Below are 55,564 nucleotides of genomic sequence, written 5' to 3'. Positions count from 1 at the left end.
GCCGTAGTGGTCGGAGCCGAACATGGTACCCAATCGGCCGAAGCCGGTGACTACTTCATCGGCGATGAAAAGCACGTCGTATTTCTTCAGCACCGCCTGGATCTTCTCCCAGTAGCCGGCCGGCGGCGGCACGATGCCGCCGGTGCCGAGGATCGGCTCGCCGATGAAGGCGGCGACCGTTTCCGGCCCTTCGGCGAGGATCATCTCCTCGAGCTTGTCGGCGCAGTATTGCGAAAACTGCTCTTCACTTAGCGAACGGTCGGCGCGGCGGAAATAGTAGGGCGCCTCGGTGTGCAGGACCGGCGCACGCGGCAGGTCGAAGGCGTTGTGGAACAGGTCGAGGCCGGTCAGCGATCCGGTCATGATGCCGGAGCCGTGATAACCGCGCCAGCGCGAGATGATCTTCTTCTTCTCGGACCGGCCGAGCACGTTGTTGTAGTACCAGATCAGCTTGATGTTGGTTTCATTGGCGTCTGAACCGGAGAGCCCGAAATAGACCCTCGACATGCCTTGCGGCGCGCGGTCGATGATCATCTTGGACAGCGTGATCGACGCCTCGGTGCCGTGCCCGACATAGGCATGGTAATAAGCGAGATTCTTGGCCTGCGCGGCGATGGCGTCGGCGATCTTCTGGCGGCCATAACCGACATTGACGCAGTAGAGCCCGGCGAAGGCATCGATGCTCTTGCGCCCGTTGTTGTCCCAGATGGTGACGCCTTCGCCGCCGGCGATCACACGGGTCGGGCTCTCGCCACGCGCGTGGGTGCCCATATGGGTCGAGGGATGGAAGAAGTGATCGCGGTCCCAGGCGGCGAGTTCGTTTGACCGGTCGAGCATTTTTCTACTCCTGAAGGAAATTGTCGGGGCGGCTCACGCCACGTCGAGGCAGAGATATTTGAGATCGGTAAAGGCTTCGAGCCCGTGACGCGAGCCCTCGCGGCCGATGCCCGACTGCTTGACGCCGCCGAAAGGGATCGGCGCGCCGGTGATCTTGACGCGGTTGATGGCGACCATGCCATAGTCGAGCGCGCGGCCCATGCGCAATTGGCGGCCGCCATTCTCAGTCACGACATAGGCAACGAGGCCGTATTCGGTGGCGTTGGCGCGGGCGACGACTTCCTCTTCGCTGTCGAAGGGCGTCACGGCCGCAACCGGACCGAAGGTCTCCTCGCGCATGATCAAAGCGTCGTCTCCCACGTCGGCAAGCAGGGTCGGCTGGTAGAACAGCGGCCCGGCGGAATGGCGCTTGCCGCCGGTCAGGCAGCGCGCGCCTTTGGCGAGCGCATCGGCCACCTGCTCCTCGACCTTCTTAACGGCGCGTTCGTGCATCAAGGGTCCGATTTCGGTGTCGTCGGCCAGGCCATTGCCGGTCCGCAATGCCTCGACGCGTTTGGCGAAAGCAGCGCAGAACCGATCGTAGAGCGGACGCTGGACATAGATACAATTGGCGGCGAGGCAGTCCTGGCCGGAGGTCGCGAATTTCGCGTCGACCGCAATGGCGACAGCCTTGTCGAGATCGGCGTCGGCGAAGACGATCAGCGGCGCATGACCGCCGAGTTCCATCACCAGACGCTTCATCGTCGGCGCACTCTGTGCGGCGATCAGCCTGCCGATCTCGGTCGAGCCGGTGAAGCTCATGGCGCGAACGCGCGGGTCTTCGCACATCCGTCCAACGATAGTCGAAGCCCTGCCGGTGAGGACGTTGAAAACGCCAGCCGGAAGGCCGGCGCGTTCGCCAAGCTCGGCCAGCGCCAGTGCCGACAGCGGCGTTTCCGAGGAAGGATGCGCGACGATGGTGCAACCGGCGGCAAGGGCGGCAGCCGCCTTGCGGGTCAGCATGGCCGCTGGAAAATTCCACGGCGTGACGACGCCGACGACGCCGAGCGGCTCGCGCCGCACCATCATCTCGGTATCAGGCAGATGGCTGGTGACGCTTTCGGCGTTGAGACGTTTGGCCTCCTCGGCATACCATTCGACAAAAGAGGCGGCATAGTCGATCTCGCCGAGCGATTCCTTCAGCGGCTTGCCTTGTTCGAGCGTCATCAGCAGAGCCAGGTCATTCTTGGCGGCGACGATCAGATCGAACCATTTTCGCAAGATTTTCGACCTTTCCTGCGGCAGCAATGCGCGCCAAGCAGGAAAGGCGCGCGATGCCGCATCGATCGCCAATGTCGTCTGCCGGGCATCGAGCGCGGCAACAAAAGCGACGGTCGATCCGGTGGCCGGATCGGTCACCTCGAAACTCTCCGCGGTCTCGCTCGCCGTCCAGTGGCCAGCGACATAGGCGAGTTCGCGCAGCAGCCGTCGGTCGGCGAGGCGATCAAGTGCTTCATGGCGGTGCGAGCGGGCAAAATGTGCGGACATCATCGGGCTCCCGGTTCGGGTAATGCCGCAAGACTATCTCTGCCGCGCAAACAGAGAGGCTGTTTGCGTGCCTGCACGTAGAGAGATTGTCTCTATTGCCCTACCCAGCCAGACGATCTCTCCGGTATCAGGAAGATGCCGGCAAAAGATCCGCCACTGGCAGCACACTCTCCTCCTTCACCGTCTTGGTGACGATGTAGGTGAAATAGCGGTCGATACCGATCTCGCGTTCGAGCAGAGTGTCGACCAGCCGCTGATAGGCGTCGATGTCGCGCGCCATCACCTTCAGCAGGTAATCGACGCCGCCGCCGACAGACCAGCAGGCGACGATCTCGGGGATGTCGCGGATGACGCGCTCGAAACGGTCGAAATCGGCCTGGCGGTGGCTAGCCAGCGTCACCTCCATCAGCACGGTAGCGACCGGCGAGATGGCGCGCATGGCGATCCTGGCGTGGTAGCCCGAGACGATGCCGGCCTTTTCCAGCTTGCGCAGCCGCATCCAGCACGGCGTCGGCGACAGGCCGACTTTCTCGGCCAGCGCCAGCTTGGTGATGCGCCCGTCGCGCTGGATGGCGTCGAGGATCTTGAGATCGATCGGATCGAGTTTCGCTGCAGCCATGATCACCCACTTCCAATGCCCGACACCATGACGGCGCATTATTTCGATTGTCAATTGCACTGATTTCGATCTCTAATAAGTCATGACATTTTGGCGACCAGATCCCGCTCTTATCCGGCGGCCGGCGTATCAATCGCTCGCCGACCAGTTCGCGCGGGCCATCCATGACGGGCGTCTGGCCACTGGCGCGCGCCTGCCGACGCACCGGCAACTGGCCGACGATCTGAAACTTTCCGTGCAGACGGTCAGCCGCGCCTACGAGGAATTGATCCGCCGCGGGCTGGTTTCCGGCGAGGTCGGCCGCGGCAGCTTCGTGCAGACGCAGCGCCGCGAGCCGGAGCCGCCCTATCTGCCGGAGCGGCTGGGCGAGGTCATCGACCTCTCCATCCTGAAGCCGGTCTGCGAACCGATGCATCTGGAGCGGCTGAGGCAGGCACTGGGCTGGCTCGCCGAAAACCTGCCGTCGAGCTCGGCGCTGTCGTTCAGGCCGAACATGGTGTTCCCGCGCCACCGCGCGGTGGGCGTCGAGTGGCTGCGGCTCTGCGGCCTCGACGCGTCGCCGCAGAACATCAGCCTGACCAACGGCGCCACGGCCGGGATGACGGTAGCGCTGATGAGCGTGGCGCCGCCCGGTTCGACCGTCGCCACGGAAGCGATCGGCCATCACACGCTGATCCCGCTGGCGCGCTATCTCGGCTTCAATCTCGAGGGTCTGCCCATCGACGACAATGGGCTGATCCCGGAAGCGCTCGACGCGACCTGCCGGCTGTCCGACATCCGCGCCGTGTTCGTGCAGCCCTCGGTGATCAACCCGACGGCAACGCTGATGGATGCCGCCCGGCGCGAGCAGATCGCGGCGGTTGCGCGCAGGCACGACATCGCCATCATCGAGAACGATGTGCTCGGCCCGCTGGTCGAGGACCGGCCGCCGCCGGTCGCGGCGTTTGCCCCCGAGCGCACGCTCTATGTCACCTCCTTCACCAAGATCGTGGTGCCCGGCCTGCGCATCGGCTATCTCGCGGCACCCGATCGTTATGTCGCCGCGGTTGCCAACCGCCACCTGGTCTCGAACTGGATGGCGACTCCGATGGTGGCCGAGATCGCCAGCAAATGGGTGACCGACGGCACCGCGATGGAACTCGTTCGATGGCAGCGCCTGGCTTTGCGGCGGCGTCTGGACATCGCCGCCGAGGTGCTTGCCGGAGTGGATTATCGCGCTCATCGCGACGGGCTTCACGTCTGGCTGCGGCTGCCCGAGGATCGCGGCGAGGAAAGCTTTGTGTCCCAGGCGCGCCTGCAGGGCGTGGCGATTGCGCCCGGCACGTCGTTTCGCATTTCGCAGATGCCTTGGCATCCAGCTGTCCGGATTTCGCTGGGCTCGACCACGGAGGGGGAACTGCGTGCCGGTCTCGGCGTTGTCACAAAGCTTCTGCTCGGCGATCCCGAGCATCTCCTGCTTGCCATCTAGGCAACAAATGGCGGGGAATTGTGCGGAGTTCGAAATATTGTCATGATATTATTTTCTTGATTGACATGATTTGCTGCGATCCGCATCGTTAAAGGCATAGCTTCTCCAGCACGGGAAATTCATTGTCGGCGCCCATCATCAAGATCGACGGCATTTCGAAAAGCTTCGGCACCTTCAAGGTGCTGGACGGCCTCTCGATGCAAGTCATGCCCGGCGAGAAGCTGGCGCTGATCGGCCCATCGGGTTCGGGCAAGACGACGATCCTGCGTATCCTGATGACGCTTGAGCGCATCGACAGCGGCCACATCCAGGTCGATGGCGAACAGCTGTACCACATCGAGCGTAACGGCCGGCTGCTGACGGCCGATGAACGGCATTTGGCAAAGATGCGCCAGAAGATCGGCATGGTCTTCCAACTGTTCAATCTGTTTCCGCACAAATGCGTCATCGACAATGTGACGCTGGCACCGATGCTGACCAAAGGCGTGCCGCGGGCCGCCGCCGAAAAGCGGGCGATGGAACTGCTCGACATGGTCGGCATGGTCGACAAGGCCAAAGCGATGCCGGCGCAGCTTTCCGGCGGACAGAAGCAGCGCGTCGCGATTGCGCGCGCGCTGGCGCTGTCGCCGAAGATCATGCTGTTCGACGAGGTCACCTCGGCGCTCGACCCGGAGCTCGTCGACGAGGTGCTCAACGTCATGCGCAAGCTCGCTGCCGAGACCGACATGACCATGCTGCTGGTCACGCACGAGATGGGTTTCGCCCATGACTTCGCCGACCGGGTGCTGTTCTTCGATCGCGGCAGAATAGTCGAGGAAGGCAAGCCCGACGAGATTTTCCGCCATCCCAAACAGGAGCGTACGCAAGGTTTCCTGAAGAAGATCATTGCGGCCGGACATCGGGTCTGACTGCCATGCGAGGCGGCGACGCCTCAAGCAAGCCAAGAAGACAGACAAACAAGGAGTTGGGAACAATGAAGAAATTTGCCATTTTGGCCGGCGTCGCCGGTATTGCGCTGGCGGCGGTGCTGGCCGCCTCGACGGCCGGCTCGGCCGATGACAGCAAGCTCGAAGAGCTCAAGGCGCAAGGCTTTGCCCGCGTCGCCATTGCCAACGAGCCGCCCTATACGGCGGTCGCTGCCGACGGCAAGGTTTCGGGTGCGGCGCCTGACGTTGCCCGTGAAATCTTCAAGCGTCTTGGCGTCAACGATATCGTCGCCTCGATCTCGGAGTATGGCGCCATGATCCCGGGCTTGCAGGCCGGACGTTTCGACGTCGTCACCGCCGGCCTGTTCATGAAGCCGGAACGTTGTGCTGCGGTCGCCTATTCGGAACCGGTGCTGTGCGACGCCGAGGCGATGCTGGTGAAGAAGGGCAACCCGAAGGGCTTCAAGAGCTACGAGGACGTCGCCAAGGACACCAGCGCGACGATCGGCGCACCGGGTGGCGGCACCGAGGAAAAGCTGGCGCTCACCGCAGGTGTGCCGCGCGAGCGCGTCATCGTCGTGCCGGACGGCCAGAGCGGCCTGAAGATGCTGCAGGACGGCCGCATCGATGCTTATTCACTGCCCGTGCTGTCGATCAACGACCTGGTCAAGAAAGCCAATGATCCGAACCTCGAAGTCATCGCGCCGGTGGTCGGTGCGCCGGTCTATTGCGACGGCGCAGCCTTCAAGAAGGGCGACGAAGCGCTGCGCGACGCCTATGATGTCGAGCTGGCGAAACTGAAGAAGTCCGGCGAGTTCGCCAAGATCATCGAGCCTTACGGCTTCTCGGCGGCGGCGGCAATGTCGACGAGCCGCGACAAGCTCTGCTCGGCGAAATAGGCGGGTCTTCCTTCTCCCCGTTCACGGAGAGAAGGAGGCCCGAAGGGCCGGATGAGGGGCAGCACAAAGTTCTGCCAAGCTGGCTCTGCCCCTCATCTGCCTGCCGGCATCTTTTTCCCGTGAACGGGGAGAAGGAGGCTGAAGCCAACGTCTCGCTGGACATTCAACGCGGAAACTCTCGACCCAATGACCCAATGGTCCGGCTATTTCGGCCTGATATTGCAAGGAGCACTCGTCACCATCGAGTTGACGCTGATGGGGTCGGTGCTGGCCTTGGTCATGGCCTTTCTTGCCGGGCTGGGGCGGCTGTCGCGGTTTTTCGTGCTGCGCGCGCTGGCCACCGCCTATATCGAGTTCTTCCGCGGCACCTCGATCTTCGTGCAGCTGTTCTGGGCCTATTTCGTGCTGCCTTTCGCCGGCATTTCGCTGACGCCGCTGCAGGCCGGCGTGCTGGCGCTGGGCCTCAATGTCGGCGCTTATGCGGCGGAAGTCGTGCGCGGCGCCATCAAGTCGATCGGCCGCGAACAATATGAGGCCTGCACCGCGCTCAATCTCGGCCGCTGGCAAGCCATGCGCCATATCATCCTGCCGCAAGCGCTTTTGGTGATGCTGCCGACCTTCGGCAACAACGCCATCGAGCTGCTCAAGGCCACCGCCGTCGTTTCGCTGATCTCGCTTGCAGACCTGACCTTCCAGGCGCAGGTGGTGCGCTCGCAGACCGGCAATACACTGGTGCCGTTCAGCACCATCCTCGTCATCTATTTCGTCCTGGCGCTGCTCATCTCCTGGGGCGTGCGGTCGCTGGAACGCCGCATGGCTCGTGGCCTCGACGGGGTGCGCGTATGATTGATCGGGCCTCCTAATGGAATGGGATTGGGATTTTGTCCGGCAGATCCTGCCGACGCTGATCGAGGGGGTGAAGATCACCATCCTGGCGACGCTGCTCGGCTCGGTGCTGGCGGCCGTCGTCGGGCTGGGCATTGCGTTGGCGCGCCGTTCGCCGAACCGGGCCCTGTCGCGCACCGTCGGTTTCGTTGCCGAGTTCATCCGTGGCACGCCGCTGTTGGTGCAGCTCTATTTCATCTTCTACGTGCTGCCGGATTTCGGCGTCCTGTTGCCGCCGTTGGTGGCGGGCGTCATCGGTCTCGGACTGCATTACGGCACTTACACGGCCGAGGTCTACCGCGCCGGCATCGACAATGTGCCGCGCGGCCAATGGGAAGCGGCCAAGGCCTGTAATCTGAATGCCACGCAGACCTGGACGCACATCATCATTCCGCAGGCGATCCCGCCGATGATCCCGGCGCTTGCCAATTATTTCATCGCCATGTTCAAAGAGACGCCGCTGCTGTCGGCGATCACCGTGCTGGAACTGATGAACCAGGCCAAGAGCGTCGCCAACACCTATTATCGGTATATCGAACCGATCACCTTGGTCGGCGCCTTCTTCCTCGCCATCAGCCTGTTCTCGGTGGTGCTGCTGCGCTGGCTGGAACACCGTTATGGGCGGATCGAACGATGAGCGCTGCACCCGATATCCGCCTGCACTCGGTCCGGCCGCCGCTCGATGCGCGTCCGCTGGAAAAGCGGGTCGGCCTGATCATCCTTGCCACCGACCATACGAGCGAACCGGATTTTCGCCGCATGGTGGCAAGCGACCGCATCGGCGTCTATGTCGCGCGCATCCCCTACGCCAATCCGACGACGCCGGACAATTTGCGCAAGATGCAGCCGTCACTGACGGCGGCCGCGGCCCTCATCCTGCCCGACGAGCCGCTCGACGCGATCTGCTATTCCTGCACCTCGGCTTCCGTCGTGATCGGCGATGCCGAAATCGAGGCGGCGGTGCAGGCCGCCAAGCCCGGCGTGCCGGTGGTCACGCCGCCGATGGCCGGCGTGCGCGGCCTGAAGGCGCTGGGCGCCAAGACGGTCAGCATCCTCACCCCTTACACGGTCGAGACCAGCCGGCCGATGGCGACCTATTTCACCGAGCATGGATTCGAGATCGCCAGCTTTACTTGCCTCGGCTTCGAGGATGATCGCGAGATGGCGCGGATTGCTCCGAAATCCTTGGTCGATCTGGCCCGCGATGGGATGGCCTCGCAGGCCGACGCGCTGTTCGTGTCCTGCACGGCGCTGCGATCGGCGGCGGCAGTTGTCGGCATGGAAGAGGCTATCGGCCGCCCCGTCGTCACCAGCAACCAGGCGACGGCCTGGAATTGCCTGCGGCTTTGCGACGACGACGAGCCGCGCCCTGAATTCGGCCGTCTGATGACGCTGCCGCTGAACTGATTGATGAGCCATGACCACGTCCAGGATAAGCCTCTCCGATATCCGCGCCGCGCGCGAGCACATCGCGGGCAAGGTCGAGCGTACGCCGACCGTCACTTCCCGGAGTCTTTCCCAGCACTTGGGCGAGCCTGTTTATCTCAAGCTCGAACATCGGCAGACCACCGGCGCCTTCAAACTGCGCGGTGCCTCGAACGCTATCGCTTCGCTGACAGAAGAGGAGAAGGCGCGCGGCGTCGTCGCCGCCTCGACCGGCAATCACGGCCGGGCGCTTGCCTATGCCGCACAACTGCAAGGCATCCACGCGACGATCTGCATGTCGCGGCTGGTGCCGCAGAACAAGCTGGACGAGATCCGCCGGCTCGGCGCCGAGATCCGCATCGTCGGCAACAGCCAGGACGATGCGCAGCAGGAGGTCGAACGGCTGGTCGCGAAAGACGGGCTGATCATGCTGCCGCCCTTCGACCATCCTGCCATTGTCGCTGGGCAAGGCACGCTCGGGCTGGAGATCATCGAACAGGTTCCTGATGCCGCCCTTGTGCTGGTGCCGCTGTCTGGCGGTGGGCTGGCGGCTGGCGTTGCCGCTGCCGTCAAGGGCGTCAGCCCGGCGACGAAGGTGATGGGCGTCTCAATGGCGCGCGGTGCGGCGATGAAGGCGAGCCTCGACGCCGGGCACCCGGTGCTGGTCGAGGAACTGCCGACGCTGGCGGACTCGCTCGGCGGCGGCATCGGCCTCGACAACCGGCTGACCTTCTCGATGTGTCGTGACCTGCTCGACGATGTGATCCTGCTCAGCGAGGACGAGATCGCCGCCGGCATTCGTCACGCTTATGAACAGGAGCGCGAGATCGTCGAAGGCGCCGGCGCGGTCGGCATCGCAGCCGTGCTTGCCGGCAAGGTCAGGGCGAGCGGCCCGACGGTGCTCGTGCTGTCCGGCCGCAACATCGACATGGCACTGCACCGCAAGATCATCTGCGGCGAAGCAATTGCGGAGAGCGCAGCATGAGCCGGATGACGATCCTCACCGAAGCTGAATTGCGCAAGATCGTGAAGCTCGATCTTGATGCCGTCGCCTGCGTCGAGAACGCGTTTCGGGCGCTCGCTACCTTACCGGTGGCGATGCCGCCGATCCTGCGGCTGGACATTCCAGAGCATCGCGGCGAGGTCGACGTCAAGACCGCCTATGTACCGGGTATCGACGGTTTTGCGATCAAGATCAGCCCAGGTTTCTTCGACAATCCGAAGCTCGGCCTGCCCAGCGTCAACGGCATGATGGTGCTGCTGTCGTCCAAAACCGGATTGGTCGAGGCGCTGCTGCTCGACAATGGCTATCTCACCGACATCCGCACCGCCGCCGCCGGTGCGGTCGCCGCCAAACATCTGTCGCGGGCGGACTCCTCCGTCGCCGCGATCTTCGGCGCCGGTGTTCAGGCCGGACTGCAGCTCGAGGCGCTGATGCTGGTACGGCCAATCACGGAAGCCCGCATCTGGGCAAGGGATGCCGCCAAGGCCGAAGCCGCGGCAGACGCATTGTCCGAAAGACTGGGCATCGCCGTTCACGCCGAGCCCGACGCGGCAAAGGCTGCGGCCGATGCCGACATCATCGTCACCACGACGCCGTCGACCGAGCCGCTGATCAAGCCCGGCTTCGTCTCCGCCGGCCAGCATATCACTGCCATGGGCTCGGATGCCGAGCACAAGAACGAGATCGCGCCGGCGATCCTGCGCATGGCCGATCTCTACGTTGCTGACAGCGCCAAGCAGACGCGGCGCCTGGGCGAACTGCACCATGCTATCGCGGCGGGCGTGATGGCGGCCGATGCCGAAATCACCGAGCTTGGCCACATCATCGCCGGCGAAAGGCATGGCCGGCGCTCGGACAGCGACATCACCATTGTCGATCTGACGGGCACAGGCGTGCAGGACACGGCAATCGCCACGCTCGCCCGCGACCGTGCGCGTGCGGCCAAGACCGGTACGATTTTCGAAAGCTGATGCTGGCCGCAAGGCCCAACAAACGAGGACCAAGAACAATGCAGCCAAATTTGAAATTCTCGCGCGGCGAATATGCGGAGCGCCTCGCCAAGACGCGGAAGGCGATGGAGGCCAAGGGCGTCGATCTGCTCGTCGTCAGCGATCCGTCCAACATGGCCTGGCTGACCGGCTACGACGGCTGGTCGTTCTATGTGCATCAGGCTGTCATCGTGCCGCCGTCGGGCGAGCCGGTGTGGTACGGGCGCGGCCAGGACGCCAACGGCGCCAAGCGCACCGCCTATCTCGCGCACGACAACATCGTCGGCTATGCCGACAACTACGTGCAGTCGACCGAGCGCCATCCGATGGATTTTCTGTCCGGCGTGCTCTCCGATCGCGGCTGGGGGAAGCTCCGCATCGGTGTCGAGATGGATAATTACTGGTTCTCCGCCGCTGCCTTCGCATCGCTGCAGAAGCACTTGCCCAATGCCCGCTTCGTCGATGCCACGGCGCTGGTCAATTGGCAGCGCGCGGTGAAGAGCCCGACCGAAATCGATTACATGCGCAAAGCCGCCCGGATCGTCGAAGCGATGCACCAGCGCATCGTCGACAAGATCGAAGTCGGCATGCGCAAATGCGATCTGGTCGCCGAGATCTACGATGCCGGCACGCGCGGCGTCGACGGCGTCGGCGGCGACTATCCGGCGATCGTGCCGCTGCTGCCGTCGGGCGCCGACGCATCGGCGCCGCATCTGACCTGGGACGACCGGCCGATGAAATCGGGCGAGGGCACCTTCTTCGAGATCGCCGGCTGCTACAACCGCTATCACTGCCCGCTGTCGCGCACCGTTTTCCTCGGCAAGCCGACGCAGGAATTCCTCGACGCCGAAAAGGCGACGCTGGAAGGCATGGAGGCCGGACTTGCCGCCGCCAAGCCCGGCAACACATGCGAGGACATCGCCAACGCCTTCTTCGCGGTGCTGAAGAGATACGGCATCGTCAAGGACAACCGCACCGGCTACCCGATCGGGCTTAGCTATCCGCCGGACTGGGGCGAACGCACGATGAGCCTGCGCCCAGGCGACCGCACCGAGTTGAAGCCCGGCATGACTTTCCATTTCATGACCGGCCTGTGGCTTGAGACGATGGGCTTGGAAATTACCGAATCCATCCTGATCACCGATGCGGGCGTCGAGTGCCTGGCGAATGTGCCGCGCAAACTGGTGGTGAAGAATTGAGCCCGATGTCCAGCCTTCGCCCGTCACCGATCACGCCGACCGTCGATTTCGAGCGCGACGGCGTGCAGCACGGTTTCCTGCGCCTGCCTTACAGCCGCGACGATTCAGCCTGGGGATCGGTGATGATCCCGATCTGCGTCATCCGCAACGGCAAGGGGCCGAGCGCATTGCTGACCGGCGGCAATCATGGCGACGAGTACGAGGGGCCGCTGGCGCTCTATGACCTCGCCCGTACGCTCGACCCGAAAGACGTCAGCGGCACGGTCATCATCGTGCCGGCGATGAATTATCCGGCGTTCCGCGCCGGCACCCGCACCTCGCCGATCGACAAGGGCAATCTCAACCGCAGCTTTCCCGGCCGGCCCGACGGCACGGTGACCGAGAAGATCGCCGATTATTTCCAGCGCGAACTTCTGCCTCGCACCGACATCGCGCTCGACTTCCATTCCGGCGGCAAGACGCTCGACTTCGTGCCGTTCTGCGCCGCCCACATTCGGCCTGACAAGGTGCTGGAAGCGAAAGGGTTCGCGGCGGTCGAAGCGTTCTCCGCGCCCTGGTCGATGAAGATGCTGGAGATTGATGCGGTCGGCATGTTCGACACTGCCGCCGAGGAGATGGGCAAGCTGTTCATCACAACAGAGCTCGGCGGCGGCGGGACTTCGCGCGCCGAAACGGTGCGGATCGCGCGGCGCGGCGTGCTCAACGTGCTGCGCCATGCCGGCATCGTCGCCGGCGCGGTCGAGATGCAGCCAACCCGCTGGCTCGACATGCCGTCCGGCGATTGCTTCTCGTTCGCCGAGGACGACGGGATGATCGAAACGATGATCGATCTCGGCGAGCCGGTGGTAGAAAACCAGGTGATGGCACGCATCCATTCCATAGGCCGCACCGGCGGCGCTCCGCAGGAGATCCGGGGCAAAATGTCCGGTCTGTTGGCGGCGCGGCATTTTCCGGGGCTGGTCAAGGCCGGCGACTGCGCTGCCGTGGTCGCCGTGCTGGTCGATTGAGGGTTAGGAGACCGATGTCGGAAACGGCTCGGCCTTGCCTTTGGGGCGGTCGCCAATGGCGAAGACGGCGCTTGCCTCGCTGACGATCGAGACATGGTCCTTGGCGGCTGTTCCGGCGGCCGCACCGTCGCCGCGCATGATTGCGGTGACGATGGCGTCATGCTCCTGCCAGGACTGAGCCAGCCGCCCGGGCAGCATGAATTGCGCGCGCCTGAACGGCGCCAGCCGGCCACGAGTCATGACGGTCAGCTCATAAATGTGTTTGCTGTGGGCGCCGCGATAGAGCCGGGTGTGGAATTGGGTGTTGAAAAGCTCATACTCTTCTTCGGCTCCGAGCTGCACCAAGCGCGCCGAGGCCTGGTGCTCGGCCTCCAGCGTGTGGCGCTCGCCCGCCGTCATGCGCTCGGCCGAGAAGCGCGCGCAGATCGCTTCAAGCTCGGCCATGCTCTCGAACATCGAGGCGAGGTGTTCCTGCGTCACCACGGCGACGGTGGCGCCTCGATTGGGCCGCCTTTCGACCAGTCCCATGGCGCTGAGCCGGCTGAGCGCTTCTCTGATCGGCGTGCGTGAGACGTCGAAGCGGGCGGCGAGCGAGGCCTCGTCGAGCTTTTCGCCTGGGCGCAGGAAACCGGTGACGATCCGGTCGCTGATCGCCCTCACCATCTGATCGACGGTCGTGCCCGACCTGATCAAATTGCGCTTTCCCGACACGTCTCCTCCGTCCAGTCTTTTCGCTAGAGCCGCAAGCCACTCACCGGCTTCGATTCCTCCGCAGCTCTGTATGCCTATGTTTTAGCCTTCATGTCAAATTGACGATTTTGAGGGCAAAAAGTGTATGCAATTGCTCCGGCTTTGTGCAGTCCACATCGGCACGCTCATTGATATTGCTGAATAAATCCAATTTCTGAAACTGGCACGCTGATTGCATACACTTCTCTCATTGAGGTGTTAACCGGCCCCAAAAGGCCCCATTGAGGGAGCATTCAATGTCCGAGAGATTCATGCTTAGCCGTCGCGAGCTGCTCAAGACCTCCGCCGTCGGAGCGGCGCTAGGTCTTGCGTCCGCGTCGTTTCCGATCACCAGGGCCTTCGCCGCGACGGCCACGGTCGGCTTCATCTATGTCGGGCCAAAGGACGATTACGGCTACAACCAGGCGCATGCCGAAGGCGCTGCCACGCTGAAGGGGATCGCAGGCATTTCCGTGGTCGAAGAGGAGAACGTGCCTGAGACGGTCGACGTCCAGAAGACGATGGAATCGATGATCAATCTCGACGGTGCGTCGCTGATCTTCCCGACCTCGTTCGGCTATTTCGATCCGCACATGCTCGCCATGTGCGCGAAATTCCCCGACGTGCAGTTCCGCCATTGCGGAGGCATGTGGAGCAAGGACAAGCATCCTATGAATGCCGGCTCCTATTTCGGCTATATCGGCATGGGCCAGTATCTGAACGGCGTCGTCGCTGGTCACACCAGCAAGACCAAGAAGCTCGGCTTCGTCGCGGCAAAGCCGATCCCGCAGGTGCTGCTCAACATCAATTCCTTCCTGCTCGGCGCCCGCTCGGTCGACCCGACCATCACCTGCCAGGTGATCTTCACCGGCGAGTGGTCACTGGCGGTCAAGGAGGCGGAGGCCGCCAATGCGCTGGTCGACCAGGGTGCCGACGTCATCACCTGTCATGTCGACAGCCCCAAGGTGGTGGTCGAGACGGCGGCCGGGCGTGGCGCCTTCGTCTGCGGCTATCATGCCAACCAGAGCCCGCTGGCGCCGGAAAAATACCTGACCGGCGCGGAGTGGAACTGGGCCAAGGTCTACAAGGTGTTCGTTGACGATCTGGTGGCCGGCACGCCGCTGCCCAATTTCACGCGCGGCGGCCTGGCCGACGGCTTCGTCAAGATGAGCCCGCTCGGCCCCGCCGTCGGCGATGCCGCCCGCAAGCAGTTCGACGGCACGCTGGCCGAAATGATGAAAGGCGGATTTTCCGTCATCAAGGGTCCGCTGAAGAGCAACAAGGGCGTCGTCGTCGCGACCGAGGGCCAAGCCTTCGTCGAGACCGCGCTCGAACTCGAAAGCATGGACTACCTGGTCGAGGGCGTCGTCGGTTCGACCGCCTGAACCGGATCGGAGACGGGGCCATGGCAGACACGGTCGGCACTGCGGGCGCACCGGCGCTGTTTGGCGCCAGGAATTATCCGGCGGCGCTCGAATGGGCGGCGCGGCGGGCGGAAGCATTCGTCATACCGCTCGCGGCGCTGATCGTCGGCATGGCGCTGTTCAGCGTGTTCATCGCGCTGGTCGGCAAATCGCCGGTGCAACTCTACGAGACGATGTGGCGCGGCGGCTTCGGCTCGTGGTTCTCGATCCAGAACTCGCTGTCGCGGGCAGCACCGCTTTTATTGGCAGCGCTCTGCGTGGCGCTGCCGGCACGACTTGGCCTTGTCGTCATCGGCGGCGAAGGCGCGATCGTGCTGGGCGGTGTTGCCGCCGCCGCCATCGGCGTGGCAGTGAATGGCGCGCCGGCTTTTCTGGTCATCCTGCTGATGGGCGTGGCGGGCGTGGTCGCCGGCGGCATCTGGATCGGTGCCGTCGGCGCACTCCGCCACTACCGCGCCGTCAACGAAACCATCTCCAGCCTGCTGATGGCCTATATCGCCATCGCGCTGATGAACCATCTGGTCGAAGGGCCGCTGCGCGATCCGGCCTCGCTCAACAAACCCTCGACCGAGCCGCTGGCGGATGCCTACCGCATCGGCAACATTCCAGGCATGGACGTGCACTGGGGCCTTGTCCTCGGTATCGTCGCCTGCGTCCTGTCCTGGCTGCTGATCGAGAAGACGCGCTGGGGGTTTGCCGCCCGCATTGCCGGCGGCAATGTCAGGGCGGCCCAGGTGCAGGGGCTTGCCGTCGGGCCGCTGATCGTCGGCTTCACCGGGCTCGCCGGCGGCTTTGCCGGGCTGGCCGGCATGCTGGAGGTCGGCGCCGTGCAAGGCAGCGCCAACGCCTCGCTCGCCGCCGGCTACGGCTATACCGGCATCCTCGTCGCCTTCCTCGCCCGCCACAATCCGCTCGCCATCATCCCGGTCGCTTTCCTGCTCGGCGGCATCGGCGCTTCCGGCGGGCTGATCCAGCGCCGCATGGACCTGCCCGACGCCACCGTGCTGGTGCTGCAAGGCATGCTCTTCGTCGTCATCCTGTTTAGCGAAACCTTTTACGGCCGCTTCAAGGTCTTCAATCCCGATCTGTGGAAGAGGGGCTCCTGATGGACGCGACCGAGATCGGCCTGTGGGGCGTGCCGCTCGCCATTCTCGGCGGCGCCATCCGCGTTTCGACGCCGTTCATCTTCGTCTCGCTCGGCGAAGCCATCACCGAGCGCTCCGGCCGCATCAATCTCGGCCTCGAAGGCACGCTGGTCTTCGGTGCAATGACCGCCTACGCCGTCGCAGTGACGACCGGCTCGCCATGGCTCGGCCTGCTGGCCGCCGCAGGTGCCGGTCTTTGCTTCGGCTTGTTCCACGGCTGGATCTGCAAATTCCGCGGGGTGAACGACATCGCCATCGGTATCGCGCTGATGCTGTTCGGCTCCGGTCTCGCCTTCTTCTTCGGCAAGCCGTTCATCCAGCCCTCGGCACCAGACCTGCCGGCCATCGCCTTCGGTGGCTGGTCGGATATCCCGCAGGTGCAGGCGGCGCTCAACGTCAACATCCTGTTCCTGATTGGTGCGGCACTTGCCGTGTTTCTGTGGTGGGCCTTCCGCAACACGCGCGCCGGCCTGATCGTGCGCGTCGTCGGCGACAGCTCCGATGCGGCGCGCGCCATGGGCCTCAATCCCAACACCGTGCGCCTGCTTGCGACAGGTGTCGGCGGTGCGCTCGCCGGCATCGGCGGCGCCTACCTGTCGCTCTATTATCCCGGCAGCTGGACCGAACGCATCTCGTCGGGGCAGGGGCTGATGGCCGTGGCGCTGGTCATCTTCGCGCGCTGGAATCCGCTCGGCTGCTTTGCCGCGGCACTATTGTTCGGCGGTGCGGGCGCGCTGGGCCCGGCACTGCAATCGGTCGGGGTGACCCAGGGCTACTATCTCTTCTACGCCGCGCCTTACATCCTCACGCTCATCATCATGATAGCCACCTCGTCGCCGAGCCGCTCGCTTGCCGGCGCGCCGGGCGAATTGTCGATCACCAAATGACTGGAGTTTTTCCGATGAACGCCAGAGCCGAGATCACCCAGCGCTACATCGATGCCGATCCCTATCCATGGCCCTATAATGGCGAGCTGCGGCCGGACAATACGGCGCTGATCATCATCGATATGCAGACCGATTTCTGCGGGCCGGGCGGCTATGTCGATCATATGGGCTACGATCTTTCGCTGGTGCGGGCGCCGATCGAGCCGATCAAGTCGGTGCTGGCAGCCATGCGGGCCAAGGGCTACACCATCATCCACACGCGCGAGGGCCACCGGCCCGATCTCGCCGACCTGCCGGCCAACAAGCGCTGGCGCTCGCGCCGCATCAATGCCGGCATCGGCGACCCTGGACCTTGCGGGCGCATCCTGGTGCGCGGCGAACCCGGCTGGGACATCATCCCCGACCTCTATCCGGCGGCGGGCGAACCGATTATCGACAAGCCGGGCAAGGGCTCGTTCTGCGCCACCGACCTCGAACTGATCCTGCATCAGCGCGGCATCGAAAACATCGTGCTGACCGGCATCACCACCGATGTCTGCGTCCACACGACGATGCGCGAGGCCAACGATCGCGGCTTCGAATGCGTGATGCTGGAGGATTGCTGCGGCGCGACCGATTACGGCAACCATCTCGCCGCGATCAAGATGATCAAGATGCAGGGCGGCGTGTTCGGCGCGGTGTCGAACTCGGCATCCTTCGTCGCGCAGCTGCCGTGAGGACACGATCTTGAGCGGAGCCAAGAAAGCCGTCGGCGTCGAGACCATCGGCATGACCATGCGCTTCGGCGCCTTCACCGCGCTGGACGACGTCTCGATAAAGGTGCCGGCGGGATCGTTCCATGCGCTGCTCGGCGAAAACAGTGCCGGCAAGTCGACGCTGGTCAAATGCATGATGGGTTTTTATCACCCGACCGCCGGCGACATGCTGGTCGAAGGCCGCGAGGTCGCGATCGCCAGTCCCAAGGACGCTTCGGCGCTAGGGCTCGGCATGGTCTATCAGCATTTCACGCTCGTCCCGTCGCTGACCGGCGCGGAGAATCTGGTTATTTCGCGCGAGAAGGTGCCCGGGGTCATCGACTGGCGCAAAGAGCGCGCCGCACTTGCGCAATTCATGCAGCGTATGCCGTTCAAGCTGCCGCTCGACGTCAAGGTGGCCGAACTCGCGGCCGGCGAGAAGCAGAAGCTCGAAATCATCAAGCAGCTCTATCTCGGCCGCAGTTTCCTGGTGCTCGACGAGCCGACCTCGGTGCTCACTCCCGGCGAAGCGCAGGAGGTGCTTGGGCTGGTGCGCGACATGACAAGGAGCGGCGACCTTACGGTGCTGATGATCTCGCATAAATTCCACGAGGTGACGGCGTTTGCCGACGACATCACAGTGCTGCGCAAGGGCAGACTGACCGGAACCGGGAAGGTCTCCGACCTTTCCCACAAGCAGATGGCGGCGATGATGATCGGCGACCAGCCGATTTCAGCGCTCGACAGTCGTGCTCCGGTGCCGGCTGGAGCCCGGCAGGTGCTTACGGTGAAGTCGCTGAAGGCGCCCGACCGCACCGGCTTGAAAACCATCGACATCGGCGAGCTCGATGTGAAGTCCGGCGAGATCGTCGGCATTGCCGGCATTTCCGGCAACGGCCAGAAGGAGTTTCTCGAAGTCCTTGCCGGACAGCGGGCGCGCAATGCCGGCGACGTTCTGGTGAAGGGCTCGCCCTATGGCGCCAGCCGCAGCGAGGCGCGCACGCTCAATGTCCGCTTCATTCCGGAGGAACCGTTGCGCAATGCCTGCGCACCGAAGATGACGGTCGCGGAAAATATGGCCTTCCGGACCTTCGACCTCGACGAGGCCGGCAAGCCGGTCAGCTGGATCAGGATGAGCGCGATCAGGGACTACGCGGCGCGTCTGGTTGAACAGTTCAAGGTCAAGACCGCCTCGCTCGCTTCGCCGATTTCGTCGCTGTCGGGCGGCAATGTGCAGCGCGCGGTGCTGGCGCGCGAGCTGACCGGCGAAGTCGATCTTCTGATCGTCTCCAACCCGTGCTTCGGCCTCGACTTCTCCGCCGTGGCCGAAATCCGCGCCCGTATCATGAAGGCGCGCAATGCCGGCGCCGCGGTGCTTCTGATGTCGGAGGACCTCGACGAACTGCTTGAACTTTCGGACCGCATCTTCGTCATGTCCGACGGTGCGCTGGTCTACGAGACGCCGATCGCGCAGGCGAGCGTGCAGACGATCGGCGAGCACATGGCGGGACATCATTGATGGCGGAGATCGAGGCGCTGCCGTTTCCGTTCGCCTTCAAGCCTGAGACGATGGCGCTGGTAGTCATCGACATGCAGCGCGATTTCGCCGAGCCGGGCGGCTTCGGCGCCAGCCTCGGCAACGACGTCAGCCGGGTCACGGCGATTGTGCCGACTGTGAAGAGACTGATCGAGGGGTTCCGCACCGCCGGCCTGCCGGTGATCCACACGATGGAGTGCCACAAGGCAGACCTTTCGGATCTGCCGCCGGCCAAGCGCAACCGCGGCAACCCATCGATACGGATCGGCGACGTCGGTCCAATGGGTCGCGTGCTGATCGTCGGCGAGCCGGGAACGGCGATCCTCGATGAACTTGCGCCACTGCCTGGCGAGATCGTCATCGAAAAACCCGGCAAGGGGGCGTTCTATGCCACCAGCTTCGGCGACGACCTGAAGCGGCTCGGCGCACAGCAACTGGTCTTTGCCGGAGTGACGACGGAGGTCTGCGTGCAGACGACGATGCGCGAGGCCAACGACCGCGGCTATGAATGCCTGCTCGCCGAGGATGCGACGGAGAGCTATTTTCCCGAGTTCAAGGCGGCAGCGCTGGCCATGATCAGGGCGCAGGGCGCCATCGTCGGCTGGACCGCAACGACCGATCAGGTGCTCGAGGGAATTTCCAATGCCTAACATTGCATACCGGGCTCTCATTCAAGGGGGCTGGCGCGACCTGCCGTTCGAGCATTTCCGCGATGGCATTACGGTGCATTGGCTGCTCAAGGGCGGACCGACGGAACCGTCGGTGGCGATCCTGAACTACCGGGCGGGCGCCGGCGTGCCGCGTCATCGCCATGCCGGGCTGGAAACGATCATCGTGCTGGAAGGCACACAGAGCGACGAGAACGGCGATTATGCCGCGGGCAGCGTGATCCTGAACCCGGTCGGAACCGAGCATTCGGTGTGGACAAAAGACGGCTGCGTCGTACTGATCCAGTGGAACCTGCCGGTAGTCATTCTGGACGAGGCCAAATGAGCGACATCCGCTTCGATATAGCGAGCTTGCACGCCGCCTATCAGGCCGGCGTCGGCATCGGCGAGGTGATCGATACGATCCATGCGCGGCTCGCGACAGCCGACGATCCGGGCATCTTCATTCATCTGGTGAGCAGGGCGGAGATGCTTGCCGAAGCAGAAAAGCTCGGCCCGTTCGACCCCGTGGCAAAGCCGCTGTGGGGCGTACCATTCGCGGTCAAGGACAACATCGATGTCGCCGGCATGCCGACGACGGCAGCATGTGCGGAATATGCCTACTTGCCGGTAAAAGACGCCAACGTCGTCGCACGCCTCAAGGCCGCCGGCGCGCTGGTCGTCGGCAAGAGCAATCTCGACCAGTTCGCCACCGGCCTCGTCGGCGTGCGCACGCCCTATCCGATCCCGAGGAACGCGATCGATCCAAAACTGGTGCCGGGCGGCTCCTCGTGCGGCTCGGCCGTGGCGACGGCACGCGGCATCGTCTCGTTCGCGCTCGGCACCGACACCGCCGGCTCGGGGCGCATACCCGCCGGCCTCAACAACATTATCGGGCTGAAGCCGAGCGTCGGCGCGCTGTCGGCCGCCGGCGTCGTGCCGGCCTGCCGGACACTCGACTGCGTCTCGGTGTTCGCGCTCACCGTCGACGATGCCTACAGGGTATTCGAGATCGCGGCGGCAAAGGACAACGCCGATCCCTATTCGCGTGACCTCGCCATTCAGGCCCTTGCCGCGCGCCCGCCGGTGCTGACGGTCGGCGTGCCGGCCAGGGCCGACTGGACGTTCTTCGGCGACCAGGCGATGCAGGCGGGCTTCGAGGCCGCTCTTGCCGCGCTGGAAGAGCTGGGCTGCAGGCTGGTTGAAATCCCGTTCGGCGATTTCTACGCCACCGCCAATCTGCTTTACGAGGGCGCCTGGGTGGCGGAGCGTTACGCCGCGGTCAAGGACTTCATGGAAGCCAACGAGGCGGCCATGCATCCGGTGACGCGGCAGATCATCGGCAGTGCGCGAAAGCTTTCGGCGGCGGACGCTTTCAACGGGCTCTATGCCTTGCAACGCTACAAGGCCAAGCTGGCGCCGGTCATCGCCTCGGTCGACTTATTCTGTGTGCCGACCGCGCCGACGCATTATACGGTTGAAGCGGTGTTGGCTGACCCCATCGTCACCAACAGCCGGCTCGGCACCTACACCAACTTCGTCAATCTGCTCGACTTGTGCGGCATTTCGGTGCCGAGCGGAACTCGGAGCGACGGTTTGCCGATGAGCGTCACCTTGCTGGCCGCGGCGGGCAAGGACCATCTGACGGCGTCGCTTGCGCGCGACGTGCATGCGGCAAGCGGCCTTTCGCTGGGCGCTACCGGCTGGCCGCTGCCGCCGCGTGGCAATGCTCGCGCGGACGTGGATGAAGGCACGATCGAGCTGGCCGTGGTCGGCGCGCATCTGTCGGGGATGGCGCTGAACGGCCAGTTGCAGCAGCTCGGCGCAATGTTCGCCCGGGCTGCGAGAACGGCGCCGCTCTACCGGCTTTACGCGCTTGCCGGCCAGTCGGTGCCGCGACCGGGGCTCGAGCGGACCTGCAATGGCAAGGGGACAGCGATCGAGGTCGAAGTCTGGCGGCTCTCGCCGCAAGCCTTCGGGCGCTTCGTCGCCGCGATCCCGCCGCCGCTCGGCATCGGGACGCTTCTGCTCGACGATGGAACGTCGCCAAAAGGCTTCCTCGTCGAAAGTGCCGGCCTCACCGATGCAAAGGAGATCTCGCATTTCGGCGGCTGGCGCAGTTTCATGGCGGATCAGCAGCTGCGGAGCTGACGCTATCACTCGACCTTTTGCCGGAACTTCGAATGGACTGCTGAATAATCCAGAGCGGAACGTACAAAGTCGCGCTGGTTGAAAACTTCGATGCCTTCGCAGCATATGGGCGGATGACAATTCGACGTGGAATCTTTCCCTTTATCATTGGAACTGGCGTCGGTTCGCTTGGTGGACTGATTGGACTTGGCGGGGCAGAGTTCCGCCTTCCGTTCCTGATTGGCCTGTTTCGCTTTGCCGCCCTCGAAGCTGTGATCCTGAACAAGGCGACCAGTTTGGTCGTCGTCGCCACGGCATTGCCGTTCCGAGCGGCGGCGGTGCCGCTGCCTTCCGTCGCGGCGCAATGGCCGATCATACTCAATCTGTTGGCCGGCAGCCTTCTAGGCGCTTGGTTCGGAGCAGGATGGGCAACGAAATTGAAGTCGCAAACGCTCTACAAGGTGATTGCCGGTTTGCTGGTGTTGATCGCTATCGTTCTGGTCTTTGGTCACGATCCGAGCGCGACAGGCAAACCGCTGTTCAGTGGTGCGGCACTGATCGTCGCCGGCATCATTGCCGGCTTTGCAATCGGCATCGTGGCATCTCTGCTAGGCGTGGCAGGAGGCGAGCTTCTTATCCCGACACTGGTTCTCCTGTTCGGCGCCAATATTAAGCTGGCGGGCTCTCTGTCGCTTGCGGTGAGCTTGCCAACCATGCTCGTGGGCTTCACCCGCTACAGCCGGGATCAAAGCTTTTCAGTGATCGGCAGGAACAAGACGTTCTTGCTTGTCATGGCAGCGGGTTCAATTGTCGGAACGTTCATCGGGGGCTTGCTGCTCGGCATTGTGCCGGAGCAAGTTCTCTTGCCAATCTTGGCCGCAATCCTGGTCATTTCGGCATACAAGATCTGGCGGCACAACTAGGCACAGAAATTGACCCAGGACCGATGGTCGAATCTTGCCGGCTGGCGTCCAGCTGGCCATCACTCGACCCTTTGCCGGAACTTCGAGTGACAGCTCGAGCAATCCTGCAGGATGAGGTGCAGAAGGTGCTCGGCGGGAATGCTGGCGGGATCGGCTTCCGCCGGTCCCGGCCGCTTGCCAAGCAGGCTGCCACCGCCCATCGCAAGGCCGGAACCCATTCTCATGTCATCGGTGATGCGCGGCGGCGCCTGCTCGGCGTCGGAGGCCAGAGCGTGGGCCAGCGTCTCGATATGACGAGCCAGTGCTTCGAACTCCGCGCGGGCGGGGTCGATATCCGGCTTGGCGCCTGAAGGCGCACCCAACGTCGCGCTGGGGAATCCGGCAATCAAGGCAGAGCCGGTGCGGGCGCGGATGGTCTCGGCCGCCGCCTTGAAGGCTGCGGCGTCGTATGCCCGCTTGCCGTCGAACATCCCAGCGATCGTCTTTGCCGCCTCGGCCATTTCCTTCATCGAGGTCTGGCGAGCCTCGATGACCGCATCACGGTCCGAATGGGCGGCGGCGAGTACGACAGAGACGCAGGCAAGCGACAGCACTGTTGCAGCAGCTGCGAGCCTCACTGCGCCATGCCTTGTCCCGCCAGCTCGTCGATGATCGGGCAATCCGGCCGCTCGTCGCCGTGGCAGTGACTGACCAGATGGTGGAGCAAGCCGCGCAATCCGACCAGTTCAGCGATCTTCCTGTCGATCTCCACCAGTTTGGCTTTCGCAATCGCCTTCACGTCGGCGCTGTCACGTTCCCTGTCCTGGTACAGCGAGAGCAACTGGCGGCATTCGTCGACCGAAAACCCCAGGCTTCGCGAGCGCTGCAGGAAGCGCAGCCGGTGAATATCGGCCGTCGAGTAATCGCGATAGCCATTGTCTGTCCGGGCCGGGTGCAAGAGCCCGATATCCTCGTAGTAGCGGATCGTCTTGGCCGGCAGGCCGGATTTTTCGGATGCGACGCCGATGTTCATGGCGGAAATCTCCTTTGTCGGAGGAAATAGACCTTCCAGTAGATGGAAGGTCAACATGATGTGGCGATTTTGGATGCCCGACGCAACCGCCCGCCGGCTCCAACCGTTTGCCTGCCAACAGCACGTACTGAACCTTCGGGAAGAAATCAGTTTCCGGAAACGTTTATCGAACAGCTCAATCCGGTGTTCGACATCGGTGTCAATAACCAAAGACCCTCCGGCGGCACACCGTGCATACGCCGAGGAGACAGAATATGCCCATCAAAGCCTATATCAACCGGATCGCGACAGCGGTGCCGGAGCACGAGGTTCATCGATTCTACCTGCGTTTTGCGGCCTCGATGCTCGCGGCCGATCGCCGGAGGATCTTCGAACGCATGGCCGATGTTGCCGGCATCGAGCACCGCTATTCCTGCTTTGCGCCGGCGTCCGACCCCGCGGGACCATCCGCCGACTTGGCCGGGACCTTCATCCGCGGTGCGTTTCCCGGAACGGCGATGAGAATGGCAATGTTCGACGATGCAGCACCTGTTCTGGCGCAAAAGGGCATCGACGGATTGCAGCTTGGCGACGACGCCTCCCGCATCACCCATTTGATCGTCACTACCTGCACCGGCTTTTCGGCGCCGGGCATCGATCTCGAACTGGTTGCCCGTTGCGGGCTGCCGGATAGTGTCGAACGCACGATGATCGGGTTCATGGGTTGCTACGCGGCAATCAACGGCCTCAAGCTGGCCCACCACATCGTCCGCTCCGACCCACAGGCCAAGGTCCTGCTGGTCAATATCGAGCTCTGCACGATGCATCTGCGCGAAACCACTGAACTCGAAAAACTGCTGTCGTTCTGCCTTTGGGGTGACGGCTGCGCGGCCGCGCTCGTGACCGCCGAGCCGGCCGGCATCGAGCTCGATAGCTTTCACTGTCTGGTGGCGAGGGAGCGGCGGGAGCTGATGCGCTGGAACATTCGCGACCACGGCTTCGAAATGGTTCTTTCCGGCCAGGTTCCGGCAGCCATTCATGAAGCGTTGCGGAGCAACCAGGCCGCCATCCTCGGCGGTCGACCGGCGGAAGACATCGACCTTTGGGCCGTGCACCCGGGTGGACGTTCGGTTCTCGACGCCGTCGAAAGGGCCCTGAAACTGGTCTCCACCGCGCTGGACCCATCGCGCGAGGTGTTGCGTCGGTATGGGAACATGTCGTCCGCGACCGTCATGTTCGTGATGAAGGAGATGTTGAAGGCGCCACCCGGCCTGCTCGGCTGCGGCATGTCGTTCGGACCAGGATTGACGGCGGAAACCATGCTCTTTCGAACGGTGTCATGAGCGGCCTGGAGCGTCGGCAGCTTGCGCCGGAAATCCTCGACGGACTTGCTGCCGACGATCCGCGAGCGCTTGTCGCGCGCCGCGACCTTCGTCGCATCAATATGCTGATGTTTCAGGCGCCGATCATGACGTCGTTGCTCAGGAGGTTCGTGCCAACGCCGCCACGCCGCATCCTGGAGATCGGCGCCGGTGATGGCTCCTTCATGCTGGCGGTGGCGCGGCGCATGGCCAGGCATTGGCCCGGGGTCGAACTGGTGATGCTCGACCGCGTCGACCTCGTCACCGCGCAATTGCGCGGTGATTTCGACAGGCTGGGATGGAAGGCCGAAGGCGTTACCGCCGATATCTTCGATTGGGCAGGAAAGATCGAGGGCGTGCGGTTCGACGCCATCACCGTCAATCTGTTTCTGCATCATCTCGACGATGCGCAGCTCGTGCGTCTGTTTTCGATCATCAGGCCGAAAGCCCCGTTGCTCATCGCGACAGAGCCGCTGCGGGCGAAACTGGCGCTGGCCGCGACCCGTCTTCTCCCGGCAATCGGCGCCAACGACGTCACACGAAACGACGCGGCTCAGAGCGTGCGTGCCGGCTTTCGCGGCCGCGAGCTTTCCGGCCTCTGGCTTGCGGCCAACGGCAAACCGGTCGAGGAACGGCGCGCTGGCCTGTTTTCCCATATCTTCGTCGGCGCCAGCGCCGGTGACGAACCATGACGCGATTGTCGACCCATGATGCGATCATCATAGGCGCCGGCCCGGCGGGCACATCTGTCGCGCTCACGCTGGCCCGGCGCGGATGGGCCGTGGCCATTGTGGAGAAGACCGTATTTCCGCGGCGCAAGGTCTGCGGCGAATACATCTCGGCAAGCAATCTTGCGCTTCTCGACCAGCTGGAGATCGGCGATGCCTGGCGGGCCAATGCCGGCCCCGAAATCCGCCGTGTCGGTTTGTTTTCCGGCGAGACCTGCGTCGAGGCGGCAATGCCTGGTGCAGGAGCTGGGTCTCGTTCGAAAGACGGCTTCGGCCGGGCGCTCGGCCGGGACATTCTCGACTCTCTGCTTCTACAGGCGGCGCGATCGGCGGGCGTCGAAATCTTCCAGCCCTGCCGCGCCGTCGCCATCGACCGGGACGGTGAGATGCAACGTGTACGAATTCAGGCCGGCGATGAAGCGGTGATGTTGCGCGCGCCGGTGATTGTCGCCGCACACGGCTCCTGGGAGCCGGGACCATTACCCAGCCAGCTCGCAAAGACCAATCGGCCGTCGGACTTGCTCGGCTTCAAGGCGCATTTCACCGGGTCGTCGCTCGCACCGGATTTGATGCCTCTGCTGGCTTTTCCCGGCGGCTATGGCGGCATGGTCTCGGCGGATCATGGACGGTTGTCGATCTCGTGCTGCATTCGCCGCGATGTGCTCGCGCGGCTGCGTAAACAACATGATCCCGAATACCGGGGCCATGTGTCAGCCGCCGATGTCGTCTCACGCCATGTCATGAATTCATGCCGGGGCGTGCGAGGCGCCCTGGAACCGGCGCACCTCGACGGCCCGTGGCTTGCCGCGGGTCCGATCCGGCCGGGAATTCGCTCCTGCTACGAACAGGACATCTTCCGGGTCGGCAATGCAGCCGGAGAGTCTCATCCCGTTATCGCCGAGGGCATCTCGATGGCGCTTCAGTCCGGCTGGCTGCTGGCTAGCGAACTCGCATCCGCGCCAAGTGGCCAAGCGGGGCGCGAGGCCGCCGCCAGACGCTACGAGGCGGCCTGGAAAAGACTGTTTTCGACCCGGGTCTACGCTGCCGCTGCTATTGCCGGAATTGCCCTTCGCCCCGGCAGCGCCACCGCGATGGCGGCGATCGTCCGGAATTTCCCGCAGGCGCTAACATTGGGCGCGCAACTGAGCGGCAAGACCAAGCCGGTTCCCGGCTTTGCCTGACGAGCGGCGCGCATGAGGGCGCGCCTAAAACAGGGTGACCATCCTGTTTTGGCTCGCAGGTGTTTTGGTGACAGACGTGCCATGTTCGGCCTAGGCTGGCCTCAAGGCCTGCGAGATCGAGACGGTCGAGGAACGGGACGCCCAGCAATAACATTAACGCCATCACATCGGGACAGACCATGCAGCAAGCCATTACGTCGGACGGGCTTCGCCGGGTGGTGCTTGTCGTCGCGCTGCTGAACCTCGGTTACTTCGGCATCGAATTCGCCGTGGCGCTGGCGATCGGCTCGGTGTCGCTGTTCGCCGACAGCGTCGATTTTCTGGAAGATGCCTCGGTCAATCTCCTGATACTGCTCGCCATAGGCTGGTCGCTGCGTGCCCGCTCGCGGGTCGGCATGGCGCTGGCGCTTATCCTTCTGGTGCCCGGCCTGGCGACGCTGTGGACCGCGTGGGAAAAGTTCAACATGCCGGTGCCGCCGCAGCCGGCAGCGCTGACGCTGGCGGGGTTGGGCGCCTTGGCGGTCAACCTGTCGTGCGCGTACATGCTGGCGCGCTACCGCCGTCACAGCGGCAGTCTTACCAGGGCGGCATTCCTTTCGGCCCGCAACGACGCCGTCGCCAATATCGCGATCATACTGGCCGGAGTGATGACGGCCTTCCTATGGCGCTCGGCATGGCCGGATCTGATCGTCGGCCTGGGGATTGCGGCGCTGAACGCAGACGCGGCGCGCGAGGTCTGGGAGGCAGCGCGGGAGGAGCACCGCGCCGGTTCGTGAAGCCAAACGCCAGCTGTGCCGGCCTGCGAATGCGGCGATGCAGGGGCGCCAATGCGGGGGCGCCAATGCAGGCCCGCAGACCGGCGTGCAGTCATCCAGAAACTTGCGTGATTTCTAATATAGCGCACGCGGAGGGAGAAACGGCTCATAAGCACGCACCTCATCAAAAGGCCCGCGTCCGGACGAGGACGCGGGCCGGTTTTCGCTGGCATGCGCTAGGCAGGTATCAAGACGGCGATGCGGTGGATGCCGACTACCTTGCTGGTGTTGGCTGCCTCGTCGGTCTTGCCCTTGGCGCAGGTGTACACGTCACCTTCCCTAAGCTTGAATTCCTTGTCCGCCTTCTTGATCGTGAATTCACCGGCAGCAATGGTGCACACCATGTCGTTGTCCATCACCATTTGAGGGGCGGCTGCTCCGGGCTGAAAGACTATGTCGACAATTGAGATGCTCTTGTAAGCGGGGATATCGGAATTGCCGGTGCCGACCTCGACCAATCTGACGCCGGGGGCTATTTCCTTGCCTTCCTTCGGGCCGTATTTCTTGACCTTTGCAGCAGCCGCCAGCGTGAACAAAGGCGGCACCGCTGCCGCCGTCACGCCAAGCGCGATTGCAGACCTGCGACTTATGGTTTTCATCGCATCCTCCCATTTTATGTTTGGCCACGCACCAATGCGCATGACCATAAGATATTAACACATATGCAGATAATTGCAGCACGGCGTTTCGGAGCTTCCGGGAGCGAACCGCCTCCCGGTCGAATGCGACCGAATAGCAAACAATTCCATGCTATGCTGACGAGCCATCAAACGGACGGCGGGGGATAGCAATGTTGGAAACGGACAAGGTATTCGCCGGCTCAATTCCGGAAAACTACGACCGCTATATGGTGCCGTTGATTTTCGAGCCGTTCGCCGCAGATCTTGCACGGCGAGCAGCGTCCTTGTCGCCAAGCGCCGTTCTGGAAACCGCCGCGGGCACCGGGGTTGTCACCCGCGCATTGGCGCCAAAACTGTCGCCCGGTGCAAGCTATGTCGTAACCGACCTCAACCAGCCGATGCTCGACTACGCCGCTTCGCGGCAAGCTCCCGACGATCGCATCAAATGGCGTCAGGCGGATGCTCTGGCGCTACCGTTTGAAAATGCGGCCTTCGATCTCGTTTGTTGTCAGTTCGGCGCGATGTTCTTTCCCAACCGCTCATCTGCCTACCGCGAAGCCCGGCGAGTCCTGAAGCCCGGAGGACATTTTCTATTCAGCGTATGGGATCGCATCGAGGAGAACGTGTTTGCCGACGATGTGACGAATGCTCTGGCGAGGATTTTTCCGAACGATCCGCCGCGCTTTCTGGCACGCACGCCGCATGGCTACCACGATACGGCACTGATCCGTGGCGAGCTGGAGGACGCAGGTTTTTCCGGTGTGGTGATCGAGACGAGAGCCGAACAAAGCCGTGCCTCCTCGCCGCGCCTTCCGGCCGTTGCTTATTGCCAGGGCACTCTCCTTCGCAACGAAATCGAGGCCAGAGAGGCGGGGAAGCTGGACTCTGCAACCGACTATGCCGCAGCCGCCATTGCAGACAGGCATGGCAGCGGCAAGGTTACTGCCAAAATTCAGGCTCACATAGTGGTGGCTGTGGTCTAGGTGTTGGATATCCCGCTCCGGCACTTGGCGACATTCAGCTGCTGCGCGGCAAACATCTTGCCGCTGTCCCGAATTCTCAGACGTTAATCGTTCATTCGCCCGAGTGGCAGGTCGACAAGTGCCGGGTCGATAATCGCCGTTCTGATCGAACGCCGGGGCTTGATGACGGTGGCTGCCGGCCGCAAGATTCTGGTCGGCCCGGCTTCACTTTCGCAGCCATGCCGACTCCGCCCAGCAAGGTCTAGTCATTTCGCTTTCTTGACTCGGCCGACAAAAACGGGCAGCAAAGTCATCATTGGAGGGCAGTTTTGCCAACTATGCAGGTTTTGGAGGGCGTTTTTCGGTGTGACCGTCGCCCAATCGGCGGTCGGTAGAGGGATTAGTTAACCAACTTTGTCCATCTTTTGAATCAATCGGCAACAGACGCGAAGCGTGCTGGGGGCACCAGGCGAACTGTGAATGTCACGGCTGCGAAATCCGCTAGCCGGCATCGGCCGATTGAGAGTGGTTGAATGGCGTTTGTAAGTGCGAAAACCCGGGGTGACAGTCCTGCAACTGGATTGACTTCGATGAGGCCCGGCCTGCGCTGGGTCGCGGTTCCGGCCGTCGGCGCAGCCATTGCTTTATGGTCGGTGGCGACCTTGGCCGGCCTTTATTCGATGGGAACCTCGCTCACCGCCGCTTCCAACGGTCTCCCGCAAAGCCTGCTCGCGCCGCGCACGATCGCGCTCGCCGATCCTCGCCGCAGCCTTGCAAAGGCGCAGGCCCCGACATGGGCCGCGACAAACGCAGCGCTGTCGGCCAAGCTGCTGCAGCACGGGTGCGATGCCAACTGCCTGCGGTCGGCGTCGAATTTCGTTCACCAGGGAAAATCGGCGCGTCTCAAGCGCAATACGGTGCCGCTCGTCGCCGATGCATCGCGGCAATCGAGCTTCGACGACGTGGTGGCCAAAGCAGGGCTGTCGCCGCAAAAGCTTGCCGCCGCCTTTGCCCGTGCCGGCTCACCCGTCATGCTCGCAAGCCTGCCGGCCGCCGCCCGGTTCGCCGAGCCGGTACGCATTCCCGACCCGAACGGCCCGGCATCGGTGCGCTTCGGGCCGGAGGTGGCGGAGATCGAACGCTCGTCGCGCCTGGCTCTGGCGCTGGCGAATACTTTGCCGGAGCAGATGATCGACGTGCTCCCGGCAGCCGTCGTGGCAAGCGAGCCGGCAGCTTCGCAAGAGCCGCAAGAGCCTGAGGTCCAACTGGCCTCGCTGCCGCCGCAGGACGACATGCCCGACAGCGTTCCGCTGCCGACGCTGCGTCCGCAGGCGGACATCGATGAGCCGGCGCCCCAGGCTCAAGCCTCGAAAGACCGGGCGCCAAAGGATCAGGCATCAAAGGCCCAGGCAGCAAAAACGGAGCCGCCCCAGAAATCCAGGGCCCAGGCATCCAGGGCGAGCAAGGTCCAGACGGCCGACGCTCCGCCGGTCGAGACGCTACCCGGCAGCCTGTCGCCGCGCAATTCGTCACAAGCGGCAGTGCCGGCGGTGTCGGGCAAGCCGGGCAAACGGTCGAAGACGCAGGGCGGCGACATGCTGGCCTATGCCAAGCCCGACATGCCTTCCGGCGGACTCGGCGGAGCCTTCAGGAACCTGTTCACCACGCCCAACATGGGCAGCGGCGTCGCCGTCTACGACATCTCGGCCAAGACCGTCTATATGCCCGACGGCTCACGGCTGGAGGCACATTCGGGACTGGGCGCGATGGTCGACCAGCCGCGCTACGTTCACAAGAAGAATGTCGGTCCGACGCCGCCCGACACCTACAATCTGACGCTGCGGGAATCGCGCTTCCATGGCGTCGAGGCCCTGCGTCTCACCCCTGCCAGCGGCAGCAACAAATATGGCCGCGACGGCCTGCTCGCCCACACCTACATGCTGCGCGGCGGGCGCGCCGAATCCAATGGCTGCGTCGTCTTCAAGGACTATGCCCGCTTTCTCGCCGCCTACAAGAAGGGCAAGATCAAGCGGCTCGTCGTGGTGCCGCGCCTGTCAAAGCCGCTGACACGCGTCGCCCAAGAGGGCCGCGGCGCTTAGGGCGTTCGCGGTCCTTTACGGCTTCGTCATCCCAGGGCGGAGCGGACGCGAAGCGGAAGCGCAGACCCTGGGATCCATGCCGTTGCATCAGCCGAAGAATGCAACGATGCAGATTTGACGCCGTTCTGTCGCAATCCCTTTCACCTCTTATCCCTCTTGCATCGAGGTTCTGCACCGTCGCAGCGCATAGAAGTCACGGCATGGATCCCAGGGTCTTCGCGACGTCGCTTCGCTCCTGCTTCGCCCTGGGATGACGACGCTGGGGGACGTTTGGGCCAATCTCGAGGTTTTCATTCCCGGCCGAGGATATTATGACTGACCCGCAGGGGCGGCTCCAGCTTCAAACAATCACGAGGACATCATGACAATACGCGCTGTCGTCTGGGGCGAGAATATTCATGAGCGGACCAACGAGGTGGTCGCCGGCATCTATCCCGAGGGCATGCATGCGACGATCGCCAATGCGCTGAAGCTCGACCCGGAGATTTCGGTATCGTGGGCGACGCTGGAGCAGAAGGAGCATGGGCTGCCGGCCGACCGTCTCGCCGAGACCGACGTCTTACTGTGGTGGGGACACAAGGACCATGGCGCCGTCGCCGACGAAGTGGTCGAGCGCGTGGCGCGCCGCGTCTGGGAAGGCATGGGGCTGATCGTTCTCCATTCCGGCCATTTCTCGAAGATCTTCAAGAAGCTGATGGGCACTCCCTGCACGCTGAAATGGCGCGAGGCGGGCGAGCGCGAACGGCTCTGGGTGACCAGCGCAAGCCACCCGATCGCTGCCGGGATCGGCGAGTATTTCGAGCTCGAAAACGAGGAGATGTATGGCGAGCAGTTCGCCGTGCCGGAGCCGCTCGAGACCGTGTTCATCTCCTGGTTCCAGGGCGGCGAAGTGTTCCGGTCGGGGCTGACCTATCGCCGCGGCGCCGGCAACATCTTCTATTTCAGGCCCGGCCACGAGACGTATCCGACCTATCACGACGCCAACGTCCACAAGGTGCTGCGCAATGCGGTGAGATGGGCGCACAACCCCCAAGGCTCCAATCCGGCCATCCTCGATGCGCCGAACGTACCGGTGGAAAAGGCGCTCGAGCCGATCGTCGAGCGTGGCGGAAAACTTCATTCCGCCGGCGAAACCGGCTTCCGCTAGACGACAAATCCATTATCGAACAAGAAGATAAAGCCCTGTCCTAAGGATAAGAATCATGCGTCTGTTGATACTCGGTACGGGCTGGATGGCGGAGGAGCATGCCAGGCAGTTCGGCAAGATCGAGGGCGTCGAACTGATCGGCGCCGTCGATCTCGACCGTACGCGTGTCGACAAGTTTTCGGACATCTATGGCATCCCCAACCGCTTCGCGTCGCTGGACGAGGCGCTGGCATGGGGCAAGTTCGACGCGGTGGCGAACGTGACGCCCGATCGCATCCACCATCCGACCACCATGATGCTGATCGCGGCGGGCAAGCCGGTGCTTTGCGAAAAGCCGCTGGCCGAAAACTTCGAGAAGGCCAGTGAGATGGCCGATGCCGCCGAGCGAGCCGGCATCATCAACATGGTCAATCTGACCTATCGCAATGTCGCGCCGCTGCAGAGAGCGCGCGCCATGGTGCTGGCTGGCGAGATCGGCACGGTCAGGCATGTCGAGGCCTCCTATCTGCAGAGCTGGCTGGTATCCAAGTTCTGGGGCGACTGGCGCACCGATCCGAAATGGTTGTGGCGGCTGTCGCGCGGCCACGGCTCCAATGGCGTGCTGGGCGACGTCGGCATCCACATCCTCGATTTCGCCAGCTATGGCGCCGCACTCGACATCGACCATGTGTTCTGCCGCCTGCGGTCCTTCGACAAGGCGCCCGAAAACCGGATCGGCGAGTACGAGCTCGATGCCAACGACAGTTTCACCATGGCGCTGGATTTCAGCAATGGCGCTTTCGGTGTCGTTCATGCCAGCCGCTGGGCGACGGGCCATCTCAACGAACTCCGCCTGCGCATCTACGGCGACAAGGGTGGCATCGAAGTCGTGCACAATCTGACCAGCTCGGAGCTGAAAGCCTGCATCGGCGAAGATGTCGAGAACGCCAAATGGCAAGTTCTGGACGCCGGAACGGTGGCGACCAACTACCAGCGCTTTGTCGATGCGGTGCGCAACGGCGTTCAGGCCGAGCCGTCGTTCCGCCATACGGCCGAATTGCAGAAGGTGCTCGACCTCGCCGTTGTCTCGGATGAGAAGAGGGCCGAATTGAGCACGCACGCGGATGCGCAATAGGCTTGGGTTCCTGCGCCGCAGGGCGAGGGAGAGGTGGCCGCAAAGCGGCCGGAGAGGGGTCTTTGGCAGCGAGGGCCTTCGCAAGAATGAAATGTCTTTGATGGCGGGACAAGGTCGCACGCAATGACATGGTCAGCGCAATTCCCCCTCTCCGTCTCGGCGACCCGAGTGGTTTGTGAAACTCGCTAGCCGCGAGCGAGACTGAACTAACTCGGAAGGTCAGTTGACTCTTCGCCGCAACGGCCCATCGTTGATTGTTGGCCTACCTTTCCGACCAACTTTTGAACAGGGAGGAAACCATGGAAGCCGTCAATCGTAGATCCACAATTGCACTCGGTCTTACACTGGCCGCAACGCCTCTGATCGCTTGGGGGACACCAGCAGCTGCCCAGACTTACGGCCCCGATGAGGGCAAGGAGGTCTCACCCGGCGTCAGAGTTGTAGCGCTTGGTGAGCGCAAGTCGGTCATACCAGCCTATGCAACGGTGAAGCTGCGCGATGTTGTCATTCAGCCTGGAGCGAAGACGACTGACAACATGATGAAGAACGACATGCTCTGCCACATGACTGAGGGAGAACTTTCGGTCGTTCACAACAAACAAAAGTTCACAGTCAAGAAGGGCGATGTTTGGGCCTGCGCTAATGGCGCTACGACAGAAGGCACCCAGAACACGAGCAGTGCGGTCGCGATCATGCGGGTCATCGATTTGATGCCAGCATAAGGGAAGCGGCTGGTGGAAGTGCGGCAATGGCCGCCCTAAGAGGAAGCCCGGCGCGCATCTGTCGTATTAGGGAACGTCCAGCGAAGGGCCGCTTTCCATCCATCTCGGCCATCGACGACAGCCAGCTGAGTTGAGTTCGAACCCTAATGCCGCAGGATCTTGCTCAGGAAGGCGCGGCTGCGGTCCGTCTTCGGGTGCGAGAAGAACTCGTCCGGGGTGCCGCTCTCGACAATGGCGCCGGCGTCCATGAACACGACGCGCTGGGCGACCTTGCGGGCAAAGCCCATCTCGTGCGTCACCACCATCATGGTCATGCCTTCCTCGGCCACGGCGACCATGACGTCGAGCACTTCCGAGATCATCTCGGGGTCGAGCGCCGAGGTCGGCTCGTCGAACAGCATGATCTTGGGCCGCATGCCGAGGCAGCGCGCGATCGCCACGCGCTGCTGCTGGCCGCCTGAGAGTTGCGCCGGATAGGCATCGACCTTGTCGGCGAGGCCCACCTTGGCGAGCAGCTCGCGCCCGGCCTTCTCGGCCTCGGTGCGCGGGATCTTGCGGACATGGATCGGCGCCAGCGTGACGTTCTCGAGCGCCGTCTTGTGCGGATAGAGGTTGAACGACTGGAAGACGAAGCCGATCTCGGTGCGCAGCCGCGTCATGTTGGTGGCGGCGTCGCCGAGGCGCTGGCCGTCGACCGTCAGGTCGCCGTCGCGGATCGTCTCCAGGCCATTGATGCAGCGGATCAGGGTGCTCTTGCCCGAGCCGCTCGGGCCGCAGACGACGACCACTTCGCGCGGCTCGACGCTCAGCGTGATATCCCTGAGCACGTTGAGCTGGCCGAACCATTTGTTGACGCCGCGAAATTCGATCATGCCAGTGCCATTTTTGCTAAGGTTCGACATCACAACTGCACCTCGCCATGCGCCGCGCCCATGCGTTGCTCCAGCCGGCGGGCCAGCATGATCAGGGGGTAGCAGACGATGAAGTAACCGAGCCCGACGAGGAAGAAGACCAGCAGCCCATTGGGTACACGCTGCACTACCAGCCAGCCGACGCGGGTGAGGTCGGTGAGCCCGATGGCCGAGACGACCGAGGAATCCTTGATCAGCAGCACATATTGCCCGACCAGCGGCGGCAGCACGATGCGCATCGCCTGCGGCAGTACCACCTGGCGCATGCGCTGCCAGCGCGACAGGCCGGATGCCAGCGCCGCCTCTACCTGCCCGGTCGGCACCGAGCGGATGCCCGCGACGACGATCTCGCAGATAAAGCAGGCGGCCAGATTGGTCAGCGCGATGATGCCGGCGGTGAAGGCGTCGAGCTCGATGCCGAGTTCCGGCAGGATGAAGAAGATCAGGAAGATCTGCACTAGGAACGGCGTGCCGCGGATCAGGTCGACCCAGGCACCGATGGCGCCGCTGATCAGCCGGTTGCCGCCGGTGCGCAGAATGCCAAGGCCGAAGCCGAGCAGCGTGCCCAGCACCAGGCTGATCAGCGACAGCACCACGGTCATGCCGAGGCCGCGCAAGGCGAGGGGATAGCTGCCGGCGATGCTTTGCAGCTGCTGCCAGATCATGTCCGTGCCCCCGCCAGGCCGAGCCAGCGCCTGGAAAGCGCCGCCAGCCCTTTCAGCCCGTAATAGAGCAGCAGGTAGAAGGCGGCGATGGTGATGAAACCTTCGGCCGGCATGAAGCGGTCGGAAGCGAGCAATTGTCCGGCGCGCGTCAGTTCGGCGACGGAGATCAGCGACAACAGCGCGGAATCCTTGACCAGCACGATTGCCTGGCCGAGCAGCGGCGGGATCGTCACCTTGAACGCCTGCGGCAGGATGACGAGGCGCATGCGCTGGACATAGGTCCTGCCCGAGGCGACGCCGGCCTCGACCTGGCCGCGCGGGATCGACAGGATGCCGGCACGGATGATCTCGGCGACATAGGCGCCGCTGTTCAGCGACAGGGCCAGGATGCCGACGACGAGCTCGGGCAGGACGAAGCCGAGCCGCGGCAGGCCGAAATAGAGGAAATAAAGCTGCGCCAGCAGCGGCGTGGCGCGCACGGCGTCGATATAGGCCTTGGCCGGGATGCGGAACAGCCGGCCGCGCTGCAGGTTCATGGCGGCGAGCACGATGCCGACGGCGAGCGCGCCGGCAAAGGACAGCGCAGACAGCCACACGGTCGTGACGAGGCCCTGCCCGAACAGGGGCAGATATTCGACAATGGTGCGGAAGCTGAAGTTTTCGAGCATGGTGAGTGGGCAGTAGTGAGTAGGCAGTAGTGAGTAGTGAAGGTGTCCGGAATGCCATCAGCCACTCCATGCTCCCTAATTTCTACTCCCTACTCGCTACTCCCTACTCCTGTTCGTTAGTGGTCTTTCTTCCAGGCGTCGGAATTCACCCAGTAATCGAGGTTCTTCTGCAGGCGGCCGTCGAGGCTGACCTGATCGAGGAACAGGTTCATCCAGACCAGCAGGTCCTGCTCGTCATAGCGCGTGGCGAAGGCCAGCGGCTCCTTCGACAGCATATCCGGCATGATGGTGAAGCTGCCGGCTGGGTAAGCGGTCGACTGCCCCTTGACCGCCGAGACGTCGTTGACGCCGCAATCGGCCTGGCCGTTATTGACGGCGTCGAGCAGCAGCGGGCCGCCGCCCTTGTAGCTCTTGATGTCGGCATCGGGGAAGGCGGCCTTGGCTTCCTTCTCGCCGGTGGCGCCGAGCAGCACCGCGATCTTGGTGCCTTTGGCCTTGCAGTCCTCGGTGGACTTGAAGGCGGTCCCAGCCTTGGTGAAGACGGTGCTGCCCGTGTACATGTAAGGCTTGGTAAAGGCGACCTTCATGCCGCGCGCCAGCGTCGGCGTCATGTCGGCGACCAGAAGATCGGCCTTGCCCGACAGCAGCGCCGGGATCAGGCCGTCCCAGTCGAAGTCGAGGAAGGTGATCTTGACGCCCATTTCCTTGGCCATCAGTTCGGCGAGTTCGACCGAACTGCCGGTGCGTTCGCCGGCGGCACCCACCAGCGAAAAGGGCGGGCCTTGCGTCTGCACCGCAACGCGCAACTCACCGCGCTTGGTAATCTCGTCGAGGGTTCCGGCACTGGCGGCAGCGGTGAGGCCGGCGAGCGCAAGTCCGGCGATGAAAAGCTTGGCAATCTTCATTTGGGCATTCCTCCTTGTTGTCGTTTGTTGTTGCACTTGTTGTTTCACCCCATCGGGTGCTTTTTGAACGGCAGCGCCGTTGCCGGCGGCAACCACCGTTCGAAAATCCTTCAGTCCCAGCTCACCATTTCGGCAACCTTGATGCCGCGCCTGGCCAGCTCGTCGAGGAAGCGGCCATCGGGCACATGCAGCAGCGGGTTGAGCAGGCCGGGCGTGGCGATCTCACGCCGTGCCAGCATCTGCGCCACGATGCTGGCGGGATAGCCGACGCCAAGGCTCATGCCGAACAGGCCGGAGGCGAGGTCGCGTTCGATGACCAGCTCCGAGGTCACCGTCTTGCGGCGGCCGCCTTCGCTGCCGACAAAGACGTTGCGCATGACGCAAAGGTCCTTTTCGTCGGCGCCATATTGCAGTTGCGGGCCAAGCAGCCGGCCGAGGAATTCGCGTGGGCTGACACCGGTGCCGCATACCTTTTCCTCGGACAGGAAGCCGAGCTGCTTCAGCGGCGCCCAGAATGCCGACCAGCCAGGCCAGCGCAGCGAATATCGGCCGGAGCGCTGCAGCCCCTTTGCGGCGGCAAGCATGCCGGCATAATGCGGCGCGTCGCCATTGGGGAAGGCTTCCAGCCTGCCCAGCCCCGCCACCTCGATCTCGTGGATAAAACGATTGTCATGCTGGCGGGCGGCCGGCACATCGACCCGCTTGCCGTCCTCGACCAGCACGCTGTCGCGGTTCTGGCTCATCAGAACCATGTCGAAATTCCAGCTCACCTTGTAGCGCAGCGGCTCGACCACCGCTTTCGGCTCGGGAATGCCGCCGCAGTAGGAATCGATCGCGGTGATGGTGTCGAACTGGCTTGCGGCGCGCGCGTAGAGCACAAGATCGATGCCGGGGTCGAGCCCGCATTCGGTGACGATCGAGACGCCGGCCTTTTCGGCCTCGGGCGCGAGATCGGCGATGGCCTTGCCGTAATTGGTGGTGACCAGCGGCGTGCGCGTCGCGATCGCCGCCTGCACCGCCTCGCGCATCAGCGGTTGCGGCAACAGGTCGATGACCGCGTCGGCGTCCTTCATCACATCGGCCAGCACCGGACCGATCGCGCCCTCCGGCACGACGAAACGCACCCGGGCAAGGTCGGTCAGGCCGCCAAGCCGCGCAGCGCCGTCGGTTGCGGTGTCAACACAGACCACTTGCTCGACGCCGTCGCTGCCAACGAGATCGGCGATCGCCGCCCGGCCTTGCAGGCCGAGGCCGCCGAGAACCGCGATCTTCATGCCATTTCCTTCCGCGTCTCGTCCGACCAGCAGCCTTCCGGCAGGCTGACCCATTTGTTACAGGATGCCATGACGACGAAGGTCTCGCTGCGCACGACTTCGCCCGGCTCACCGGCGCCGGGGATCAGCTCGCTGGTGACGCGATAGAGATCGGCGACATCACCGGCCACGGTCACGTCGACGATGATGTCGAAGCGTCCGGTGACGACGGCGGCCGAGTTCACGAAAGGCAGTTCGGAAATGCGCTGCGCCAGTTCTCGGGCGCGGCCGCGTCCCTGCGCATTGATGCCGACGATCGCCGAGATCAGCTCGGGGCGTTCGGTGAGGTTGAGCAGCCCGACGATCTTGAGCAGGTTGCGGTCGAGCAGGTTGCGCAGCCGCATGCGCACCGTCGGCACCGAGATCGCCATCTTCTCGGCGAGGCGGTTGACGCCAAGCTGCGCATCCTGCGACAGCAGCTTGACCAGTCGCCGGTCGGTCTGATCGAGATGTTCCCGCAAACGCTCAGGCTTTCATAAAGGGAAATAAACGGTCGGATTTTCTTTCGGATATGAAAATACCTTATGAGAGATTTTTAACAATGGCAAGAGCCACGTCGTCCGCGGTGCCCCTATGCCTGTCGGCGGTTTCGTCGAGGACGCCACATTTTGTTCTTGCTTTGTGCCGGCAGCTATGCTACTAATTTGGGTATGGTGCTAATTGGCTCCAAAGACCCGCCTCCCCGAGGCGGGTTTTTTGTTTTCCCATACCTTTGAAGGTTCAGCGCCGCCGGCTTGAGGTTGGCAGGACAGCCGTTCGGGACGCGCTGTGTTCGAGGGTGAAAGAAGCAAATGGCGCAAGAGGTGCCTGGAATCCATAATCTAGAAAGGAACGGTAAATCGACATGAAGAAGATTTTTCATCTGTTTGTGCTGACGGCAATCTGCGCCATTACCGCCGCCATGGCGCCAGTTGGCGCCGCATATGCCCAGAATGCGCCTTACTGGCGAGCGGACTGGGAGGAGGGGCCTTGCACCGGAGCCTCGTGCTACACCGACTGGTCTTTCGTTCAGGCGGAGGATTCCGCGCAAGCCGATCCCAGCCTGAACGCAATTGTCAGCGGCCTTGTCTCGACCGGCGCAGGGAATGTATCCTCGCACGGCGGCAACAGCTTCGGAAAGTTCGAAACGACGCTGGCTGCCATCAATGCCGGGAAGCCCCACTCCAAAGTCTACAAGGAGTGGCTCTTTGCAGGCGGCCTAGCCAAGAACGACGCTTTCGGACGTCCACTCCAGGTGGTGCCGCCGTCAGGGATCGATGGAACCTATGTCGCGTGGTTTTTCATTCCCTCCGATTACCAATACGCGGGAAACGGCTGGGCGAATATCTTCCAGTTCAAGGTGACCGAGCAATCGCCTTTCAAGCAGGACCCAACGTGGTGGGTCAACCTGACCGACAATTCGACTGACGATGTGGTGATGCTGCATGTGGAGAATGCAGCGGCCGGAGTGCATAATCCGGCTAACGATGTTCCCGCACCGAAAGGCCGCTGGTTTCAGCTGCGCGCGGATCTCTATGAAGGGGTATGCATCGATTGGTATCTGGACGGGGTGTTTTGGCAATCATCGTCAAACGCAACCTGGCCGGTCGGGCGGGATTCCGACGGATCAGGTACACCTCAGTCATTTGTGTTTGGCGTGGGTCACTATGGTGGAGTTGGCAAACTCTACACTGACGATGCCTACATGATTGCAAAGTAACCACTGGCAAATTGCCGAAGTGCATAAAACAATAAGCTGCTTCGGGCCCAACCGGGCAGCTATTTTGCATTTAGAGCGCGTCGCATAAACGGATGCTGCGACGCGCTTTAAGTCGTTGTTCTATGCATGTCGTTGTCCCAAAATCGCTGCAGGGCGCAGCCGCAACTCATGCCTTCACCTGATAGGCGGAAAGGCTCATCCGCGAAATGGCCAAAATCGGCTTTTCAATAAAACTATAGCTGGCCAGGGAGACGGCAATGCAGGCGGCGACAAGAACCATGCCTGCAAGCCATGGTGATACATTGGCGCTTGCAACGACAGGAGCGGTCGCAAGCAGCACGATAGGATGCGTCAGATAGAGAGAGTAGGAAGCATCACCCAACCTTGCCAGCACGCGAGGAGCAAAAAGCCGGAAGTAGCTTTCCAGGCTGATGCAAGCCGCGACAAGGATCAACGCGGGGAGTCCCTGAGCAAGGGTTCGCGGCAAGTTGAAGCCAAGTACCATCACCAGCATGGACATGATAGCGAACACGAGTGCCGAGGCACCCAGGACGGCAGGCAAACGCGTCAGCCTGCCGACCAGATGGCCGAGAGCCATGCCGGCAAGGAACTCAAACAGGATTGGCGTGGTGTAGAAAAACAGCACAGTGTCGGCGGCGGGTTTGAAGATGATGCGCACCGCTACGGCGATTGCAAAGACAACGCCGACCGCGGCCATTTGCGTCCACTTACCAAAACTCATGGTCGCCGCGAACAGAATATAAAACAGGCTTTCCAGATTGAGCGTCCAACCCACGCCAAGCACTGGTTGGACATAGCCCGTGACAGTATCGAGATAGGGTATGAAAAGCAGGCTGTTGGTGGTCTGCTCAAGAGACACTGCACGATCGGCAAACAACCAAAGTGCAGCGACCATGAGGAAGGTCATAACCCAATAGAACGGAACGACGCGCGTGAACCGCTGCATCAAAAAAGCACGGTGGTCCGGGCGTCTGTTCTCCGTCGAGAGAACCATGACAAAACCACTGATGACGAAAAACAGGTCGACGCCACTGTTTAGAACGGGAATATCCAGATCGAGCATGCCCAGTGCGGCCGGAAGATGATAGGTAACAACCATGAGGGCTGCCAGCCCCCGCAGGATCTGTATCGATGTATACTGTTGAATCCGGCGCGGCGAAGCGTGATCATTCTGTGGAATGATTTTCATAAAAAAATGGTCCCCGATGCAGGAGAGCACTAACATGCGGGGTCGTCGATGTGCTGATTAATTGCTGGTTTAATTAATATGCAAGGTTTTATATAGATTTTACTGACATTAGCGTGCTGCCACGCTTGAGTTCGCCGACTTAGACCTGCCTATTTGCCAAAACTTGCTATCTCCCCCCTGAAGAGGGATCGGCGGCCATCGACGCTTTCCCCGTGCTAACGACTGGTCTCGAAGATAGCGACGGCTGCCGCTGTCAGCGCAGCGTTACCGGGTGCTATTGTTCCATCAGGAAGCTCCTTGCCGTCTTCCAGTCCGACGCGCGTCGACCAACGGCGTTCCGCCGCCCGGTGCACGAAAGGCCAGACCGTGGCGTCGGCGCCGTGCAGCAGGATTGCCCGGCGCATTCCGGCGCCGTCGAGCACGGCGGCGATATCGTCGCTGATCTCAAGCGCAGCATCCGGCTCCTGCTCGGAGATTTCGATCAGGATGCGCAGCACGCGGTTGCCATGGTCGAGGCTCACCAGGCGTTCGGCGTCGGCAACGGAGGCGAGCCCGGCCTCGATGCCAATGCCGCGCTGGCGCAGGCTTTCCATGACGGCGGGCGCTGCGTTCTCGCTGAGATTGACCGAGGCGTAGTCAGGAAGCTCGCTCCAGCCGGCGATCGCGGCCAGCGTCCGCTGGTCGTCGTTCTCGATCCAGGCACCCGTTGACACGCCAATCAGTGTCCCCGGGCAGGCGCGGCGGAGCGCCAGCACGGTCGGGTCCATCGCGTCAGGGGCAAGGCTTTCGCGGCCATCGAGCCCGCGTGCATGGACATGCAACTCGGCCGCACCTGCGGCCACGCAGGCCGCGCCGTCTCGCGCAATGGCTTCGGGATCAAGCGGCAGTCGGGGGTGGAAATCAGCGCTGCGCGCGCCATTGATGCAGGTCTGGACGATCATGGAGGTGGCGGTCCCGTTGAGTGGAACAAGTTTAGCCCATGACCACGAAATCGGAAATTGAATGACGTCCCGTCCCGCGAACCTCACCCGGCAAGAAACGGGTGGTCCGCGCGCGCCGTTTCACCCATCTCAATGACAGAGAAGCCACAGGAGGCGAAGCCATGACCATCCATTCGATAGGCGCGAAAGCGGCGGTGAAATCGGCGGAGGTGCGCGTTGCCGGATATGATTGGCGGACGCTGGCCGATGAGCTGAGCGGCTATGGCTGCGCGGTGATGGAAAAGCTGCTGACGCCGCAGGAGTGCGGACAGACAGCCAGCCTCTATCCGGACGAGAGCCATTTCCGCAGCCATGTCCACATGGCGCGGCACGGCTTCGGCAAGGGCGAGTACCGCTATTTCCGCTATCCCTTGCCCGACTTGATCGGCGGCTTGCGCACAGCGCTCTATCCGCGCCTGGCCGCGGTCGCCAACGACTGGAACGCGCGCATGGGTATCGCGCAGCGCTATCCCGACGAACACGCCGCGTTCCTCGAGCAATGCCACCAGCAGGGCCAGACGCGGCCGACGCCGCTCCTGCTGCAATATGTCCCCGGCGACTTCAACTGCCTGCACCAGGATCTCTACGGCGATCTGGCGTTCCCGCTGCAGGTGGCGATCCTGTTGTCGGAACCAGGCAAGGATTTCACCGGCGGCGAGTTCGTGCTGGCCGAGCAGCGTCCGCGCATGCAGAGCCGCGTCGAGGTGGTGCCGCTGCGCCAGGGCGATGCAGTCGCCTTCGCGGTCCACAATCGTCCGGTCCAGGGCAGCAAGGGCAATTACCGCGTCAACCTCAGGCACGGCGTCAGCCGGCTACGCTCCGGCATGCGCCACACTGTCGGCATCATCCTCCACGACGCCAAATAGCCGAGCCGCCCGGTCGCGAGGCCGGCGGCGATTACCGGGAAAAATCGCTGCGCACGATGCCGTGGCGCTGGAGCTTGTCGTAGAAAGTCTTGCGCGGAATCCCCAGCGCTTCGATCGTGCGCCTGACATCGCCGTCGTTGCGGCCAAGCGTCTCGCGAATGATGTCGGCCTCGTAGCGCTCCAGCCGCTCCGGCAGCTTCATGGCGGCGTTCGATTGGGTCGGGGCAGGGGGTTGTGCTTCGGCGCCTTCCTCCAGTCCAAGCACAAACCGCTCGGCGAAATGCGCCAGTTCGCGCACATTGCCCGGCCAGTCATGGTCGCTCAGATGGCGATGCACCGTCGCCGGCACTGCCGGCACAGGGCGGTGGAAGCGGGCGGCGGCGCGCTCGGCGAAATAGAAAAACAGCAGGGCGACATCGTCGCGGCGCTCGCGCAGCGGCGGGATCGAGATCGTTACCACGTTGAGCCGGTAATAGAGATCCTCGCGGAAAGCGCCGCGCTGGCGCGGATCGCCGAGGTCGACCTTGGCGGCGGCGACGACGCGCAGATCCACCGGCCGCACCTCGTTGGTGCCGAGCGGCGTGACCTCGCGCATCTCCAGCACGCGCAGCATCTGCACCTGTGTCGAGACCGGCATGCTTTCGATCTCGTCGAGGAACAGCGTGCCGCCGCTGGCGTGCTCGATGCGGCCGATCCGTTTCTTCTGCGCGCCGGTGAAGGCGCCGGCCTCATGGCCGAACAACTCGCTCTCGATGACGGTCTCCGGCAGCGTGCCGCAATTCAGCGCGACGAAATTGCCCTTGGCGCGGCGGCTCCAGCGATGCAGAAGGCTTGCCACCACCTCCTTGCCGGAGCCGGTCTCGCCGGTGACCAGCACGTCGACCTCGGTGTCGGCGATCTGGCGTAGCGTACGGCGCAGCCTGTCCATCGCCGGTGTCTGGCCGATCAGCGGCAGGCCGTCCTGCGCCTCTCCGGCCGCCTCGCGCAAGGTCCGGTTCTCCATCACCAGGCGGCGCTTTTCCGCTGCGCGGCGCACGCTCTGCACCAGCCGGTCGGCGGCGAAGGGCTTGGTGATGAAGTCGTAGGCGCCGTCCTTGATCGCCTTGACGGCCATGGCGATGTCGCCATGCCCGGTGACGAGGATAACCGGAATGTCCGCATCCAGCCGCAGGATGCGGTTGAAAAGCTGCAAGCCGTCAACCTGCGGCATGCGGATATCCGACACCACGACGCCGGCAAAACCGGCGTCGAGCCAGGCCAGCGCCTCGGCCGCCACCGCAAAGGCCGAGACCGAGAAGCCGGCAAGCTCCAGCGTCTGCGCGGTGGCCTTGAGGAGATCGCGATCGTCATCGATCAGGACCACCGGTGCGGAATTGTCGTTCGTCATGATGGCTTACGCTGCCTTCTGGAGATGAATGGTGAAGCGGGTGCCGCTGTCGCCGCTCGAAACCTCGATGCGTCCGCCATAGTCGGCGACGATGTCCTTGGAGATGACGAGGCCGAGGCCAAGGCCTTTTTCCTTGGAGGTGTTGAACGGCGTGAACAGCGATTTGAGGATCGCCGGCGGAATGCCGGGTCCGTTGTCGGATACGCTGATCGTCACGCCGTCCGCGGTCTCTTCGACCGAGACCTGCACATGAGCGTCGTCGCGGCCGTCGAGCGCCTCCAGCGCGTTCTGGAAGAGATTGATCAGCACCTGTTCGAGCCGCACCCGATTGCCCATGACCTTGAGGCTCGGCAGCGGCAGGTCGACGACCAATGCGTCGAGCCGGCCGGCAAAGCGGCTTCTCAACAGCATGACGGCGCCCTCGATGACGCCGCGCAATTCGACGGGCTCGGCGGCGGTGCGGCCCTTGCGGGCAAATGCCTTCAACTCCTCGGTGATTGAGCCGATGCGTTCGGTAAGGGCTGCAATGGCGCCGAGGTTTTCCTCAGCCGGCCCGGTCTGCTTGCGGTCGAGGAAGGTGCGGGCGTTGTCGGCATAGGCACGGATGGTGGCGACCGGCTGGTTGATCTCGTGGGCGACGCCGGCGGCGACCTGGCCGAGGATGGCGAGGCGGTTGGCCTGGACCAGGTCCTGCTGCACCACCTGGAGCTTTGCCTCCGTGTTGCGGTGGCCGGTGATCTCGGCCTGCAACCGGTCGCGGGCTCGGCTCAGATCCTCGGTGCGTTCGACAACGCGGCGTTCGAGTTCGGTGCGCGCCGCCTGTTCGGCGGCAATCCGCATCTGCGCCGACTGCCGGCGCCACAACAGATACGCGGCCAGGCCGAGCAGCGGCACGACGACACCCAGTGCCAGAAGCCGCATTTCGCGGACGGCAGCGGCGATCGGCGCTTCAGCCGGGATCAGATAGTCGAGCCGCCAGGGGGTCGAAGGAACCGGCGTCGAAAGGCTGAGATACTGCGCGTCGCTGCCGCCGGGCGTCACCGCGTGGACGATCGACACATCCGGGCTGAGCGCCTGCGCGTGCATGATCGGCAACGGCACAAGCGGCGCGTCGCCGAACTGTTGGCTGTCGCGAATTGCGGCTTGCTTGGGTGCGGCCAGCGGCGCGGTTGTCATGAAGCGCCAGGACGGCACGCTGGTGATCAGCACGACGCCATTCTCGTCGCTGACATAGGCCGGGCGGTTGGCCTCGCGCCAGTCGGCTTCGAGCTGGTCGAACTCCATCTTGACGACGACGACGCCGAGCGGTGCGGCGGCATCGCCGACGCGCCGCGAAATGTAGAGGCCGGGACGCTTGCTGACATTGCCGAGCGCAAAATATTCGGCGGTTCCGGCCTGCATCGCGCCGGAGAAATAATCGCGAAAACGGTAGTCGTTGCCGACGAAGCTGATCGGCTCGCGCCAGTTGCTGGAGGCGATCGCCAGTCCGTCGGCGCCGATCACATAGAGCACCGACGCCTTGGTGCCGGAGACCAGCCCCTCGAGCTTGCGGTTCAGCACATCGATTGCCGCGGCGTTTTTCTGCGACAGCGCGTCACGCACTTGCTGGTCTGCAGACAAGAGCAGGGGGAGGGCGCGCGGGCTTTCGAGCACGGCGCGCAGCAGCGCGACCTTCAGATTGGCGTCGGTACGCCCCTGCGCCGCCAAGGCCCCGATCTCGGCGGTGCGGCCGTAAAGGCCGGCGCCGTAGAGCGCTGCCGTGACGATCAAAAGCGCGACGGCCGCAAACAGCAGCCAGGCTCGGCGCGCCCGCCTGGCGAGTTGCTCGGGCGTCGAAGACAAGGCACCGGCGTGGCGTTGCAGCATCGCCCATTTGTGCATGAACTCGCACAAAACACAATTCGACCTATGCGGAGAGTCGCACTTGACCATGCGTCCGGCAGTGCGGCCGTTTGGGAATGCTCAATAAAATCAATGACGAACAACTCTTCTGCGTATCTGGCACGGCTGTTGCAAACACGAATTCAGCAGTCGCGAGGCTGCTGGTCAAAACAACTGCCCCGGGGAGTCGAGCTTTCGATCGGGGCGCCATGGAGGACGTCATGCAGACAGCAATCGCTGCCGCCGGGCCGCGCGGCAAACTTCCCTTATACCGGCACCTTTATGTGCAGGTGCTGGCGGCGATCGCCGCCGGCGTGCTGCTCGGCCATTTCTATCCCGAAACCGGCGAGGCGATGAAGCCGTTCGGCGACGCCTTCATCAAGCTGGTGAAGATGGTGATCGCGCCGGTGATCTTCCTGACCGTGGCGACCGGTATCGCCGGTGTTTCCGACCTGCAGAAGGTCGGCCGCGTCGCCGGCAAGGCGATGGTCTATTTCCTTGTGTTCTCGACGCTGGCGCTGGTCGTCGGCCTGGTCGTCTCCAACGTCGTCCAGCCAGGCGCCGGCATGCACATCAATCCGGCCACGCTCGATACCGCCAAGGTGACGGCCTATGCCGAGAAGGCCCACGACACGACCATCGTCGGCTTCCTGATGAACATCATCCCCGACACCATCACCGGCGCCTTCGCGCAAGGCGACATTTTGCAGGTGCTGTTCTTCTCGGTGCTGTTCGGTGTCGCCCTGGCGCTGGTCGGCGATCGCGGCCGTCCGGTCGTCGATTTCCTGCAGGCGCTGACCACGCCGATCTTCCGCCTCGTCGCCATCCTGATGAAGGCCGCGCCGATCGGCGCGTTTGGCGCCATGGCCTTCACCATCGGCAAATACGGCATCGGCTCGATCGCCAACCTCGCCATGCTGATCGGCACGTTCTACCTGACCGCGCTGCTGTTCGTGCTGGTGGTGCTCGGCGCCGTCGCCCGCTACAACGGCTTCTCGATCCTGGCGCTGATCCGGTACATCAAGGAGGAGCTGCTGCTGGTGCTCGGCACCTCGTCCTCGGAAGCGGCATTGCCGGGCCTTATGGCCAAGATGGAGCGCGCCGGCTGCAACCGCTCGGTGGTCGGCCTAGTCATCCCGACCGGCTATTCCTTCAATCTGGACGGCACCAACATCTATATGACGCTGGCCGCGCTGTTCATCGCGCAGGCGACCGACACGCCACTCACCTATGGCGACCAGATCCTGCTGCTTGCGGTCGCCATGCTGAGCTCCAAGGGTGCCGCCGGCATCACCGGCGCCGGCTTCATCACCCTGGCGGCGACGCTTTCGGTCGTCCCCACCGTGCCGGTCGCCGGCATGGCGCTGATCCTCGGCGTCGACCGCTTTATGTCGGAATGCCGGGCGCTGACCAACTTCATCGGCAATGCGGTAGCGACGGTCGTTGTGGCACGCTGGGAAGGAGAACTCGACCAGACGAAGTTCGCCGCCGCCATGGCCGGCGACTTGCCGGAGGAAGTCGACCTGTCGCTGCCGGGTTTGCAGGCCGCCTGACTGTTTAGACCACATGACCATAAGCCCCGGAGGCGGTTCGCCGGCTCCGGGGCAAAAGCGCCGGCGGTCGCGGCATGCCGCCTGAAACGCAACCTGAAGTGGCCCTGTTTTCGACGCGGGGCTTGTTCCAGCCGCATTTGCAGGCCACTATCCGCCATGCCTTCAGGGCACCGTCCGCTTCGCTCCCCGACCTGATCGCGAGGCGAGACATTTCCGTCGGGCTCGGTTGCGACATCACCTTGGCCGAACGTCGGAGCTTTTGCTGCCGCCGATCGTGACATGGCAGCAGCCCTCGAAGGCAATGGCGGCCTCAGTACGAAGTCGCAATGCGAAACGTGACCCGTCTCCTGTTGGAAGGCGCAAGCTTTTCCCAGGGAACTCGTTGCGCGCCAAGAGCGGCGCTTGAAGAGGGGGCAGGCCCATGAGCGGGCCTTTGCCGAACCAAAGCAAGATGCGAGGTCAAACGCGATGCAGTCTGTCCAAAACCGGCTTCCGGTATCCATCATCATCCCGAACTACAACTATGCGCGGTTCCTCAACCGCAGCATCGACAGCGCCCTCGAGCAGGACTACGCGGATGTCGAGGTCATCGTCGTCGACGATGCATCGCAAGACAATTCCACCACAATCATGGAATCGTATCACGACGAGATCCTCGCATGCCCGCGAGCGCAAAATGGCGGACATGCGGCGGCATTCAATACCGGCTTCGCTGCGAGCTCGGGCAAGATCGTCCTGTTCCTCGATGCCGACGATTATCTCTATCCGACCGCCGTCTCCACCATCGTCGAGACCTGGGACGAGGCAACCGCTCAGGTCCAGTCCAGACTGCACATCGTCGACGAGGGGCAACGCATCAAGGATGTCTTTCCGCCCCCCGAACTGCCTTTCGACAGCGGCGACGTCATGCCGAAACTGCTGCACAAAGGCCGTTACCAGACCACCGTGACCAGTGGGCTGGCCTTCGACCGTGCAACCCTGGAATCGATCATGCCGATCCCGGAGCCGGAGTTCCGCCAGGGCGCCGATGGCTATCTGGCAACGCTGGCACCGATGTACGGGTATGTCCAATCGATCGACGAATGCCTCGGCGCCTACCGGATCCACGGCGCCAACCATTCGGTCTTCGGTGAAAAACTCGCCGAGCGGGCACGCTGGCGGGTAACCCACGATTTCCGCCGCATGCAGGCGCTGTCGGACCAGGCCTCCGGGATCGGCCTGACCATCGTGCCGTCGGATGCTGTCCGCCACGATCCGATCCATCTGGAAGAGCGGCTGGCATCGCTTTGCGCGGATAGAGACCGACACCCCGTGGCCGACGATTCCCGGCTGGCGCTCGGGGCGGCCGGCGCCGTCGCCAGCCTCGAGATGACCGCATCGCTGCGGCGGCGCGCCATCCTCGCCGCCTGGTTCCTGTCGGTCGGGGTGCTGCCGCGGAAAATGGCGACGGCAGTCCTGTCGTGGAAGCTTGACGCGTCGTCCAGACCGGCATTTTTGAGCCGCCTGTCCAAGAGAATCCGCCAGGCGATGGGTTAAGCACAAGGCGCTGGCAGACCTCTTTCAAACCGGAAAGACCGGAAAGATCGACGCCAAGATGCATAAGCGCATCCTTGTCCGGCTTGACCGTTTGGAAGTTTCGGAAAGGCCTGACGACATGGACCTGCCCGGCTTCGACTTCCGCGCTTTGAAGGGCTTCAGCCCGACCCGCTACACGGTGCATGTCAACGGGCCGTGGTGCATCACATTTGAATTCCACGCCAATGATGCTGTCCGCGTCGATTTCGAACAGTACCATTGAGACGGCTTAGATTGGAGAAATCGATTATGAGCGTGTATGAGCCGATGCATCCGATGGAGCGCTGCCCATCCCACCCCGGGGCGTTGCTCGACGACATTATCCCGGCAACCGGCAAGACCAAGGTGGAAATCGCCAATCTGCTCGGAATCTCGCGCCAGCAGCTTTACGACATCATCCGCGAAAAGAAGCCGGTGTCGCCGGCTGTTGCGGCGCGCCTTGGAAAGATGTTCGGCGACGGCGCCGCGATCTGGCTCAGGATGCAGGCCGCTTACGATGCGTGGCACGCGGAGCGCGAGGTCGACGTCAGCGCCATTCCAAGGCTGCATGCTGCCTGAGATGCAATAGATCGGCCGAACCACCGAGGCTCTCATAAATCGATCACGGTCCCGCCTGCCTGGACCGGTCCTGCGGTTCGACGGCTCGCTCGACCAGGACATGCGCCTCCCGCGCGGCCTCGATGAACGCGTCCCTGGCGGCTTCGGTCCAGCGATCGTCGCTCATGGCGCGGCGGCATGTGCGCAGTGCCAAGCCGTGTTTGGCGCTGCCGGCGTCGCGCCAGTGGGCTTCCAGCAATTCGACAGCCTGCCGTGCATTGGAAATGTTGCGGATATCTCCCACGATGCCGACCGCAACCGCAACCGGCTTGGAAAACCATCCTTGGTTCATGGCGAAGCCTTCGACGTGTTGAACTACCTATAACGAAAATCGTAGCGCAAGGTTTCATTTGCGCCAGTCACCACGGCGTGAGGCGCGTCTACTGCGCCGCGGGCAGCCTGACCACGACGCTGCGCGCCACAAGCACCAGCACGGTGATGACGATCAGGATCACCGAGAGCGCTGCGATCGCCGGGTCGATGTTGTCGCGCAGGCCCATCCACATTAGCCGCGGCAGCGTGATGGCGTTGACCGAGGTGATGAACAGGGTGACGCCGATCTCTTCCCAGGACAGCACGAAGGACAGCAGTGCTGCGGTGACGATGCCGAACTTGATGTTGGGCATGATGATGCGGGTGGCGCGCTCCCATACGGTCGCGCCGAGGCCGCGGGCGGCGAGGTCGATGCGGCGGTCGAGCTGGCTGAGCGACACCAGGATCAGCACCGTGGCGAAGGGCACCGTCATCACCGCATGCGCCATGGCGACACCCAGCCAGGTGTCATATCCGAAGAACGACGAGAACCCCGAGATCGAGGTCAGCAGGAAATAGAGCGTGATTGCCGAGACCACCGGCGGCACCACCATCGGCAGCAGCACGAAGCCGACGAGAGCGGCGGTGAAGCGCGGCTGGAACATCCAGACACCGAGGCTGAAGCACAGCGCCAGCACCGTGGAAAAGGCGCTGCTGACTATGCCGATCCTGATCGAGAGCAGGATCGAATTGATCCAGCGCGGATCCTCGATCAGCGCCCGGTAATGGCGCAGCGACAGTTCGCCCGACGGCATCGCCAGCATGCGGCTCGGCGTCAGCGACACCGGGATCACGGCGAGCAGCGGCAACAGCAGGAATAGCGCGACCAGGGCGGCGAGGATCAGCGAGACGGGACCGGGGCGGTAGGTCGGCATCGCGCTACACCAACTGCTTCGGCCTGATATAGCGGAAAAGCAGCGCCATCAGCGCGCCGACGAACAGCACCAGCACTACGCTGATCGCCGCGCCCAGGCCCCAGTCCGGGCTCTGGAAGATGCGGAGATAGATCAGCTCGGCGATCATCACGCTGCGGCCGCCGCCGAGAATCGCCGGCGTGACGAAGAAGCCGAGCGAAAAGACGAAGACGATCAGCGCCGAGCCGATGATGCCGGAGCGGGTCATCGGCACGAACACCGACCAGAAGGTGCGCATGCGGCTGGAGCCGAGGCCGCGCGCCGCCAGCAGCACACGGTCGTCTAGGCTTTGCATCGAAGAGGCCAGTGGAAACACGGCGAAGGGGATGAGGAAATGCGTCATGCCGACGATAACGCCGAACTCGTTGCGCACCAGCGCCAGCGGCTCCGAGATGAAGCCGACCGCCTGCAGCCAGGTGTTGATCAGGCCGCGATTGGACAAAAGCGCCACCCAGCCGAAGGCGCGCGTCAGCACCGAGATCCAGAACGGCACCAGGATGCAGAACTCGGCCACGACGCGCTGCACCGGCGTGCCGCGCACCCAGACAACGGTGATGGCGTAGGCGGCGGCAACCGAAACGATCGTGACGATGGCGGCGATGCGCAGCGTGCGGATGAAGACCGACTGCACCAACTGATCCGTGAGCAGCGCATTGTACTGCCCCAGCCCCGGCGTGGGCAGCGTAAAACTCCATTTGACGACGCCGAGGAATGGCCAGGCGTAAGCCAGCACAAGGAAGACGAGCAGCGGCGCCATCAACAGCGCCGCGCCGATCCTGTCGGAGAGGTGTGCTCTCATCTCGCCCCCGATCATCCCGGCTTGTCAGGCGGAGATGATCTTCGTGTATTCGTCGAGTGCCGCACCGTAGTTCTTGGCGTACCAATCCATGTCGAGCGGGATCTGCTTCTTCATGTTCTCGGGATCGACGGGGTTGATGCGCTTCTTGTCCGCGGGGATCAGCGCGTCGGCGGCCGGGTTGGCCGGACCCTGGCCGAGCTTGTCGAACATGATGAGTTCCTTCTCCGGGTCCTGGGTGCTGGCGATGAACTTCATCGCCGCGTCCTTGCCGCCGGGATTGCCCTTGAGCACGGCGAGCGCGCCGGGCGAGATCAGGCCCTGGTCCCAGATGAACTTGATCTTGCCGCCGGAATCCTGCTCGATGAGCGAAGCCCGGGTCGACCAGACGATCGCCATCGAGGCCTCGCCATTGAGCAGCACGCTCTGGCTTTCGGCGCCGCCACCCCAATAGGCAACGACGTTCTCCTTGAAGGCTGCGATCTTGTCATGCGCGCGCTTGAGGTCGAGCGGATAGAGCGAGGCCGGAGCGATGCCGTCGGCAAGCAGTGCCGCTTCCCAGCTCGACACGCCCCATTTGTAAAGCGAGCGCTTGCCGGGGAATTTTGCCACGTCGAAGAAGTCGGCCATGCCGGTTGGTGCCTGGCTGCCGTATTTCTCGGCATCGTAGGCGATGACATAGGAGAAGAAATAGGTCGAGGCGGCGTATTCCCAGCCGAATCCCGGCCGCATCTTCTTCTTGTCGACGATCGAATAATCGATCGGCTCGAGCATGCCTTGCGCGCCGAGCGTGATGGCCGAGAAAGGATCCACGTCGACCAGGTCCCAGGTCGGCGCGCCGCTCTTGAACTGCGCCGCGATCGCGCCTTCGGTCGGGCCGGAGCCGTCCATCTTGACGGTGATGCCGGTCTCCTTGGTGAAGGCCTGGCCGTAAGCCGCGTCGTAGGCGGTGATGGCGTCGCCGCCCCAGTTGACCAGCACCAGTTCCTTAGCCGCGGCAAAGGCGCCGGTCGAGCGCAGCAGCATCGGCGTGCCGGCCAGCACCAGTGCGGCCAGTTGCGTGAACTGCCGGCGCGAGATCTCGCCGCGCACTGCCCTGGCGGACAGCGCCTCGATGGAATTTTTCTTGGTTTGATTTGTCATGTCAGTTCCCCTTTTTGTTGTTGGTATTTCCTGAAAGTCAGCTTGGCGAATTCGCCACGCCGATCGTCATTGTCCTCCGTCCGGAAGGAGGAAGCCTTTCTCCGCCGGCCAGGTCAGCCACACGGAATTGCCCTTGCTGAGCGCGGAAGCGGCAATCTCGTTCGGCACCGAGACCGTGACCTTGGCGCCTTGGCGCGTCGTCAGATCGAGCCGCGTCGCAGCGCCGAGATAGGTCGAGGCGACGGCAGTCGCGGCAATACCATTCTCGCCCGCTGCCGCCTCGCGTGCGATCGACATGTATTCGGGCCGGATCGCCAGGATGGCGTCGCCACGGACCTTCTCGGCCTTGCAGCGCATGCTGATCGCGCGGTCTTCGCAAAGGCCGGTCGAGCCATTGTCGGCCGGGCGCACGCCCTTCAGCGGCAGCATGTTGATCTCACCCAGGAACTCGGCGACGAAGCGGTTGTCGGGCCGGTCATAGACCTCGTCGGGCGCGCCGACCTGCAGCAATTTGCCATGGTTGAAGATGGCGACGCGAGACGACAACGCCAGCGCCTCGCTCTGGTCATGGGTGACGAAGACGAAGGTGGTGCCGGTCTCCTGGTGCAGCCGCTTCATCTCGGCCTGCATCTGGCCGCGCAGGCCCTTGTCGAGTGCCGAAAACGGCTCGTCGAGCAAAAGCACGCCCGGCTCGAAAACCAGTGCGCGCGCCAGCGCCACCCGCTGCTGCTGCCCACCGGACAATTGCGACGGCAGTTTCTTTTCGTGGCCCTTGAGCCCGACGCGCTCGATCATTTCGCCAACGCGGCGCTTGATCTCGGCCGCCGATTTCTTTCGCACCTTGAGCGGGAAGGCGATATTGGCCTCGACGCTCATATGCGGGAACAGTGCGTAGCCCTGGAAGACCATGCCGGCGGCGCGCTGCTCGGCCGGCCGCTCGGTGATATCGACGCCGTCGCTGTAAAGGCGACCGTCGGTCGGCTGAATGAAGCCGGCAAGGATCATCAGGAAGGTGGTCTTGCCGGAACCGGAGGGGCCGAGCAGGGTAAGGAACTCGCCACGGCCGATATCGAGCGTCAGATCGTCCAGCGCACGGAACGAGCCGAAGCTCTTGCCGATCCCGATTGCCTTGATCTCTGCGGCCCGGCCGGGTTGCTGCATCCTGCCCTTTCCTTAGCGTAGGCGAAATCGTAGGCAGGGCGGCGGCTTACCGCAACCGAATAGTTTTCGCCTGATCGGCAAATTTGATTCATCTATGCGCCAATCTCCCCTCGAGGGGAGATGTCGCCGAAGGCGACAGAGGGGGTCGTCTCGCGTGAAGCGCCAACTTCCTCCTTCTTCGAAAATCAGACCGGGCCGAGCCCAGCCGAAGCGACCCCCTCTGGCCGCTTCGCGGCCATCTCCCCTCGAGGGGCAGGGGAATCGCATATGGCGATTTTGGGGTTGAGTTTAGGCTGAGAAAGGATTCTTTGGAGAGGCAGTTGAGCGAAGGAGCGACTGCCATTTCCT

56 protein-coding genes (1 of these 56 cut by a window edge) are annotated in these 55,564 nt (G+C 63.4%); 34 read left to right on the top strand and 22 right to left on the bottom strand.

Annotation, left to right across the window (positions count from 1 at the left end; translation table 11 throughout):
• From NKH98_RS19060 to NKH98_RS19050, 3 genes are all read right to left on the bottom strand, one after another.
• On the bottom strand, positions 1–837 hold the 5' portion of the coding sequence (locus NKH98_RS19060; protein ID WP_352900599.1) for an aspartate aminotransferase family protein. It extends 543 nt beyond the left edge of the window; 837 of the gene's 1,380 nt are visible here — the first part of the coding sequence; the start codon lies at positions 835–837; its stop codon lies off the left edge, out of view.
• A gap of 33 nt (positions 838–870) precedes the next feature.
• Positions 871–2,364: an NAD-dependent succinate-semialdehyde dehydrogenase gene (locus NKH98_RS19055; protein ID WP_352900711.1), complete on the bottom strand. Its 1,494-nt coding sequence runs from the start codon at positions 2,362–2,364 to the stop codon at positions 871–873.
• Positions 2,365–2,491: 127 nt separating this feature from the next.
• Positions 2,492–2,983, bottom strand: coding sequence for an Lrp/AsnC family transcriptional regulator (locus NKH98_RS19050; RefSeq protein WP_352473224.1), 492 nt, complete (start codon positions 2,981–2,983; stop codon positions 2,492–2,494).
• 82 nt (positions 2,984–3,065) lie between these two features.
• On the opposite strand from NKH98_RS19050, the gene ehuR reads away from it, so the two are divergent.
• The 10 genes from ehuR to doeB all read left to right on the top strand — a co-directional run bounded on the left by ehuR (position 3,066) and on the right by doeB (position 12,784).
• Positions 3,066–4,451, top strand: a complete 1,386-nt coding sequence (gene ehuR / locus NKH98_RS19045; protein WP_352900596.1) for a MocR-like ectoine utilization transcription factor EhuR — start codon at positions 3,066–3,068, stop codon at positions 4,449–4,451.
• Positions 4,452–4,573: 122 nt separating this feature from the next.
• Positions 4,574–5,359 carry an ectoine/hydroxyectoine ABC transporter ATP-binding protein EhuA gene (gene ehuA, locus NKH98_RS19040; protein ID WP_352704809.1) on the top strand — a complete coding sequence of 262 codons (786 nt, stop codon included), beginning with the start codon at positions 4,574–4,576 and terminating at the stop codon, positions 5,357–5,359.
• Positions 5,360–5,424: 65 nt separating this feature from the next.
• Positions 5,425–6,276, top strand: coding sequence for an ectoine/hydroxyectoine ABC transporter substrate-binding protein EhuB (gene ehuB, locus NKH98_RS19035; RefSeq protein ID WP_254819482.1), 852 nt, complete (start codon positions 5,425–5,427; stop codon positions 6,274–6,276).
• A 186-nt stretch (positions 6,277–6,462) separates the two neighbouring features.
• Positions 6,463–7,122: an ectoine/hydroxyectoine ABC transporter permease subunit EhuC gene (ehuC, locus tag NKH98_RS19030; RefSeq protein WP_254819481.1), complete on the top strand. Its 660-nt coding sequence runs from the start codon at positions 6,463–6,465 to the stop codon at positions 7,120–7,122.
• Positions 7,123–7,138: 16 nt separating this feature from the next.
• Positions 7,139–7,798 carry an ectoine/hydroxyectoine ABC transporter permease subunit EhuD gene (ehuD, locus tag NKH98_RS19025; RefSeq protein WP_254819480.1) on the top strand — a complete coding sequence of 220 codons (660 nt, stop codon included), beginning with the start codon at positions 7,139–7,141 and terminating at the stop codon, positions 7,796–7,798.
• Positions 7,795–8,568: an ectoine utilization protein EutA gene (eutA, locus tag NKH98_RS19020; RefSeq protein WP_352900592.1), complete on the top strand. Its 774-nt coding sequence runs from the start codon at positions 7,795–7,797 to the stop codon at positions 8,566–8,568. Before ehuD ends, eutA begins: the two co-directional genes overlap by 4 nt.
• A gap of 10 nt (positions 8,569–8,578) precedes the next feature.
• On the top strand, positions 8,579–9,571 hold the full coding sequence (gene eutB / locus NKH98_RS19015; protein ID WP_352900590.1) for a hydroxyectoine utilization dehydratase EutB: 993 nt from the start codon (positions 8,579–8,581) through the stop codon (positions 9,569–9,571).
• A complete protein-coding gene (locus NKH98_RS19010) occupies positions 9,568–10,560 on the top strand; it encodes a cyclodeaminase (protein WP_352900588.1) in 993 nt (330 codons plus the stop codon). The genes eutB and NKH98_RS19010 overlap by 4 nt, the downstream gene beginning before the upstream one ends.
• A 38-nt stretch (positions 10,561–10,598) precedes the next feature.
• On the top strand, positions 10,599–11,777 hold the full coding sequence (gene doeA / locus NKH98_RS19005) for an ectoine hydrolase DoeA (RefSeq protein WP_352900586.1): 1,179 nt from the start codon (positions 10,599–10,601) through the stop codon (positions 11,775–11,777).
• A gap of 5 nt (positions 11,778–11,782) precedes the next feature.
• Positions 11,783–12,784, top strand: coding sequence for a N(2)-acetyl-L-2,4-diaminobutanoate deacetylase DoeB (doeB, locus tag NKH98_RS19000; RefSeq protein ID WP_352649668.1), 1,002 nt, complete (start codon positions 11,783–11,785; stop codon positions 12,782–12,784).
• Positions 12,785–12,787: 3 nt separating this feature from the next.
• On the opposite strand, the gene NKH98_RS18995 is transcribed toward doeB, so the two are convergent.
• Positions 12,788–13,447 carry a GntR family transcriptional regulator gene (locus NKH98_RS18995; RefSeq protein WP_352900708.1) on the bottom strand — a complete coding sequence of 220 codons (660 nt, stop codon included), beginning with the start codon at positions 13,445–13,447 and terminating at the stop codon, positions 12,788–12,790.
• Between the two features lie 323 nt (positions 13,448–13,770).
• Between NKH98_RS18995 and NKH98_RS18990 the strand changes: the two genes are divergently transcribed.
• From NKH98_RS18990 to NKH98_RS18950, 9 genes are all read left to right on the top strand, one after another.
• Positions 13,771–14,898, top strand: a complete 1,128-nt coding sequence (locus tag NKH98_RS18990) for a BMP family ABC transporter substrate-binding protein (protein ID WP_352900583.1) — start codon at positions 13,771–13,773, stop codon at positions 14,896–14,898.
• Positions 14,899–14,918: 20 nt separating this feature from the next.
• The gene (locus NKH98_RS18985; RefSeq protein ID WP_352900580.1) at positions 14,919–16,043 is read left to right on the top strand and encodes an ABC transporter permease; all 1,125 of its coding nucleotides are present in this window, start codon (positions 14,919–14,921) and stop codon (positions 16,041–16,043) included.
• Positions 16,043–16,969: an ABC transporter permease gene (locus NKH98_RS18980; RefSeq protein ID WP_352803565.1), complete on the top strand. Its 927-nt coding sequence runs from the start codon at positions 16,043–16,045 to the stop codon at positions 16,967–16,969. The genes NKH98_RS18985 and NKH98_RS18980 overlap by 1 nt, the downstream gene beginning before the upstream one ends.
• A 14-nt stretch (positions 16,970–16,983) precedes the next feature.
• On the top strand, positions 16,984–17,685 hold the full coding sequence (gene biuH / locus NKH98_RS18975) for a biuret amidohydrolase (RefSeq protein ID WP_352576462.1): 702 nt from the start codon (positions 16,984–16,986) through the stop codon (positions 17,683–17,685).
• 52 nt (positions 17,686–17,737) lie between these two features.
• Positions 17,738–19,222, top strand: a complete 1,485-nt coding sequence (locus tag NKH98_RS18970) for an ABC transporter ATP-binding protein (protein WP_352900705.1) — start codon at positions 17,738–17,740, stop codon at positions 19,220–19,222.
• Complete coding sequence (locus NKH98_RS18965; protein WP_352475667.1) at positions 19,222–19,890, top strand: cysteine hydrolase family protein; 669 nt, start codon at positions 19,222–19,224, stop codon at positions 19,888–19,890. The genes NKH98_RS18970 and NKH98_RS18965 overlap by 1 nt, the downstream gene beginning before the upstream one ends.
• The gene (locus NKH98_RS18960; protein ID WP_352475666.1) at positions 19,883–20,233 is read left to right on the top strand and encodes a cupin domain-containing protein; all 351 of its coding nucleotides are present in this window, start codon (positions 19,883–19,885) and stop codon (positions 20,231–20,233) included. Before NKH98_RS18965 ends, NKH98_RS18960 begins: the two co-directional genes overlap by 8 nt.
• Positions 20,230–22,038, top strand: coding sequence for an allophanate hydrolase (gene atzF / locus NKH98_RS18955; protein WP_352900576.1), 1,809 nt, complete (start codon positions 20,230–20,232; stop codon positions 22,036–22,038). The genes NKH98_RS18960 and atzF overlap by 4 nt, the downstream gene beginning before the upstream one ends.
• A gap of 113 nt (positions 22,039–22,151) precedes the next feature.
• The gene (locus tag NKH98_RS18950; RefSeq protein ID WP_352900573.1) at positions 22,152–22,940 is read left to right on the top strand and encodes a sulfite exporter TauE/SafE family protein; all 789 of its coding nucleotides are present in this window, start codon (positions 22,152–22,154) and stop codon (positions 22,938–22,940) included.
• Between the two features lie 59 nt (positions 22,941–22,999).
• On the opposite strand, the gene NKH98_RS18945 is transcribed toward NKH98_RS18950, so the two are convergent.
• Both NKH98_RS18945 and cueR read right to left on the bottom strand, forming a co-directional pair.
• On the bottom strand, positions 23,000–23,557 hold the full coding sequence (locus NKH98_RS18945) for a cytochrome c (protein ID WP_352900570.1): 558 nt from the start codon (positions 23,555–23,557) through the stop codon (positions 23,000–23,002).
• Positions 23,554–23,952 carry a Cu(I)-responsive transcriptional regulator gene (cueR, locus tag NKH98_RS18940; protein ID WP_352475740.1) on the bottom strand — a complete coding sequence of 133 codons (399 nt, stop codon included), beginning with the start codon at positions 23,950–23,952 and terminating at the stop codon, positions 23,554–23,556. The genes NKH98_RS18945 and cueR overlap by 4 nt, the downstream gene beginning before the upstream one ends.
• 254 nt (positions 23,953–24,206) lie before the next feature.
• Here cueR and NKH98_RS18935 point away from each other — a divergent pair, with 254 nt between their 5' ends.
• From NKH98_RS18935 to NKH98_RS18920, 4 genes are all read left to right on the top strand, one after another.
• Positions 24,207–25,274, top strand: a complete 1,068-nt coding sequence (locus NKH98_RS18935; protein ID WP_352900566.1) for a type III polyketide synthase — start codon at positions 24,207–24,209, stop codon at positions 25,272–25,274.
• Positions 25,271–25,984 carry a methyltransferase domain-containing protein gene (locus NKH98_RS18930; protein ID WP_352900563.1) on the top strand — a complete coding sequence of 238 codons (714 nt, stop codon included), beginning with the start codon at positions 25,271–25,273 and terminating at the stop codon, positions 25,982–25,984. The genes NKH98_RS18935 and NKH98_RS18930 overlap by 4 nt, the downstream gene beginning before the upstream one ends.
• Entirely contained in the window at positions 25,981–27,201 is a 1,221-nt protein-coding gene (locus tag NKH98_RS18925) for an NAD(P)/FAD-dependent oxidoreductase (protein ID WP_352900561.1), read from the top strand. Before NKH98_RS18930 ends, NKH98_RS18925 begins: the two co-directional genes overlap by 4 nt.
• Positions 27,202–27,380: 179 nt before the next feature.
• Entirely contained in the window at positions 27,381–27,977 is a 597-nt protein-coding gene (locus NKH98_RS18920; protein ID WP_352900558.1) for a cation efflux transmembrane domain-containing protein, read from the top strand.
• Between the two features lie 215 nt (positions 27,978–28,192).
• Here NKH98_RS18920 and NKH98_RS18915 read toward each other — a convergent pair whose 3' ends face one another.
• A complete protein-coding gene (locus NKH98_RS18915) occupies positions 28,193–28,615 on the bottom strand; it encodes a hypothetical protein (protein WP_352475659.1) in 423 nt (140 codons plus the stop codon).
• Positions 28,616–28,806: 191 nt separating this feature from the next.
• Here NKH98_RS18915 and NKH98_RS18910 point away from each other — a divergent pair, with 191 nt between their 5' ends.
• From NKH98_RS18910 to NKH98_RS18890, 5 genes are all read left to right on the top strand, one after another.
• Positions 28,807–29,619, top strand: a complete 813-nt coding sequence (locus NKH98_RS18910; protein ID WP_352475658.1) for a class I SAM-dependent methyltransferase — start codon at positions 28,807–28,809, stop codon at positions 29,617–29,619.
• Positions 29,620–30,188: 569 nt separating this feature from the next.
• Positions 30,189–31,697: a tlde1 domain-containing protein gene (locus NKH98_RS18905; protein WP_352475657.1), complete on the top strand. Its 1,509-nt coding sequence runs from the start codon at positions 30,189–30,191 to the stop codon at positions 31,695–31,697.
• Positions 31,698–32,058: 361 nt separating this feature from the next.
• Positions 32,059–32,844: a ThuA domain-containing protein gene (locus NKH98_RS18900; protein WP_352475656.1), complete on the top strand. Its 786-nt coding sequence runs from the start codon at positions 32,059–32,061 to the stop codon at positions 32,842–32,844.
• A 55-nt stretch (positions 32,845–32,899) separates the two neighbouring features.
• Entirely contained in the window at positions 32,900–33,958 is a 1,059-nt protein-coding gene (locus NKH98_RS18895; RefSeq protein ID WP_352900554.1) for a Gfo/Idh/MocA family protein, read from the top strand.
• 299 nt (positions 33,959–34,257) lie between these two features.
• Positions 34,258–34,680, top strand: a complete 423-nt coding sequence (locus tag NKH98_RS18890) for a hypothetical protein (RefSeq protein ID WP_352475654.1) — start codon at positions 34,258–34,260, stop codon at positions 34,678–34,680.
• 143 nt (positions 34,681–34,823) lie between these two features.
• On the opposite strand, the gene NKH98_RS18885 is transcribed toward NKH98_RS18890, so the two are convergent.
• From NKH98_RS18885 to NKH98_RS18860, 6 genes are all read right to left on the bottom strand, one after another.
• On the bottom strand, positions 34,824–35,552 hold the full coding sequence (locus tag NKH98_RS18885) for an amino acid ABC transporter ATP-binding protein (protein ID WP_352475653.1): 729 nt from the start codon (positions 35,550–35,552) through the stop codon (positions 34,824–34,826).
• Between the two features lie 29 nt (positions 35,553–35,581).
• Positions 35,582–36,256, bottom strand: coding sequence for an amino acid ABC transporter permease (locus NKH98_RS18880; RefSeq protein ID WP_023677250.1), 675 nt, complete (start codon positions 36,254–36,256; stop codon positions 35,582–35,584).
• On the bottom strand, positions 36,253–36,924 hold the full coding sequence (locus NKH98_RS18875; protein WP_352900551.1) for an amino acid ABC transporter permease: 672 nt from the start codon (positions 36,922–36,924) through the stop codon (positions 36,253–36,255). The genes NKH98_RS18880 and NKH98_RS18875 overlap by 4 nt, the downstream gene beginning before the upstream one ends.
• A gap of 116 nt (positions 36,925–37,040) precedes the next feature.
• A complete protein-coding gene (locus NKH98_RS18870) occupies positions 37,041–37,829 on the bottom strand; it encodes an ABC transporter substrate-binding protein (RefSeq protein ID WP_023677252.1) in 789 nt (262 codons plus the stop codon).
• 110 nt (positions 37,830–37,939) lie between these two features.
• A complete protein-coding gene (locus tag NKH98_RS18865; RefSeq protein ID WP_352900548.1) occupies positions 37,940–39,103 on the bottom strand; it encodes a saccharopine dehydrogenase family protein in 1,164 nt (387 codons plus the stop codon).
• Entirely contained in the window at positions 39,100–39,603 is a 504-nt protein-coding gene (locus NKH98_RS18860) for an Lrp/AsnC family transcriptional regulator (RefSeq protein WP_023677254.1), read from the bottom strand. Before NKH98_RS18860 ends, NKH98_RS18865 begins: the two co-directional genes overlap by 4 nt.
• A 383-nt stretch (positions 39,604–39,986) precedes the next feature.
• Here NKH98_RS18860 and NKH98_RS18855 point away from each other — a divergent pair, with 383 nt between their 5' ends.
• Positions 39,987–40,841, top strand: a complete 855-nt coding sequence (locus NKH98_RS18855; RefSeq protein ID WP_352900546.1) for a hypothetical protein — start codon at positions 39,987–39,989, stop codon at positions 40,839–40,841.
• A 166-nt stretch (positions 40,842–41,007) separates the two neighbouring features.
• Here NKH98_RS18855 and NKH98_RS18850 read toward each other — a convergent pair whose 3' ends face one another.
• Positions 41,008–42,051 carry an acyltransferase family protein gene (locus NKH98_RS18850; protein ID WP_352900543.1) on the bottom strand — a complete coding sequence of 348 codons (1,044 nt, stop codon included), beginning with the start codon at positions 42,049–42,051 and terminating at the stop codon, positions 41,008–41,010.
• Positions 42,052–42,266: 215 nt separating this feature from the next.
• Positions 42,267–42,992 (bottom strand): 3-keto-5-aminohexanoate cleavage protein, encoded by a 726-nt coding sequence (locus NKH98_RS18845; RefSeq protein ID WP_352900540.1) that lies wholly within the window; start codon positions 42,990–42,992, stop codon positions 42,267–42,269.
• A 161-nt stretch (positions 42,993–43,153) separates the two neighbouring features.
• Between NKH98_RS18845 and NKH98_RS18840 the strand changes: the two genes are divergently transcribed.
• Positions 43,154–43,897: a 2OG-Fe(II) oxygenase gene (locus tag NKH98_RS18840; RefSeq protein WP_352900537.1), complete on the top strand. Its 744-nt coding sequence runs from the start codon at positions 43,154–43,156 to the stop codon at positions 43,895–43,897.
• 31 nt (positions 43,898–43,928) lie between these two features.
• Here NKH98_RS18840 and NKH98_RS18835 read toward each other — a convergent pair whose 3' ends face one another.
• Together NKH98_RS18835 and NKH98_RS18830 are read right to left on the bottom strand one after the other, a co-directional pair.
• On the bottom strand, positions 43,929–45,284 hold the full coding sequence (locus NKH98_RS18835) for a sigma-54-dependent transcriptional regulator (RefSeq protein ID WP_352803176.1): 1,356 nt from the start codon (positions 45,282–45,284) through the stop codon (positions 43,929–43,931).
• Between the two features lie 6 nt (positions 45,285–45,290).
• Complete coding sequence (locus tag NKH98_RS18830) at positions 45,291–47,165, bottom strand: sensor histidine kinase (RefSeq protein ID WP_352900534.1); 1,875 nt, start codon at positions 47,163–47,165, stop codon at positions 45,291–45,293.
• Between the two features lie 221 nt (positions 47,166–47,386).
• On the opposite strand from NKH98_RS18830, the gene NKH98_RS18825 reads away from it, so the two are divergent.
• The 4 genes from NKH98_RS18825 to NKH98_RS18810 all read left to right on the top strand — a co-directional run bounded on the left by NKH98_RS18825 (position 47,387) and on the right by NKH98_RS18810 (position 50,851).
• Positions 47,387–48,718, top strand: a complete 1,332-nt coding sequence (locus tag NKH98_RS18825; RefSeq protein WP_352900531.1) for a dicarboxylate/amino acid:cation symporter — start codon at positions 47,387–47,389, stop codon at positions 48,716–48,718.
• A 468-nt stretch (positions 48,719–49,186) separates the two neighbouring features.
• Positions 49,187–50,254, top strand: a complete 1,068-nt coding sequence (locus NKH98_RS18820) for a glycosyltransferase family 2 protein (RefSeq protein ID WP_352900528.1) — start codon at positions 49,187–49,189, stop codon at positions 50,252–50,254.
• Positions 50,255–50,264: 10 nt separating this feature from the next.
• Positions 50,265–50,516, top strand: coding sequence for a type II toxin-antitoxin system RelE/ParE family toxin (locus NKH98_RS18815; RefSeq protein WP_352900702.1), 252 nt, complete (start codon positions 50,265–50,267; stop codon positions 50,514–50,516).
• A 26-nt stretch (positions 50,517–50,542) separates the two neighbouring features.
• Complete coding sequence (locus NKH98_RS18810) at positions 50,543–50,851, top strand: HigA family addiction module antitoxin (RefSeq protein ID WP_352507126.1); 309 nt, start codon at positions 50,543–50,545, stop codon at positions 50,849–50,851.
• A gap of 43 nt (positions 50,852–50,894) precedes the next feature.
• On the opposite strand, the gene NKH98_RS18805 is transcribed toward NKH98_RS18810, so the two are convergent.
• From NKH98_RS18805 to NKH98_RS18785, 5 genes are all read right to left on the bottom strand, one after another.
• Positions 50,895–51,182: a DUF982 domain-containing protein gene (locus NKH98_RS18805; RefSeq protein ID WP_352475640.1), complete on the bottom strand. Its 288-nt coding sequence runs from the start codon at positions 51,180–51,182 to the stop codon at positions 50,895–50,897.
• A gap of 88 nt (positions 51,183–51,270) precedes the next feature.
• Positions 51,271–52,077 carry an ABC transporter permease gene (locus NKH98_RS18800; RefSeq protein WP_352803189.1) on the bottom strand — a complete coding sequence of 269 codons (807 nt, stop codon included), beginning with the start codon at positions 52,075–52,077 and terminating at the stop codon, positions 51,271–51,273.
• A gap of 4 nt (positions 52,078–52,081) precedes the next feature.
• Complete coding sequence (locus NKH98_RS18795; RefSeq protein WP_352900524.1) at positions 52,082–52,915, bottom strand: ABC transporter permease; 834 nt, start codon at positions 52,913–52,915, stop codon at positions 52,082–52,084.
• Between the two features lie 24 nt (positions 52,916–52,939).
• The gene (locus NKH98_RS18790; RefSeq protein ID WP_352507129.1) at positions 52,940–54,055 is read right to left on the bottom strand and encodes an ABC transporter substrate-binding protein; all 1,116 of its coding nucleotides are present in this window, start codon (positions 54,053–54,055) and stop codon (positions 52,940–52,942) included.
• Between the two features lie 66 nt (positions 54,056–54,121).
• Positions 54,122–55,216 carry an ABC transporter ATP-binding protein gene (locus NKH98_RS18785; protein WP_352900521.1) on the bottom strand — a complete coding sequence of 365 codons (1,095 nt, stop codon included), beginning with the start codon at positions 55,214–55,216 and terminating at the stop codon, positions 54,122–54,124.
• Positions 55,217–55,564: the final 348 nt, after the last annotated feature.

The organism is Mesorhizobium sp. M0833, assembly GCF_040319905.1.
Classification (GTDB): Bacteria; Pseudomonadota; Alphaproteobacteria; order Rhizobiales; family Rhizobiaceae; genus Mesorhizobium.
Note: the sequence above shows the minus strand (reverse complement) of the source record. Positions and strands in the feature narration are given on the sequence as shown.

Excerpts from the sequence above, each read along its gene's own strand:
- NKH98_RS18795 (WP_352900524.1), bottom strand. The coding sequence starts at position 52,915 with ATGAGAGCACACCTCTCCGACAGGATCGGCGCGGCGCTGTTGATGGCG.
- biuH (WP_352576462.1), top strand. The coding sequence starts at position 16,984 with ATGAACGCCAGAGCCGAGATCACCCAGCGCTACATCGATGCCGATCCC.
- NKH98_RS18865 (WP_352900548.1), bottom strand. The coding sequence starts at position 39,103 with ATGAAGATCGCGGTTCTCGGCGGCCTCGGCCTGCAAGGCCGGGCGGCG.
- NKH98_RS19055 (WP_352900711.1), bottom strand. The coding sequence starts at position 2,364 with ATGTCCGCACATTTTGCCCGCTCGCACCGCCATGAAGCACTTGATCGC.
- NKH98_RS18925 (WP_352900561.1), top strand. The coding sequence starts at position 25,981 with ATGACGCGATTGTCGACCCATGATGCGATCATCATAGGCGCCGGCCCG.
- NKH98_RS18870 (WP_023677252.1), bottom strand. The coding sequence starts at position 37,829 with ATGAAGATTGCCAAGCTTTTCATCGCCGGACTTGCGCTCGCCGGCCTC.
- NKH98_RS18800 (WP_352803189.1), bottom strand. The coding sequence starts at position 52,077 with ATGCCGACCTACCGCCCCGGTCCCGTCTCGCTGATCCTCGCCGCCCTG.
- NKH98_RS18875 (WP_352900551.1), bottom strand. The coding sequence starts at position 36,924 with ATGCTCGAAAACTTCAGCTTCCGCACCATTGTCGAATATCTGCCCCTG.
- eutA (WP_352900592.1), top strand. The coding sequence starts at position 7,795 with ATGAGCGCTGCACCCGATATCCGCCTGCACTCGGTCCGGCCGCCGCTC.
- NKH98_RS18915 (WP_352475659.1), bottom strand. The coding sequence starts at position 28,615 with ATGAAAACCATAAGTCGCAGGTCTGCAATCGCGCTTGGCGTGACGGCG.
- atzF (WP_352900576.1), top strand. The coding sequence starts at position 20,230 with ATGAGCGACATCCGCTTCGATATAGCGAGCTTGCACGCCGCCTATCAG.
- cueR (WP_352475740.1), bottom strand. The coding sequence starts at position 23,952 with ATGAACATCGGCGTCGCATCCGAAAAATCCGGCCTGCCGGCCAAGACG.
- ehuR (WP_352900596.1), top strand. The coding sequence starts at position 3,066 with ATGACATTTTGGCGACCAGATCCCGCTCTTATCCGGCGGCCGGCGTAT.
- NKH98_RS18840 (WP_352900537.1), top strand. The coding sequence starts at position 43,154 with ATGACCATCCATTCGATAGGCGCGAAAGCGGCGGTGAAATCGGCGGAG.
- ehuB (WP_254819482.1), top strand. The coding sequence starts at position 5,425 with ATGAAGAAATTTGCCATTTTGGCCGGCGTCGCCGGTATTGCGCTGGCG.
- NKH98_RS18995 (WP_352900708.1), bottom strand. The coding sequence starts at position 13,447 with ATGGTGAGGGCGATCAGCGACCGGATCGTCACCGGTTTCCTGCGCCCA.
- NKH98_RS19010 (WP_352900588.1), top strand. The coding sequence starts at position 9,568 with ATGAGCCGGATGACGATCCTCACCGAAGCTGAATTGCGCAAGATCGTG.
- NKH98_RS18890 (WP_352475654.1), top strand. The coding sequence starts at position 34,258 with ATGGAAGCCGTCAATCGTAGATCCACAATTGCACTCGGTCTTACACTG.
- NKH98_RS18965 (WP_352475667.1), top strand. The coding sequence starts at position 19,222 with ATGGCGGAGATCGAGGCGCTGCCGTTTCCGTTCGCCTTCAAGCCTGAG.
- ehuC (WP_254819481.1), top strand. The coding sequence starts at position 6,463 with ATGACCCAATGGTCCGGCTATTTCGGCCTGATATTGCAAGGAGCACTC.
- NKH98_RS18960 (WP_352475666.1), top strand. The coding sequence starts at position 19,883 with ATGCCTAACATTGCATACCGGGCTCTCATTCAAGGGGGCTGGCGCGAC.
- NKH98_RS18910 (WP_352475658.1), top strand. The coding sequence starts at position 28,807 with ATGTTGGAAACGGACAAGGTATTCGCCGGCTCAATTCCGGAAAACTAC.
- NKH98_RS18855 (WP_352900546.1), top strand. The coding sequence starts at position 39,987 with ATGAAGAAGATTTTTCATCTGTTTGTGCTGACGGCAATCTGCGCCATT.
- NKH98_RS18805 (WP_352475640.1), bottom strand. The coding sequence starts at position 51,182 with ATGAACCAAGGATGGTTTTCCAAGCCGGTTGCGGTTGCGGTCGGCATC.
- NKH98_RS18970 (WP_352900705.1), top strand. The coding sequence starts at position 17,738 with ATGACCATGCGCTTCGGCGCCTTCACCGCGCTGGACGACGTCTCGATA.
- NKH98_RS19050 (WP_352473224.1), bottom strand. The coding sequence starts at position 2,983 with ATGGCTGCAGCGAAACTCGATCCGATCGATCTCAAGATCCTCGACGCC.
- NKH98_RS18835 (WP_352803176.1), bottom strand. The coding sequence starts at position 45,284 with ATGACGAACGACAATTCCGCACCGGTGGTCCTGATCGATGACGATCGC.
- NKH98_RS18845 (WP_352900540.1), bottom strand. The coding sequence starts at position 42,992 with ATGATCGTCCAGACCTGCATCAATGGCGCGCGCAGCGCTGATTTCCAC.
- NKH98_RS18905 (WP_352475657.1), top strand. The coding sequence starts at position 30,189 with ATGAGGCCCGGCCTGCGCTGGGTCGCGGTTCCGGCCGTCGGCGCAGCC.
- NKH98_RS18935 (WP_352900566.1), top strand. The coding sequence starts at position 24,207 with ATGCCCATCAAAGCCTATATCAACCGGATCGCGACAGCGGTGCCGGAG.
- NKH98_RS18985 (WP_352900580.1), top strand. The coding sequence starts at position 14,919 with ATGGCAGACACGGTCGGCACTGCGGGCGCACCGGCGCTGTTTGGCGCC.
- NKH98_RS18930 (WP_352900563.1), top strand. The coding sequence starts at position 25,271 with ATGAGCGGCCTGGAGCGTCGGCAGCTTGCGCCGGAAATCCTCGACGGA.
- NKH98_RS18850 (WP_352900543.1), bottom strand. The coding sequence starts at position 42,051 with ATGAAAATCATTCCACAGAATGATCACGCTTCGCCGCGCCGGATTCAA.
- NKH98_RS18920 (WP_352900558.1), top strand. The coding sequence starts at position 27,381 with ATGCAGCAAGCCATTACGTCGGACGGGCTTCGCCGGGTGGTGCTTGTC.
- NKH98_RS18980 (WP_352803565.1), top strand. The coding sequence starts at position 16,043 with ATGGACGCGACCGAGATCGGCCTGTGGGGCGTGCCGCTCGCCATTCTC.
- NKH98_RS18810 (WP_352507126.1), top strand. The coding sequence starts at position 50,543 with ATGAGCGTGTATGAGCCGATGCATCCGATGGAGCGCTGCCCATCCCAC.
- NKH98_RS18900 (WP_352475656.1), top strand. The coding sequence starts at position 32,059 with ATGACAATACGCGCTGTCGTCTGGGGCGAGAATATTCATGAGCGGACC.
- NKH98_RS18950 (WP_352900573.1), top strand. The coding sequence starts at position 22,152 with ATGACAATTCGACGTGGAATCTTTCCCTTTATCATTGGAACTGGCGTC.
- NKH98_RS18820 (WP_352900528.1), top strand. The coding sequence starts at position 49,187 with ATGCAGTCTGTCCAAAACCGGCTTCCGGTATCCATCATCATCCCGAAC.
- NKH98_RS18825 (WP_352900531.1), top strand. The coding sequence starts at position 47,387 with ATGCAGACAGCAATCGCTGCCGCCGGGCCGCGCGGCAAACTTCCCTTA.
- doeB (WP_352649668.1), top strand. The coding sequence starts at position 11,783 with ATGTCCAGCCTTCGCCCGTCACCGATCACGCCGACCGTCGATTTCGAG.
- doeA (WP_352900586.1), top strand. The coding sequence starts at position 10,599 with ATGCAGCCAAATTTGAAATTCTCGCGCGGCGAATATGCGGAGCGCCTC.
- ehuD (WP_254819480.1), top strand. The coding sequence starts at position 7,139 with ATGGAATGGGATTGGGATTTTGTCCGGCAGATCCTGCCGACGCTGATC.
- NKH98_RS18885 (WP_352475653.1), bottom strand. The coding sequence starts at position 35,552 with ATGATCGAATTTCGCGGCGTCAACAAATGGTTCGGCCAGCTCAACGTG.
- NKH98_RS18830 (WP_352900534.1), bottom strand. The coding sequence starts at position 47,165 with ATGCACAAATGGGCGATGCTGCAACGCCACGCCGGTGCCTTGTCTTCG.
- NKH98_RS18990 (WP_352900583.1), top strand. The coding sequence starts at position 13,771 with ATGTCCGAGAGATTCATGCTTAGCCGTCGCGAGCTGCTCAAGACCTCC.
- eutB (WP_352900590.1), top strand. The coding sequence starts at position 8,579 with ATGACCACGTCCAGGATAAGCCTCTCCGATATCCGCGCCGCGCGCGAG.
- NKH98_RS18785 (WP_352900521.1), bottom strand. The coding sequence starts at position 55,216 with ATGCAGCAACCCGGCCGGGCCGCAGAGATCAAGGCAATCGGGATCGGC.
- NKH98_RS18895 (WP_352900554.1), top strand. The coding sequence starts at position 32,900 with ATGCGTCTGTTGATACTCGGTACGGGCTGGATGGCGGAGGAGCATGCC.
- NKH98_RS18880 (WP_023677250.1), bottom strand. The coding sequence starts at position 36,256 with ATGATCTGGCAGCAGCTGCAAAGCATCGCCGGCAGCTATCCCCTCGCC.
- NKH98_RS18790 (WP_352507129.1), bottom strand. The coding sequence starts at position 54,055 with ATGACAAATCAAACCAAGAAAAATTCCATCGAGGCGCTGTCCGCCAGG.